This window comes from Aeromonas sp. XH (assembly GCF_033348475.1).
Lineage (GTDB): Bacteria > Pseudomonadota > Gammaproteobacteria > Enterobacterales > Aeromonadaceae > Aeromonas > Aeromonas sanarellii.
Genome location: NZ_CP137630.1, coordinates 1,295,129 through 1,351,784, shown reverse-complemented (window position 1 = coordinate 1,351,784; position 56,656 = coordinate 1,295,129). Strand labels below are relative to the sequence as shown.

52 protein-coding genes (2 of these 52 cut by a window edge) are annotated in these 56,656 nt (G+C 63.6%); 37 read left to right on the top strand and 15 right to left on the bottom strand.

Features of this window, described 5'->3' with window-relative positions:
• From R2B70_RS06455 to mltB, 9 genes are all read left to right on the top strand, one after another.
• Window positions 1-197: the 3' portion of a peptidylprolyl isomerase gene (locus R2B70_RS06455; protein WP_209793545.1), read on the top strand. It extends 82 nt beyond the left edge of the window; 197 of the gene's 279 nt are visible here — the last part of the coding sequence; the start codon falls outside the window, past its left edge; it ends in the stop codon at window positions 195-197.
• Between the two features lie 134 nt (window positions 198-331).
• The gene (locus R2B70_RS06450; RefSeq protein ID WP_318162920.1) at window positions 332-1,042 is read left to right on the top strand and encodes a DUF1499 domain-containing protein; all 711 of its coding nucleotides are present in this window, start codon (window positions 332-334) and stop codon (window positions 1,040-1,042) included.
• Window positions 1,032-1,607: a carboxymuconolactone decarboxylase family protein gene (locus tag R2B70_RS06445; RefSeq protein ID WP_318162919.1), complete on the top strand. Its 576-nt coding sequence runs from the start codon at window positions 1,032-1,034 to the stop codon at window positions 1,605-1,607. The genes R2B70_RS06450 and R2B70_RS06445 overlap by 11 nt, the downstream gene beginning before the upstream one ends.
• On the top strand, window positions 1,604-3,754 hold the full coding sequence (locus tag R2B70_RS06440) for an FAD-dependent oxidoreductase (RefSeq protein ID WP_318162918.1): 2,151 nt from the start codon (window positions 1,604-1,606) through the stop codon (window positions 3,752-3,754). Before R2B70_RS06445 ends, R2B70_RS06440 begins: the two co-directional genes overlap by 4 nt.
• Window positions 3,755-3,774: 20 nt before the next feature.
• Window positions 3,775-4,944 (top strand): ABC transporter substrate-binding protein, encoded by a 1,170-nt coding sequence (locus R2B70_RS06435; protein WP_318163321.1) that lies wholly within the window; start codon window positions 3,775-3,777, stop codon window positions 4,942-4,944.
• A 3-nt stretch (window positions 4,945-4,947) separates the two neighbouring features.
• Entirely contained in the window at window positions 4,948-6,597 is a 1,650-nt protein-coding gene (locus R2B70_RS06430) for an ABC transporter permease (RefSeq protein ID WP_318162917.1), read from the top strand.
• Between the two features lie 2 nt (window positions 6,598-6,599).
• A complete protein-coding gene (locus R2B70_RS06425) occupies window positions 6,600-7,271 on the top strand; it encodes an ATP-binding cassette domain-containing protein (RefSeq protein WP_209793541.1) in 672 nt (223 codons plus the stop codon).
• Window positions 7,264-7,866 (top strand): CDP-alcohol phosphatidyltransferase family protein, encoded by a 603-nt coding sequence (locus R2B70_RS06420; RefSeq protein ID WP_318162916.1) that lies wholly within the window; start codon window positions 7,264-7,266, stop codon window positions 7,864-7,866. Before R2B70_RS06425 ends, R2B70_RS06420 begins: the two co-directional genes overlap by 8 nt.
• A 96-nt stretch (window positions 7,867-7,962) precedes the next feature.
• Window positions 7,963-9,060 carry a lytic murein transglycosylase B gene (gene mltB, locus R2B70_RS06415; RefSeq protein WP_318162915.1) on the top strand — a complete coding sequence of 366 codons (1,098 nt, stop codon included), beginning with the start codon at window positions 7,963-7,965 and terminating at the stop codon, window positions 9,058-9,060.
• A gap of 44 nt (window positions 9,061-9,104) precedes the next feature.
• On the opposite strand, the gene R2B70_RS06410 is transcribed toward mltB, so the two are convergent.
• A complete protein-coding gene (locus R2B70_RS06410) occupies window positions 9,105-9,587 on the bottom strand; it encodes a MarR family winged helix-turn-helix transcriptional regulator (RefSeq protein ID WP_042077345.1) in 483 nt (160 codons plus the stop codon).
• 97 nt (window positions 9,588-9,684) lie between these two features.
• Here R2B70_RS06410 and R2B70_RS06405 point away from each other — a divergent pair, with 97 nt between their 5' ends.
• Window positions 9,685-10,566 (top strand): DMT family transporter, encoded by an 882-nt coding sequence (locus R2B70_RS06405; RefSeq protein ID WP_318162914.1) that lies wholly within the window; start codon window positions 9,685-9,687, stop codon window positions 10,564-10,566.
• Window positions 10,567-10,650: 84 nt separating this feature from the next.
• On the opposite strand, the gene pgm is transcribed toward R2B70_RS06405, so the two are convergent.
• Both pgm and seqA read right to left on the bottom strand, forming a co-directional pair.
• On the bottom strand, window positions 10,651-12,300 hold the full coding sequence (pgm, locus tag R2B70_RS06400; protein WP_128273094.1) for a phosphoglucomutase (alpha-D-glucose-1,6-bisphosphate-dependent): 1,650 nt from the start codon (window positions 12,298-12,300) through the stop codon (window positions 10,651-10,653).
• 53 nt (window positions 12,301-12,353) lie between these two features.
• Window positions 12,354-12,866 (bottom strand): replication initiation negative regulator SeqA, encoded by a 513-nt coding sequence (seqA, locus tag R2B70_RS06395; RefSeq protein ID WP_042077342.1) that lies wholly within the window; start codon window positions 12,864-12,866, stop codon window positions 12,354-12,356.
• Window positions 12,867-13,156: 290 nt separating this feature from the next.
• Between seqA and R2B70_RS06390 the strand changes: the two genes are divergently transcribed.
• From R2B70_RS06390 to fldA, 4 genes are read left to right on the top strand one after another with little or no spacing between them, the layout of a single operon-like run.
• Window positions 13,157-13,921, top strand: coding sequence for an alpha/beta fold hydrolase (locus R2B70_RS06390; RefSeq protein WP_209793594.1), 765 nt, complete (start codon window positions 13,157-13,159; stop codon window positions 13,919-13,921).
• 55 nt (window positions 13,922-13,976) lie between these two features.
• Window positions 13,977-14,198, top strand: a complete 222-nt coding sequence (locus R2B70_RS06385; protein WP_042077338.1) for a DUF2788 domain-containing protein — start codon at window positions 13,977-13,979, stop codon at window positions 14,196-14,198.
• A gap of 20 nt (window positions 14,199-14,218) precedes the next feature.
• Window positions 14,219-14,515, top strand: coding sequence for a LexA regulated protein (gene ybfE / locus R2B70_RS06380; protein WP_005325670.1), 297 nt, complete (start codon window positions 14,219-14,221; stop codon window positions 14,513-14,515).
• Between the two features lie 40 nt (window positions 14,516-14,555).
• Window positions 14,556-15,080, top strand: coding sequence for a flavodoxin FldA (fldA, locus tag R2B70_RS06375; protein WP_134695517.1), 525 nt, complete (start codon window positions 14,556-14,558; stop codon window positions 15,078-15,080).
• 64 nt (window positions 15,081-15,144) lie between these two features.
• On the opposite strand, the gene R2B70_RS06370 is transcribed toward fldA, so the two are convergent.
• Complete coding sequence (locus R2B70_RS06370) at window positions 15,145-15,618, bottom strand: DUF4442 domain-containing protein (RefSeq protein ID WP_318162913.1); 474 nt, start codon at window positions 15,616-15,618, stop codon at window positions 15,145-15,147.
• Between the two features lie 232 nt (window positions 15,619-15,850).
• Between R2B70_RS06370 and fur the strand changes: the two genes are divergently transcribed.
• Window positions 15,851-16,279 carry a ferric iron uptake transcriptional regulator gene (gene fur, locus R2B70_RS06365; protein ID WP_042077333.1) on the top strand — a complete coding sequence of 143 codons (429 nt, stop codon included), beginning with the start codon at window positions 15,851-15,853 and terminating at the stop codon, window positions 16,277-16,279.
• Window positions 16,280-16,378: 99 nt separating this feature from the next.
• Here fur and glnS read toward each other — a convergent pair whose 3' ends face one another.
• From glnS to nagE, 3 genes are all read right to left on the bottom strand, one after another.
• On the bottom strand, window positions 16,379-18,040 hold the full coding sequence (glnS, locus tag R2B70_RS06360; protein ID WP_318162912.1) for a glutamine--tRNA ligase: 1,662 nt from the start codon (window positions 18,038-18,040) through the stop codon (window positions 16,379-16,381).
• Window positions 18,041-18,378: 338 nt separating this feature from the next.
• The gene (locus R2B70_RS06355) at window positions 18,379-21,042 is read right to left on the bottom strand and encodes a beta-N-acetylhexosaminidase (RefSeq protein WP_318162911.1); all 2,664 of its coding nucleotides are present in this window, start codon (window positions 21,040-21,042) and stop codon (window positions 18,379-18,381) included.
• Between the two features lie 121 nt (window positions 21,043-21,163).
• On the bottom strand, window positions 21,164-22,618 hold the full coding sequence (gene nagE / locus R2B70_RS06350) for an N-acetylglucosamine-specific PTS transporter subunit IIBC (RefSeq protein ID WP_042077327.1): 1,455 nt from the start codon (window positions 22,616-22,618) through the stop codon (window positions 21,164-21,166).
• A 271-nt stretch (window positions 22,619-22,889) separates the two neighbouring features.
• Here nagE and nagB point away from each other — a divergent pair, with 271 nt between their 5' ends.
• From nagB to nagC, 3 genes are read left to right on the top strand one after another with little or no spacing between them, the layout of a single operon-like run.
• A complete protein-coding gene (gene nagB / locus R2B70_RS06345) occupies window positions 22,890-23,690 on the top strand; it encodes a glucosamine-6-phosphate deaminase (RefSeq protein WP_318162910.1) in 801 nt (266 codons plus the stop codon).
• Between the two features lie 9 nt (window positions 23,691-23,699).
• On the top strand, window positions 23,700-24,845 hold the full coding sequence (gene nagA / locus R2B70_RS06340) for an N-acetylglucosamine-6-phosphate deacetylase (RefSeq protein ID WP_318162909.1): 1,146 nt from the start codon (window positions 23,700-23,702) through the stop codon (window positions 24,843-24,845).
• Between the two features lie 4 nt (window positions 24,846-24,849).
• A complete protein-coding gene (gene nagC, locus R2B70_RS06335) occupies window positions 24,850-26,064 on the top strand; it encodes a DNA-binding transcriptional regulator NagC (protein ID WP_042077322.1) in 1,215 nt (404 codons plus the stop codon).
• 344 nt (window positions 26,065-26,408) lie between these two features.
• Here the strand turns inward: nagC and R2B70_RS06330 are convergent, their stop codons facing one another.
• The 3 genes from R2B70_RS06330 to aspS form a co-directional block, all read right to left on the bottom strand.
• Window positions 26,409-28,034 (bottom strand): phosphoethanolamine--lipid A transferase, encoded by a 1,626-nt coding sequence (locus tag R2B70_RS06330; RefSeq protein ID WP_318162908.1) that lies wholly within the window; start codon window positions 28,032-28,034, stop codon window positions 26,409-26,411.
• A gap of 305 nt (window positions 28,035-28,339) precedes the next feature.
• The gene (locus R2B70_RS06325) at window positions 28,340-29,080 is read right to left on the bottom strand and encodes a YebC/PmpR family DNA-binding transcriptional regulator (protein ID WP_042077319.1); all 741 of its coding nucleotides are present in this window, start codon (window positions 29,078-29,080) and stop codon (window positions 28,340-28,342) included.
• Between the two features lie 104 nt (window positions 29,081-29,184).
• Entirely contained in the window at window positions 29,185-30,951 is a 1,767-nt protein-coding gene (gene aspS / locus R2B70_RS06320; RefSeq protein WP_318162907.1) for an aspartate--tRNA ligase, read from the bottom strand.
• Between the two features lie 432 nt (window positions 30,952-31,383).
• On the opposite strand from aspS, the gene R2B70_RS06315 reads away from it, so the two are divergent.
• From R2B70_RS06315 to R2B70_RS06280, 8 genes are all read left to right on the top strand, one after another.
• Complete coding sequence (locus tag R2B70_RS06315; protein WP_318162906.1) at window positions 31,384-32,232, top strand: DUF72 domain-containing protein; 849 nt, start codon at window positions 31,384-31,386, stop codon at window positions 32,230-32,232.
• A gap of 334 nt (window positions 32,233-32,566) precedes the next feature.
• A complete protein-coding gene (gene cmoA / locus R2B70_RS06310; RefSeq protein WP_209793528.1) occupies window positions 32,567-33,310 on the top strand; it encodes a carboxy-S-adenosyl-L-methionine synthase CmoA in 744 nt (247 codons plus the stop codon).
• Window positions 33,307-34,284, top strand: coding sequence for a tRNA 5-methoxyuridine(34)/uridine 5-oxyacetic acid(34) synthase CmoB (cmoB, locus tag R2B70_RS06305; RefSeq protein ID WP_318162905.1), 978 nt, complete (start codon window positions 33,307-33,309; stop codon window positions 34,282-34,284). Before cmoA ends, cmoB begins: the two co-directional genes overlap by 4 nt.
• An 82-nt stretch (window positions 34,285-34,366) precedes the next feature.
• Window positions 34,367-35,125, top strand: a complete 759-nt coding sequence (locus R2B70_RS06300; protein ID WP_197068412.1) for an ATP-dependent zinc protease — start codon at window positions 34,367-34,369, stop codon at window positions 35,123-35,125.
• Between the two features lie 3 nt (window positions 35,126-35,128).
• A complete protein-coding gene (locus R2B70_RS06295) occupies window positions 35,129-36,667 on the top strand; it encodes an inactive transglutaminase family protein (RefSeq protein WP_042077309.1) in 1,539 nt (512 codons plus the stop codon).
• Between the two features lie 3 nt (window positions 36,668-36,670).
• Window positions 36,671-37,636: an alpha-L-glutamate ligase-like protein gene (locus R2B70_RS06290; RefSeq protein ID WP_042077307.1), complete on the top strand. Its 966-nt coding sequence runs from the start codon at window positions 36,671-36,673 to the stop codon at window positions 37,634-37,636.
• Window positions 37,637-37,936: 300 nt separating this feature from the next.
• A complete protein-coding gene (locus tag R2B70_RS06285) occupies window positions 37,937-38,851 on the top strand; it encodes a hydrogen peroxide-inducible genes activator (RefSeq protein ID WP_042077305.1) in 915 nt (304 codons plus the stop codon).
• Between the two features lie 115 nt (window positions 38,852-38,966).
• Window positions 38,967-39,416, top strand: a complete 450-nt coding sequence (locus R2B70_RS06280) for a C40 family peptidase (protein WP_209793525.1) — start codon at window positions 38,967-38,969, stop codon at window positions 39,414-39,416.
• Window positions 39,417-39,467: 51 nt separating this feature from the next.
• Here R2B70_RS06280 and R2B70_RS06275 read toward each other — a convergent pair whose 3' ends face one another.
• Complete coding sequence (locus tag R2B70_RS06275) at window positions 39,468-39,761, bottom strand: hypothetical protein (protein ID WP_042077302.1); 294 nt, start codon at window positions 39,759-39,761, stop codon at window positions 39,468-39,470.
• 213 nt (window positions 39,762-39,974) lie between these two features.
• Here R2B70_RS06275 and R2B70_RS06270 point away from each other — a divergent pair, with 213 nt between their 5' ends.
• Genes R2B70_RS06270 through R2B70_RS06255 form a run of 4 tightly spaced genes read left to right on the top strand, consistent with a single transcriptional unit; the run spans window position 39,975 to window position 43,696 of the window.
• Entirely contained in the window at window positions 39,975-41,399 is a 1,425-nt protein-coding gene (locus R2B70_RS06270; RefSeq protein WP_318162904.1) for a coniferyl aldehyde dehydrogenase, read from the top strand.
• Between the two features lie 8 nt (window positions 41,400-41,407).
• Window positions 41,408-41,998: a TetR/AcrR family transcriptional regulator gene (locus R2B70_RS06265; protein ID WP_318162903.1), complete on the top strand. Its 591-nt coding sequence runs from the start codon at window positions 41,408-41,410 to the stop codon at window positions 41,996-41,998.
• Window positions 41,988-42,494 carry a hypothetical protein gene (locus R2B70_RS06260; RefSeq protein ID WP_318162902.1) on the top strand — a complete coding sequence of 169 codons (507 nt, stop codon included), beginning with the start codon at window positions 41,988-41,990 and terminating at the stop codon, window positions 42,492-42,494. The genes R2B70_RS06265 and R2B70_RS06260 overlap by 11 nt, the downstream gene beginning before the upstream one ends.
• A 17-nt stretch (window positions 42,495-42,511) precedes the next feature.
• Complete coding sequence (locus R2B70_RS06255) at window positions 42,512-43,696, top strand: iron-containing alcohol dehydrogenase (protein WP_318162901.1); 1,185 nt, start codon at window positions 42,512-42,514, stop codon at window positions 43,694-43,696.
• Window positions 43,697-43,702: 6 nt separating this feature from the next.
• On the opposite strand, the gene cysM is transcribed toward R2B70_RS06255, so the two are convergent.
• A complete protein-coding gene (cysM, locus tag R2B70_RS06250) occupies window positions 43,703-44,593 on the bottom strand; it encodes a cysteine synthase CysM (protein ID WP_318162900.1) in 891 nt (296 codons plus the stop codon).
• Between the two features lie 153 nt (window positions 44,594-44,746).
• Here cysM and R2B70_RS06245 point away from each other — a divergent pair, with 153 nt between their 5' ends.
• The 7 genes from R2B70_RS06245 (at window position 44,747) to R2B70_RS06215 (ending at window position 51,424) form a co-directional block, all read left to right on the top strand.
• A complete protein-coding gene (locus tag R2B70_RS06245) occupies window positions 44,747-45,004 on the top strand; it encodes a GNAT family N-acetyltransferase (RefSeq protein ID WP_042077290.1) in 258 nt (85 codons plus the stop codon).
• Window positions 44,994-45,578 carry a nucleotidyltransferase family protein gene (locus tag R2B70_RS06240; RefSeq protein ID WP_042077288.1) on the top strand — a complete coding sequence of 195 codons (585 nt, stop codon included), beginning with the start codon at window positions 44,994-44,996 and terminating at the stop codon, window positions 45,576-45,578. Before R2B70_RS06245 ends, R2B70_RS06240 begins: the two co-directional genes overlap by 11 nt.
• Window positions 45,579-45,648: 70 nt before the next feature.
• Entirely contained in the window at window positions 45,649-47,472 is a 1,824-nt protein-coding gene (locus R2B70_RS06235; RefSeq protein WP_042077286.1) for a SulP family inorganic anion transporter, read from the top strand.
• 137 nt (window positions 47,473-47,609) lie between these two features.
• Window positions 47,610-48,956 (top strand): MATE family efflux transporter, encoded by a 1,347-nt coding sequence (locus tag R2B70_RS06230; RefSeq protein WP_318162899.1) that lies wholly within the window; start codon window positions 47,610-47,612, stop codon window positions 48,954-48,956.
• Window positions 48,957-48,967: 11 nt separating this feature from the next.
• Window positions 48,968-49,558, top strand: coding sequence for a hypothetical protein (locus tag R2B70_RS06225; protein ID WP_042077283.1), 591 nt, complete (start codon window positions 48,968-48,970; stop codon window positions 49,556-49,558).
• Window positions 49,559-49,834: 276 nt separating this feature from the next.
• Window positions 49,835-50,050, top strand: coding sequence for a DUF465 domain-containing protein (locus R2B70_RS06220; RefSeq protein WP_042077281.1), 216 nt, complete (start codon window positions 49,835-49,837; stop codon window positions 50,048-50,050).
• A gap of 333 nt (window positions 50,051-50,383) precedes the next feature.
• Window positions 50,384-51,424: an IS481-like element ISAs19 family transposase gene (locus R2B70_RS06215; RefSeq protein ID WP_318162898.1), complete on the top strand. Its 1,041-nt coding sequence runs from the start codon at window positions 50,384-50,386 to the stop codon at window positions 51,422-51,424.
• 184 nt (window positions 51,425-51,608) lie between these two features.
• Here the strand turns inward: R2B70_RS06215 and R2B70_RS06210 are convergent, their stop codons facing one another.
• The 3 genes from R2B70_RS06210 to nifJ all read right to left on the bottom strand — a co-directional run.
• Window positions 51,609-52,151: a hypothetical protein gene (locus R2B70_RS06210; RefSeq protein ID WP_318162897.1), complete on the bottom strand. Its 543-nt coding sequence runs from the start codon at window positions 52,149-52,151 to the stop codon at window positions 51,609-51,611.
• A 77-nt stretch (window positions 52,152-52,228) separates the two neighbouring features.
• The gene (locus tag R2B70_RS06205; RefSeq protein ID WP_318162896.1) at window positions 52,229-53,170 is read right to left on the bottom strand and encodes a hypothetical protein; all 942 of its coding nucleotides are present in this window, start codon (window positions 53,168-53,170) and stop codon (window positions 52,229-52,231) included.
• A gap of 256 nt (window positions 53,171-53,426) precedes the next feature.
• Window positions 53,427-56,656: the 3' portion of a pyruvate:ferredoxin (flavodoxin) oxidoreductase gene (gene nifJ / locus R2B70_RS06200; RefSeq protein ID WP_318162895.1), read on the bottom strand. It continues 346 nt past the right edge of the window; the window shows 3,230 of its 3,576 coding nt (coding positions 347-3,576); its start codon lies beyond the right edge, outside the window; its stop codon occupies window positions 53,427-53,429.

Here is a 56,656-nt window from a genome sequence, read left to right as displayed (position 1 = left end):
CCGACTTCGGCCAGATGGCCAGGCGCTTCTCCACCTGCCCCTCCGGCAAGCGCGGCGGCGACCTGGGGGAGTTCTCCAAGGGGGACATGGTCAAGGCCTTCGACGATGCCGTGTTCAAGGGGGAGCTGCTGACCGTGCTGGGGCCGGTGCGCACCAAGTTCGGCTTCCATCTCATCAAGGTGCTCTATCGCAGCTGAGGGCTGCTGCCCGGGGTCGGCCCCAGGTTCCCGGCCCCTGCAACCCAAAGACGCAACGATAATTTACTAACGTTATCAGGCAATTAAGTTTATCCTTCTGGGCATAGTTCCATCCTGACCAGTGGATCCGTCTTATGCACAGCTCTTTGTGGTGGCCCCTGCTGGCCTGGCTGCTGCCCCTGGGGGGCGCCCTCGGCAGCCGCGCCCACCTCTGGCCCTGGTGGCTCGGTTTCGCCCTCTGCATCGTGAGCGCCCTGATCGGCCTCTGGCTCCTGCTGCGCCTGCCCTGGCGCTATCGCAACGCCCCCACCCTGTGGCCCGAGATCTGGGGCATAGCCCCCCTGGTGCTGCCCCTGCTGTTCCTCGTCCAGGCGCTGCGCTCGCCGCTCACCAACGACGTCAGCACGGATCCCCATCACCCTCCCCGCCTCCAGTGGGCCGAGCAGTTGAGAACGGCAGAGGATCTCCCCGTCAACACTCCGCCCCTGCAAGTATTTCCCGGCAACCCCGGTCCTCTCTATACCCACGCCTCCCCCGCCGAGGTGCTCGCCGAAGCGGACGAGCTGATGACGGAGCTGGGCTGGCGGGTTCACCCGAGCCCGAATGGCCTCGAGGCAGTCGTCACCACCGGCTGGTTCGGCTTTCAGGATGACGTGGCGCTGCGGGTCTTCGCCGGGCCGAAAGAGACCCGGATCGACATGCGCTCCGCCTCCCGCCAGGGGCGCAGCGATCTGGGGGTCAACCGGGCGCGGATCCTGGACTTCCTGAACCGGCTGAACGAACGGCTGGGGGGCGCCTACAAGCCCAAGATGCAGAAACTCGACGAGGAACAACATGCGCATTGAGGTCAAACCGGATCGGGCCTACGCCTGGTTCATCCGCCCCTTCTTCTGGCTGCAGCAACGCAACTACGGCCAGGTGCTGATCCCCGGCAAGTGCTGGGGCCGCTCTCCGTGCCTGTTCGCCGCCGTCGCCACCCTCTACGGCGTCATCAACCGCAGGCGCTCCCCCGTCGATCCCGTGCTGCGCTCCCTGGTGACGGTGCGGGTCTCCCAGCTCAACTGGTGCCGCTTCTGCGTCGACATCAACGCCATGACCCTCATCAAGCGCGCCGGCTCCAGCGACAAGGTGGAGGCGCTCGCCCAGTGGCGCACCAGCCCCCTGTTCGACGAGCGGGAGCGGGCCGTGCTCGATTACGCCGAGGCCATGACCGGCCTCGACGGGGTGAGTGACGAGCAGGTCGCCCGCCTCAAGCCCTGGTTCGATGACGACGCCCTGGTGGAGCTCACCGGCCTCATCGCCTTCCAGAACATGTCCGCCAAGTTCAACGCCGCCCTCGACATCCCGCCCCAGGGGTTCTGCCAGCTGCCGGTGCAGCCCGAGCGCCCCGCCAAACGGGATCGCCAATGACCAGGGCACGCCTCCTTCTGCTGCTGGTGATGGGCACCCTTGTCGGCGCCTTCTTCGCCCTGGATCTCGACGGCTACTTAAGCCTCGCCCAGCTGCAGGCGCGGCAGGCCCAGGTCTCGGCCTGGGTGCAGGCGCACTTCGCCGCGGCAGCCCTCGCCTTCATGCTGATCTACGTGATCACCGCGGCCCTCTCCCTGCCCGGTGCCAGCCTGCTGACCCTGGCGGGCAGCGCCGTCTTCGGCATCCAGTGGGGACTCTTGCTGGTCTCCTTTGCCAGCACCCTGGGGGCCACCCTGGCCTTTCTCAGCGCCCGCTTCCTGCTGCGGGACTGGGTAGCCGGGCGCTTTGGCGACAAGCTCGCCAGCGTTCAGGCCGGCATGGCGAAAGATGGCGCCTTCTACCTGCTGAGCCTGCGCCTCATCCCCCTCTTCCCCTTCTTCCTGGTCAACCTGGTGATGGGGCTCACCCCCATCCGGGTCAGCACTTACTACTGGGTCAGCCAACTCGGCATGCTGCCGGGCACCTTCGTCTACGTGCTGGCGGGCAGCGAGCTCGCCACCCTCACCAGCACCGGCAACATCCTCTCCCCCGGGCTGGTGGCGGCCCTGACCCTGCTCGGCCTGATGCCCTGGCTGATGCGCTGGCTGCAGCGCCGTCTCGCCCTGCGCCGCCTGCACGCCCCCTATCGCAAACCCGCGCGCTTTGACTACAACCTCCTGGTGATCGGCGCCGGGGCCGGGGGGCTGGTCACCAGCTATCTTGCCGCGGCGGTCAAGGCCAGGGTGGCGCTCATCGAGCAGCACAGGATGGGGGGGGATTGCCTCAACACCGGCTGCGTCCCCTCCAAGGCGCTGATCCGAAGCGCCCGCTTCGCGGCCGAGCAGCGCAGGGCCGGGGAGCTCGGATTCAGCCAGGGCACTTCCCGCGCCGACTTCGCCGCCGTGATGGAGCGAGTGGCAGCGGTGATCAGGGAGGTCGAGCCCCACGACTCCATCGAGCGCTATCAGGCCCTGGGGGTGGAGTGTATCCAGGGGCGGGCCCGCCTCGTCTCCCCCTGGGAGGTGGAGGTGAACGGCAGGCGCCTGTCGAGCCGCCACCTGGTGATCGCCACCGGCGCAAGGCCCCTGGTGCCCGAGCTGCCGGGGCTCGGTGACGTGCCCTACCTCACTTCCGACACCCTCTGGCAGCTGCGCGAGCCCCCCCGCCACCTGCTGGTGCTCGGCGGCGGCCCCATCGGCTGCGAACTGGCCCAGAGCCTGGCCCTGCTCGGCATCCCGGTCACCCTGGTGGAGCTGGCCGATCAGCTGCTGCCCCGGGAGGAGCGCGACGTGGCCGAGGCGCTGGCGGAACAGCTGGCCCGCGACGGCGTACAAGTGCTCACCGGCTGGCGCGCCGAGCGGGTCGATGCCAGGCCGGCGGAGGAAGGCCTGCCCATCCGGCTGCACCTGCGCCGCGGGGACGAGACCCGGGCCATCGAGGGGGATCAGCTGCTGCTGGCGCTGGGCCGGGTGGCCAACGTGAGCGGCTTCGGCCTCGAGGAGCTGGGGGTGGAACTCGCCCCGCGCGGTACCCTCAAGGTCGACGGCTTCCTCGCCACCAACTACCCCAGCATACTGGCGGTGGGGGACGTCGCGGGCCCCTACCAGCTCACCCACTTCGCCGCCCACCAGGGCTGGTATGCCGCCGTCAACGCGCTCTTCGGCCCCTTCAAGCGCTTTCGCGCGGACTACCGGGTGATCCCGGCCGCCATCTACACCAGCCCGGAAATCGCCCGGGTCGGCCTCAACCAGAGAGAGGCCGGGACCCGGGGCATCCCCTTCGAGGTGACCCGCTTCGAGATGGCCGAGCTGGATCGCGCCATCGCCGACGGGGAGACCGGCGGCTTTATCGAGGTGCTCACCGTCCCCGGCAAGGATCAGATCCTGGGAGCGACCCTGGTGGGCGCTCACGCTGGCGAGCGGATCGCCGAGTTCGTGCTCGCCATGCGCCACCGGCTCGGCCTTGGCAAGATCCTCGCCACCGTCCACCCCTATCCCACCCTGACGGAGGGGAACAAGTACGTGGCCGGCGCCTGGCGCCGCGCCCGCCAGCCCGGACGCCTGCTGGCGCTGCTGGCCCGTTACCACGGTTGGCGCCGTGGCGCCTGACCCTTCACGAGATGAACACCATGATCAAGACCCGGCTTCGCGCCCTGCTCCGTTCCCTGTTCGCCGCCGCTCCCCTGCTGCTGGCGGCCCAGCCCCACGCCGCCGAGACGCCGTGGCAGCAGACCCTCGCCGAGGCGAAGGGCCAGACCGTCTATTTCAACGCCTGGGGCGGCAGCCCGGAGATCAACGCCTACCTGGTGTGGGCGGGGCAGGAGCTCGAGCGGCAGTACGGGGTCAGGCTGGTGCAGGTGAAGGTGGATGACATCGCCCAGAGCGTCAGCCAGCTGCTGGCCGCCAAACAGGCCGGCAAGCGAGACGGCGGTCCCATCGACCTGCTCTGGGTCAACGGCGAGAACTTCAAGGCGCTCAAGGAGCAGGGGCTGCTCGGCGCGCCTTTTACCCGGGAGCTGCCGAACATGGCGCTGGTGGACGTCACCCTGCCGGTGAGCGAGGACTTCACCGTGCCGGTGGAAGGGCTGGAGGCCCCCTGGGGCATAGGCCAGCTCAACCTCATGGTGGACGGCGACCAGGTCGAGACCCCGCCCGCCTCCGCAGCGGCGCTGCTCGCCTGGGTCCAGGCACACCCCGGCCGCTTCACCTATCCCAAGCCGCCCCAGTTTCACGGTTCCAGCTTCCTCAAGCAGATCCTGCTGGAACTGACCCCGGATCCCGCCCCCCTCTATCGGGAGGCCACCGATGCCGAGTTTGCCAAGGTGACAGCCCCGCTCTGGGCCTGGCTGGAACAACTGCACCCCGCACTCTGGCGCAAGGGCAAGCTGTTTCCCACCGGCGCCGCCGAGACCAGACAACTGCTGGACGACGGCGAGCTCGCCATGGCCATCAGCTTCAATCCGGGAGAGGCCCAAAGCGCGGTGCAGAACGGCACCCTGCCCCCCTCGGTAAGGGCGGTGGCCATGAGCAAGGGGGCGCTCACCAACAGCCATTTCCTCGCCATTCCCTTCAATGCCAGCGCCCGGGCCGGGGCCAAGGTGGCGGCCAACTTTCTGCTGAGCCCGGCGGCCCAGGCCCGCAAGGCCGATCCCGCCTTCTGGGGCGATCCCAGCGTGCTGCGCCAGGAGGCCCTGCCGGGGGCGAGCCGGCCAGCCCTGCGCTTCAAGGCCAAGCCCGAGCCCCACCCCAGCTGGCAGCTCAGGCTGGAAGCGGCCTGGGCCGAGCGCTACGGCCACTGATCCATGCAGGCCAAGGCACGCCTCCTCGTCCTGCTGACGTACGCCTGCCTGCTGGGCGCACCGCTCGCCGGCGGCCTGCTGCTGCTGGCGCGGGAGGGCATCGCTTCGGCCAATCTCGGCCTGCTGCTCGCCCAGCCGGGGCTCTGGCGCTCCGCGGGCCTTAGCCTCTGGGTGGCGGGGGCCTCCACCCTGGGGGCCCTGGCGTTCACCGCCCTGCTGCTCGCCCTGGGCAGCGGGCGCCCCTGGATGCGCTGGCTGCACCGTCTGCTCTCCCCCCTGCTGGCCCTGCCCCACGTTGCCTTCGCCATCGGCTTTGCCTTCCTGCTCGCCCCCTCCGGCTGGCTGCTGCGCCTCTTCGCCCCCCTGTTCGGCGTCGGCGACCTGCCGCCGGACTGGCAGACCCTGAGAGATCCCTGGGGGCTCGGCCTCATTGTGGCGCTCATCCTCAAGGAGACGCCGTTCCTGCTGCTGATGGCCCTGGCGGCGCAGGATCCCGCCAGGGTGGCGCGCCAGCAGTGGCTGGGGGAGAGCCTCGGGTTCAGCGGGCCCCAGTTGTGGTGGCGCCTGCTGCTGCCGGCGCTCTGGCCCGCCTTGCGCCTGCCCCTCTATGCGGTCGCCGCCTATGGCCTGGCGGTGGTGGATCTCGCCCTGCTGCTGGGCCCCGATGCCCCACCCCCCCTGGCGGTGCGCCTCTGGCTCTGGTATCAGGACGCGAATCTGCGCTGGCGCGGCGCGAGCAGCAGCGGCGCCCTGCTGCTGCTCACGCTCAACCTGCTGCTGCTTGCCGCCCTGCGGCTGCTGGAGTGGGGTCACGTGACTCTCGGCAAGGTCCGCTGGCTGGACGGCAGGCGCGCCGTGCCCTCCCCCTGGCCAGAGCGGTTCACCCGGGCCGGGGTCTGGGCCCTGCTCGCCATCAACCTGCTGGTGCTCGCCTCCCTGCTGCTCTGGTCCCTGGCCAGGCGCTGGTCCTTCCCCGCCCTCTGGCCGAGCGAATGGAGCGACCGCCACTGGCTGGCGCTGCTGCCCACCCTGGGACCCCTGCTGTGGCAGAGCCTGTGGCTGGCCCTGCTCTGCGCCGCCCTGTCGCTCCTGCTGGCGGTGCTCTGCCTGGAGGCGCAGCCGGGGCGCGGCCCCCGGGGAGCCTCCTGGTCCCTCTGGCTCGTCTGCCTGCCCCTGCTGCTGCCCCAGGCCAGCCTGCTGTTCGGGCTGCGCCTGCAGATAGACGGCCTCGGGCTCGGCGGCATCGGCCCGGGCTGGGTGCTCTGGAGCCAGCTGGTGTTCGTGTTTCCCTACGTCTATCTCTGCCTGCACGGCCCCTATCGCCAGTTCGACGATCGCCTCACCCGGGTGGCCCTCAGCCTGGGCGCCAGCCCCTGGCGAGCCTGGTGGCGGGTGAAGGGTCCCCTGCTGGCCCGCCCCCTGCTGTTCGCCTTCGGCGTCGGCGCCGCGGTGAGCCTGGCCCAATACCTGCCCACCCTGCTGTTTGGCGCGGGCAGGGTGGTCACCATCACCACGGAGGCGGTGGCCATCGGCAGCGGCCTCAACCGGCGGCTGGCAGGGCTCTACGGCTTGCTGCAACTGCTGCTGCCGCTTTTCATCTACGGTCTGGTACTCTGGCTGCCGCGCCGCATCAACCCCGCCTTGAGGCCCTGAACATGCTCCACACCACCCCGCTTTGCCTCTCTCTGGACGAGCGCCCCCTGCTGACGCTGCCCCCCCTGGCGGTGGCCCCAGGTGAAGTGCTGACCCTGATGGGCCCGAGCGGCTGCGGCAAGAGCTCATTGCTGGCGGCCCTGGCCGGGGTACTGCCCGGCGTGAGGGGAAGAGGCCGGTTCCGGCTGGAGGGAGAGCTTCGCCTGGATGGGCGCCGGCTCACCTCCCTGCCCCCCCAGGAACGGCAGATCGGCATCCTGTTCCAGGATGATCTGCTGTTTGCCCACCTGACGGTGGCCGAGAACCTGATGTTCGGCATGCCGGCCAGCATCAGGGGTACGGCGGCCAGAAGGGCGAAGGCGCTGGCGGCCTTGACCGAGGTGGGCCTGGCGAGCCAGGGGGACAAGCGGCCAGACCAGCTCTCCGGCGGCCAGAAGGCACGGGTCGGCCTGCTGCGGGCCCTGCTCGCCGAGCCCCACGCCCTGCTGCTGGACGAGCCCTTCTCGCGCCTCGACAAGCCGCTGCGCTCGGCGTTTCGCACCCTGGTGTTCGCCCGCATAAAGGCACTGGGCATCCCCGCCATTCTGGTGACCCACGACGAGGAGGATGCGCCGGGCGCCATACTGCATCTGATCCCACCCGCCACCGACGAAGAGGAGAGCGACCTTGTTTGACCGCCACCTGATCCCCCTTGTCCGCCGCCCCCTCGCCACCCTGGCGCGGCCCCTGTGCCGGGCCGGGATCAGCGCCAACCAGATAAGCCTCGCCGGCTTTGCCATCGGCATGCTGGCGCTGCCGCTGCTGGCCCTGGGGGCTCATGGCTGGGCGCTCGCCGCCATCCTCTGCAACCGGCTGCTGGACGGGCTGGACGGCGCCGTGGCGCGAGAAACCGGGATCACCGACTGCGGCGGCTTCCTCGACATCACCCTCGACTTCATTTTCTATGCCGCCGTGGTGCTGGGCTTCGCCCTCGCCGACCCCGCCAACGCGCTGCCCGCCGCCACCCTGCTGTTCGCCTTCATGGGCACGGGCTCGAGCTTTCTGGCGTTTGCCGTCATGGCGGGCAAGCGGGGCATAGAGAGCCCCGTCTACCACCACAAGTCCCTCTATTATCTGGGCGGCCTCACCGAAGGGAGCGAGACCATAGCGCTCTTCGTGCTGATGTGCCTCTGGCCCGCCGCCTTCGTTCCCCTGGCCTACGGCTTCGCCCTGCTCTGCTCCATCACCACCCTGACCCGGGTCTGGAGCGGTTATCACACCCTGCGCTGACGGGTGTCGCGGGGAGCCGGCCCGGTACGGAACACTTGCGCATGGACGTCAATGTTTTACCATGACGGCACTCTTTTTCAGGCTCACGAGAACCCTATGCGTCGCCTTGTCTGTGTCCTCTCCCTGTTTCCCCTGCTCTATGGCTGCAGCAGCACGCCGGCGCCCAAGCCCGTGGTCAAACCCCAGCCCAACAGCGCCTTCATCAACCAGGCGCCTCCCGCCAAGCCGGTCTACCAGAGCGGGGGCAGTCTTGGCGTCAGCAAGGGGGATTTTTCCAACCGCAGCAACGTAGACAGGTTCGTGCAGCGCATGGTCGACAAGCACGGCTTCAACGGCGCCGAGCTGCACCAGTTGCTGGCCCAGGCCGAGCGCTATGACTGGATCATCCGGCTGATGGATGCCCAGGCGCCCACCCGCACGCCCCCCACCGGGCCCACCGGCGCCTGGAACCGCTACCGCGCCAAGTTCATCACCCCGGACAACGTGCAAAACGGCGTCAGCTTCTGGCGCGAGTACGAGGGCGAGCTCAACCGGGCGCAGCAGATCTACGGCGTGCCGCCCGAGATCATCGTCGGCATCATAGGGGTGGAGACCCGCTGGGGCCGGGTGATGGGCAAGACCCGCATCCTGGATGCCCTGGCGACCCTGGCCTTTGACTACCCGCGCCGCGCCGAGTTCTTCACCAGCGAACTGGAGGCCTTCCTGGTGATGACCCGGGACGAGGGGATGGATCCCACCGAACCCAAGGGCTCCTACGCCGGCGCCATGGGCTACGGCCAGTTCATGCCCTCCAGCTTCCAGCGCTACGCGGTGGACTTCGACGGCAACGGCCACACCAATCTGTGGGATCCGGTGGATGCCATCGGCAGCGTGGCCAACTACTTCAAGGCCCACGGCTGGGAGAAGGGGCAACCGGTGGCGGTGCGTGGTCAGGGGCAACTGCCGGGCTATGAGCACGGCTTCCAGACCCGCTATCCGGTCACCACCCTGCGCGGTGCCGGACTGGCCCCCATCGCCTCCCTTGGCAACCACAAGGAGGCGAGCCTGCTGCGCCTGGACGTGGGCACGGGCTACCAGTACTGGTACGGCCTGCCGAACTTCTACGCCATCACCCGCTACAACCACAGCACCCACTACGCCATGGCGGTGTGGCAGCTCGGCCTTGCCGTCAGGGATGCCCGCGGCGGTTACTGAGCCAGGCATACAGCCAACAAAAACGGGCCCGCGGGCCCGTTTTGCTATTCGTTTTCCAGCAGCCAGCGCTTGAGCAGGGCCGCCAGCTGCGCCTGCTCCTCCCCCGTCAGCGGGGCCAGCAGGCGGCGCTCATTGGCCAGGTGCCGCTCCACCGCCTCGTCCACCAGGGCCAGGCCCGCGTCGGTCAGGTTGACCAGCAGGCTGCGCCTGTCATCTGGGGCCGCCTGACGAGTGATCAGGCCGCGCTGCTCCAGCTTGTCGAGCCGGGCCGTCATGGCCCCCGAGCTCAGCATGGCGGATTGGTAGAGGGCGGTCGGGGTGAGCGGCTCACCGGCCCGGCGCAGGGTCGCCAGGATATCGAAATCCGAGCCGAGCAGGCCGCACTCCTTGAGTTCCTCGCTCACCTCGCGCCCGGCGATGGCCGCCATGCGCGCCACCCGTCCCAGCACCCCCATGGGCGAGCAGTCGAGATCCGGGCGCTGCCGCGCCCACTGGGCCAGCAGCAGGTCAACGTGATCACTGTCCATTCGGGCTCCCTTTTTATCTTTACAGAAAGATACTTGATAATAAACCAACTCGCGGCTAATTTATCTTTACTTAAAGATACTTGTTTGTGAGACAACCATGCCGCTGCTGATCGCCCTGCTCGCCCCCCTGCTGTGGGGCAGCACCTATGCCGTCGTCAGTCTCTACCTGACCGACTACTCCCCCTACTGGGTGGCCGTGTGGCGAGCCCTGCCCGCCGGCGTGCTGCTGCTGTTGATCCATCCCCGCTGGCCACCGCTGACCTGGAATCGCCAGTGCCTGCTGGCGTTTTGCAACATCACCGCCTTCTTCGCCCTGCTGTTCGTGGCCGCCTTCCGCCTGCCGGGCGCCGTGGCGGGCACCCTGGGCGCCACCCTGCCGCTGGTCTTGATGGCGCTGGCCTGGTTGCAGGATGGCGTCAGGCCGTCGCTGAAATGGCTGCTGCTGGGGCTGATGGGGCTCGCCGGGGTGCTCCTGCTGCTCAACCCCTCCGCCAACCTGGACCCCGTCGGCGTGGCGTGCGCCCTGCTGGCCACCCTGCTCATCGGCCAGTCCAGCCGCTGGATGCAGCGCTGGCCGGTCAGCGATCTGCTGGCGCTCACCGCCTGGCAACTGCTGCTGGGCGGCCTGATGCTGATCCCGCTCGCCTGGTGGCTGGCGGGCCCCATGCCTGTGCCGCAACTGGCGAGTGCCCCCGCCTTTGGCTGGCTCATCCTGCTCAACACCGCGCTCGCCTACTGGGCCTGGCTGTGGGGGCTCAAGCGCCACGGTCCCGAGGTGATGGGCATGCTGGCCCTCACCAACCCCATGGTGGCGGTCTCCCTCGGCGTGCTGCTGGTGGGCGAGGCGCTGGACGGCCGCCAGTGGCTCGGCATCGGGGTGATCCTGCTCTCCCTCTTCCTGATGAAGCTGCCGGCCCGCCCCTTCTTCAAGCGCTGGCAGGCCCGCCGGGCGAGCACCGGCCAGTGCGGTAGGCCGTGAGCACGACGCCTCCAACTCAAGTGCAATAAAAAAGAGGAGCCATCAAGGCTCCTCTTTCACATTCCGCGGGTGCTTGAGTCGAACTCAGACCCCGGCCTTGGCCAGGGCGGCGGAGACGATCTGCTGGGCCTCCTGCTGGATGAGGTCCAGGTGTGCCTCCCCCTTGAAACTCTCCATGTAGATCTTGTAGATGGACTCGGTGCCGGACGGGCGCGCCGCGAACCAGCCGTGCTCGGTCACGACCTTCAAACCGCCGATGGCGGCATCGTTGCCGGGGGCGCGGGTCAGCTTGGCGGTGATGGGGTCACCCGCCAGCATGGAGGCCTCCACCAGCGCCGGATCCAGCTTGGAGAGCACCGCCTTCTGGGCACTGTTGGCCGGGGCGTCGATGCGACGGTAGCTGGAGCGGCCGAACTTGGCCTCCAGGGCGTCGTAGTGAGCCTGGGGATCCTTGCCGGTGACGGCCAGGATCTCGGCCGCCAGCAGCGCCAGAATGAAGCCATCCTTGTCTGTGGTCCAGACGGTGCCATCCTTGCGCAGGAAGGAGGCACCCGCGCTCTCCTCGCCGCCAAAGCCGAACTCGCCGCTATGGAGGCCATCCACGAACCACTTGAAGCCGACCGGCACCTCTTTCAGGGTGCGACCGATCTCGCCGGCGACCCTGTCGATCATGGAGGAAGAGACCAGCGTCTTGCCGACGGCGGCTTCCTTGGCCCAACCGGTTCTGTGGGTGAACAGGTACTGGATGGCCACCGCCAGGTAGTGGTTCGGGTTCATCAGCCCCGCCTTGGTGACGATGCCGTGACGGTCGTAGTCGGGGTCATTGCCGAGCGCGATGTCAAACTTGTCCTTGAGCGCGATCAGGCTCGCCATGGCGAACGGGCTGGAGCAATCCATCCGGATCTTGCCGTCCTTGTCCAGTGTCATGAAGGAGAAGGTCGGGTCGACCTTGTAGTTGACCACCTCGATGTCGAGGCCGTAACGCTTGGCGATCACGTCCCAGTAGGCGACGCCGGAGCCGCCGAGCGGATCCACCCCGATCTTGATGCCGGCCTGCTTGATGGCGGCCAGGTCCAGCACGTTCTCGAGATCGTCCACATAAGGGGTGACATAGTCGTGCTCCACTACGAACTCGCTGGCCAGGGCCTCGGCGAACGGCATGCGCTTCACACCGGCCAGATTCGCTTCCAGAATCGCGTTGGCGCGGTCCTCCACCCACTTGGTGATCTCGCCCTCGGCGGGGCCGCCGTGGGGGGGGTTGTACTTGAAGCCGCCATCTTCCGGCGGGTTGTGGGACGGGGTGATCACCACGCCGTCCGCCAGGGCAGCAGGTTTGCCTGCGTTGTGGCGCAGGATGGCGTGGGAGATGACCGGGGTCGGCGTGAAGCCGAGACCGGCCTGAATGCGGGTCTCGACGCCGTTGGCCGCCAGCACTTCCACCGCGCTGGCAAACGCCGATTCGGACAGAGCGTGGGTATCCATGCCGACGAACAGCGGGCCCGTGATGCCGGCCTGCTGGCGATACTCCACCAGGGCCTGGGTCACCGCCAGGATATGGGACTCGGTAAAGGCGCTGTGCAGGGCGCTGCCACGGTGGCCCGAGGTGCCGAAGGCGACCCGCTGCTCGGGGCGGCTCATGTCCGGCTTGTTGAGGTAGTAGGCGCTGACCAGACGGGGGATGTTGGTCAAATCGCAGAGACGAGCCGGTTGACCGGCGTGGGAATGCTGTGCCATGGCGTTTTCCTTGAGCTGAGCCTTGCCCGGCAAGGCCTTGAGTCGTTGATGCGTTAAACGGCGCCGCACACCCGAGCCGTCAGATCCTCGTCATAACCCATGCTGGTCATCAGCTGGGCCACCATGTTCTGCTTGCGACTGGTGTTGGTATTGGTGATCACCCAGAACGGGGTATCCGGCACCGGCTTGGGCTTGGTGGTGCTGCCACTGGCACGCAGCGCCTCGGGATCCCGGGAGAAATAGACGCGCTTGCGCCCCTTGATCTCGGTCGCCTGAGTGAAGCCCTCCGGGTTGTCCCGGTACAGGGTGCTCAATACCAGCATGAAGCGGTTGATGGACTTCTCTTCCTTCTGCAGCTCGCCGGAATCCAGCAGGGCCTCCAGCCCCAGCGCATCGGCCACCGGCTGGGACTGAGACTGGGTCGGTGCCGCGACAGGGGCGACCGGGGTCAGCTGACCGGGTTGCTCCAGCAGACGGCGCAGGATATCGGACGCACTCTCGCCGATGTGCCGGGTCTGGCTCGCGATAAAGAGGTAGAGATCGTCATCAAGCTCGATGGTTTTCATAGGGATGCGCTGGACTCGTCGAAATTCGGATGCGGCGATTATACATAGGCAGACCCGGCAGCCCAAGGGAGGGGCTGGCAGATGTGCATGAATCTCCCCGAGAATACGGCATAATAGCGGGCCAAGTGTGTGATCCCCCGCACTGATAGCCGATCCCGGGGCACTTTTTTTGGAAAAAAACCACAAAAAAATGCCCCATCAGGAATGAAATCCTTTTCTTTCAGTGTGTTAAAAAACCTGGCGACACAGCCCACGACCGACAAGGTGTCATTTTGCAACAAAACTCATTATTGAATTTCAAGGAGCAGGGCCAGGGGGCCCCCGTCGTGCTGATCCACGGCCTGTTCGGCAGCCTGGACAACCTCGGCCTGCTGGCGCGCCCGCTCGGCGAGCAATACAGGGTCATCAGCGTCGATCTGCGCAATCACGGCGCCTCCTTTCACTCGGACGAGATGAGCTACCCGGCCCAGGCGGCGGATGTCCTCGCCCTGCTGGACCACCTTGGGCTCGATCGGGTGGCCCTGGTGGGTCACTCCATGGGGGGCAAGGTCGCCATGCAGCTCGCCAAGCAGGCACCGGAACGGGTCAGCCAGCTGGTGGTGGCCGACATCGCCCCCGTGGCCTATCCCCACGCCCGCCACAAGAACGTCTTCGCCGGGCTCAACGCCACGCTCGAGCACGCTCCCCAAAGCCGCAGCGAGGCGGAAGCCATGCTGGCGGAGCACATCGAGATCGCCGGGGTGCGCCAGTTCCTGCTCAAATCCTTCGCCAAAGGGGAGTCAGGGTGGGGGTGGCGTTTCAACGTGCCGGCCCTCGAGCGCAACTACGCCAACATCATGGGCTGGCCCGATGACGAGCGCCGTTTCGAGGGGCCGACGCTCTTCATCAAGGGGGGAGAGTCGGACTACATGTTGCCCCAATACAGCGAGACGGCCCTGGTCCAGTTCCCGGCGGCCAGGGTGCGGGTGATCGCCGGAACCGGCCACTGGCTGCACGCGGAAAAGCCGGTTTTGTTCAACAAACTGGTTGTGGATTTCCTGTCGACAGGCGGTTAACAGTTTCAAATCCTTTGTGATATAGTGCGCCCGTCTTAAGGAGTGCGCGCAATCCATGCTGAGTGAACACATCGATCTCATCGAGAGTCTGGGCCTGAAGCTGTTCTTCGTGGCCATCTTCCTGCTGATTGGCCTGGCCATTCAGGATGTGCTCAAACGCGGCAACGTGCCCCGTTTTGGCCGCTTCGTCGTCTGGCTGGTGCTGTTTCTGGGTTGCGCGGGTTTTGTCGCCAAGGGGCTGATCGAAATGGGCTGGGAAGGCTCAGGGATCGGCTAACTACTTTTCATCTGTGATGTATGGCCAAACAGCAAACTGATCGAACAACACTGGATCTGTTCGCAACTGAGAAGCGCCCCGGCAGGCCAAAGACCAACCCACTCCCCCGTGAGACCCAGCTCAAGATCAACAAGCGCAACCAGCTCAAGCGCGATCGGGAGAACGGGCTGAAGCGGGTCGAGTTGAAGGTGGAAGCCGAGTTGCTGGAGCGCCTGAACCAACTTGCGCTGCAACAGAACGTCAGCCGAGCCGAGCTGATCCAATCTATCCTGAAGCAACAGATCGAGTCTGCTCATGCAGCAGGCATCGCAATCTGAACCGTTAAGCATCAACACCAGATACGGGTAACTAAACACTATGGCTAGTGTAGGTCTGTTTTTCGGCAGCGATACCGGTAATACCGAAGCTGTCGCCAAGATGATCCAGAAAGAACTGGGCAAGCAACTGATTGAAGTCCGTGACATTGCCAAGAGCAGCAAGGCCGACATCGACAGCTTCGATCTGCTGATGTTCGGTATCCCGACTTGGTACTACGGCGAGGCCCAGGCCGATTGGGACGACTTCTTCCCCGAGCTCGAAGAGATCGACTTCACCAACAAGCTGGTCGCCATCTTCGGATGCGGCGATCAGGAAGACTATGCCGAGTACTTCCTCGACGCCATGGGCACCCTGCGTGACATCGTCGAAGCCAAGGGCGCCATCATCATAGGTAACTGGCCGACCGCCGGTTACGAGTTCGAAGCCTCCAAGGCCCTGGTGGATGACAAGCACTTCGTGGGTCTGGGCATCGACGAGGATCGCCAGCCGGAGCTGACCGCAGAGCGCGTCAAGGGCTGGTGCAAGCAACTGCACGAAGAGATGTGCCTGAGCGAGCTGGAGTGATCTCCCTCCCCTCTCCATGCAACAAGGGCCCCGACGGGGCCCTTGTTGCATCTGTCTTCCGCACTCAGCCGCCCCTGTGCTGGGGCTTGGATCTGACATAGAGGGTGCGCTTCACCTGGGCCACCAGCTCGCCCTGGCTGTCCTGCACCAGCACCTCGAACTCGGGGAAGTGCTTGTCTCCCCCCTCGGTCGCCGCCACGATCGACGCCAGCTTGCCGTCGGTCAGGGTGAACTCGGCCACCAGCTTGCCCTTGCCAGGCTTGATGAAGTTGATGCTGCCCGCCTTGTCCCAGACGTAATAGCGGTTCTTGAAATGCCCCATCAGCATCAGCGGATAGATGGGATCCGTCATGGCGAACATGCTGCCACCGAACTGGGTACGGTTGGCATTCTTGTTCCACCAGCGGGACTTGAGGGTCACCCGGCAGAAGCGAAAATCGGAACTCAATGTCTCTATCTTGATGCCGGCGCCCCAGAACGGGGGCCAGGCGTTGAGGGCACAGCGCACCCAGGCCGAGTTGCCAAAAAGCCAATCCATGGATCTCATCCGACCAGACTATGAAGAGATCACATAGTATCAACATTCTCTCGTGGAGCAAGCGGGCCGGATTAATCTTCCAGTGGGGTAAATGTGCTAAACCCATTGAATTGTTGGGTTTATTTTTAACTTGGCTACGACCTATAATGACAGGCCAAGCGAGTTCGTGGTTGCCATTCCAGCGGCAGTCAATCAGAATAACCACACCTTCGAGAATGCGAATAAATAGAATATGGCAGACAACAACCAAGCGTTAAAAAAGGCCGGGCTCAAGATCACCTTGCCCCGCGTCAAGATCCTGGAAATCCTGCAACAGCCGGACTGCCAGCACACCAGTGCGGAAGATCTGTACAAACGGCTGATCGATCAGGGTGAGGAGATTGGTCTCGCCACCGTCTATCGCGTTCTCAACCAGTTTGATGATGCCGGTATCGTCACCCGTCACCACTTCGAAGGGGGCAAGTCGGTGTTCGAGCTGGCGACTCAGGAGCATCACGACCACCTGGTCTGCCTGGACTGCGGCAAGGTGATCGAGTTCTCCGACGAGGTGATCGAACAGCGTCAGCGTGACATCGCCAAGGCGCACAACATCCGCCTGACCAACCACAGCCTCTACCTGTATGGCCACTGCGCCAACGGTGACTGCAAGCACGACGAATAACCGCTTCGCCGCGCGTGTCATGAAAAAGCCAGCATCACGCTGGCTTTTTTGTGTCCGTCATCCGGACAAGAAAGGCAGGGTCTCCCCTGCCCTCTCATATCAGGCCTCGGCCTTGCCCCAGACGTCCCGCAGGGCAACGGTGCGGTTGAACACCAGGTGCTCGGCGCTGGAGAGCTTGTTGTCGGCGCAGAAGTACCCTTCGCGCTCGAACTGGTAGGCAAACTCCGGCTTGGCGTCCTTCAGGGAAGCCTCCACTCGGGCCCCCTCGATGATCACCAGGGATTCCGGGTTCAGGGCCGCCTCGAAGTCATCCTCGGCGCCCGGGTTAGGCACCTTGAACAGACGGTCGTAGAGACGCACTTCGGCCGGCAGGGAGTGACTGGCGCTGACCCAGTGGATCACCCCTTTCACCTTGCGGCCATCCGCCGGATCCTTGCCCAGGGTCTCGGGGTCGTAAGAGCAGTAGATGCAGGTGACCTTGCCATCCGCATCCTTCTCGATCCGCTCGGCCTTGATGACGTAGGCGTTGCGCAGGCGCACTTCCTTGCCCAGCACCAGACGCTTGAACTGCTTGTTCGCTTCCTCTTTGAAGTCCGCCTCGTCGATGAAGATCTCGCGGCTGAAGGTCAACTCGCGGCTGCCCATCTCGGCCTTGCTCGGGTGAGCCGGTGCGCTCAGCACCTCGTCGGCCGCCAGGTTCTCGATCACCACCTTCACCGGGTGCAGCACGGCCATGGCGCGCGGGGCGTTCTCGTTGAGATCGTCGCGGATACAGGCTTCCAGCATGCTCATCTCGACGATGTTGTCCTGCTTGGTCACGCCGATGCGCTTGCAGAACTCGCGGATGGAAGCCGGGGTATAGCCACGACGGCGCAGACCGGAGACGGTCAGCATGCGGGGGTCATCCCAGCCGCTGACGTGCCCCTCGGTCACCAGCAGGTTCAGCTTGCGCTTGGACATGACGGTGTATTCGAGGTTCAGGCGGGAGAACTCGTACTGGCGCGGGTGGCAGTCGATGCTGATGTTGTCCAGCACCCAGTCGTACAGACGGCGGTTGTCCTGGAACTCCAGGGTGCACAGGGAGTGGGTGATCCCCTCCAGGGCGTCCGAGATGCAGTGGGTGAAGTCATACATCGGGTAGATGCACCACTCGTCACCGGTCTGGTGGTGGTGGGCAAACTTGATGCGATAGATGACGGGATCGCGCATCACCATGAAGGGGGATGCCATGTCGATCTTGGCGCGCAGGCAGGCGCTCCCTTCGGCCATCTCGCCGTTCTTCATCTTGGCGAACAGGGCCAGGTTCTCTTCCACGCTGCGATCGCGGAACGGGCTGTTCTTGCCCGGCGCGGTCAGGGTGCCGCGGTATTCGCGCATCTGCTCCGGGGAGAGCTCGTCCACATAGGCCAGCCCCTTCTCGATGAGCTCGATGGCATAGCCGTGCAGCTTGTGGAAATAGTCGGAGGAGTAGCAGATCTCGCCGCTCCACTGGAAGCCGAGCCACTGGACGTCCTGCTTGATGGACTCCACGAACTCGATGTCTTCCTTCGCCGGGTTGGTGTCATCGAAACGCAGGTTGCACTGACCCTGATAGTCGCGGGCGATGCCGAAGTTCAGGCAGATGGATTTGGCGTGGCCGATATGGAGATAACCGTTCGGCTCCGGCGGGAAACGGGTATGCACGCGGTTGTGCTTACCGCTGGCCAGATCTTCATCAATGATCTGACGAATAAAGTTAGTTGGGCTGTTCGCCTGACTCATGGCTCACCTCAAAAATGCGTCACTGGCGGACGTTGTGCCGGCTGGCACCCTCATACCCCCGCCGTCAAGCCGGGTATGATCCCTCATTACGCGCCCTGCCTCAACCTGAATTTGGCCAATTCGGGTCATTGGCGCACCAAAAACGGCGAAACGGGAGAAATTGCAGAGATCCTGGTCAAAAAAAGCCCCGCACGGGGCGGGGTCTCAAGTGATGAAAAACAGACAAAACACACACAACAAAGGTTCACACGCAGAGTCAACCTTTCCCAAGCCCGATGGCCATCGCCCTTGGGAAAGGCGGGTCTTGCGACCCACCTTGCGTTAAGAAACGAGGGTTATCAGTTCAGTTCGGTGACGCGGCTGGTGCGCTTGCCATCGAAGCTGGTGGTACGCAGCCAGACCTTGCCATTGACGGTCGGCTTGGCCGCGGCGTCATAGGCGGTCCAGGTGGTGCCGTCCAGGCTGTACTGGATGGGCAGACCCGGCAGATCCACGTTTGCTTCAAGCACACCGTTCACCACCTTGGCACCCGGTACGGAGAGGCGGTATTCCACCCCGGCCTGATCCAGTTTCGGCAGCACGCGCTGACCCAGTACGTTGGCGAACTGGTTCCACTCCTTGTTCAGGGTGGCCTTGTTAACGAACTTGGTGGTGCCGGAGAACTCGCGGTTCTTCACGTAGTCAAGCTCGAAGCCGCCCTTGTGCCAGGCACGCTCGGCCACGGAGAAGATGCGCGGGTAGACCATGTACTCGTATTGCGCGTCGGTACGCACGGTTTCACTCCACTGCTGACCGGAGATTCCCTTGAACTTGACCGGATCCTGGTCACCCTTGGCCACGAAGGCGTTGCCGTCGCGGTCAACCGAGGTCTCGGCGTTCTGCGGCAGGTTTTCCGGGGCGAAGGCGAACACCTTGCGGGTGTCGTTGAAGCGGGTGGCCCAGTAGTAGCCGCGCTCGGCCGGGTGTACCTCATTCGGGAAGTCGAAGTAGAGGTAGTCGGGGTTCGAGAGCACCACCTCATAGCCCTTGTGCGCCCACTTCATCGCCTCGTTGAAGCCGCCCCAATAGAGGGTTTCCCAGAAGTTGACCCGGGTCTTGTCGGTGGCGAACACGCTGGCATCCGTGGCGTACTTCAGACCATCTTCCCACGCCTGCAGGGTGGAGAAGCCGTGGCCCTTGACCATCTCGCTCACTTCCTTGGCAAAATGGACCGGCAGCTCGGCCACGTCCTTGATCTTGCCATCGTCGATCATCTTCTGGCACATCGGTGACTTGCCGAACGGCTTGTCCTGCTTGCTGGAGTCGACGTTGCCCTTCCAGGCGACCAGCTCTTCTTTCTTGGTGACGGCCGGATCCTGGTAACCACCGCCCTGCATGATGTTCTTCGCCTCGTCACCACCGTAGTGCCAGGCGGTCAGGGGCTGACCGGCGGCCTGGTGCATCTGGGCCACCTCATCCATCACCTTGGCCACGAAGGTGGCAGCGCCCGGCTGGCAGGGGTTGATGAAGGACATCTTGTCGTAGAACTGCACCGAGGTGACGTTGGAGGTATCGGCCGGGTCGGTCAGACGGAACTGGTTGGCCTCGGCCTCTTTGCCCTCGCTCATCAGACGCTTGTAGCGCGCCTCCATGGAGACCACGGCGGCACGGGCGTGGGCCGGCATGTTGATCTCGGGGATCACGGTCACACCGCGCGCCTTGGCATAGCGCACCAGATCGATGTAGTCGGCCTTGCTGTAGAAACCGGAGCCCTGGTTGTCACTGGTCGGGCCGGAGCCGAGCTGCGGCATCAGGCACTGGGTCTCGGAGAGATCGTGGCAACGCTGGCTGCCGACGTCGGTCAGTTCCGGCAGGCCCGGGATCTCGATGCGCCAGCCTTCATCGTTGGTCAGGCCCAGATGCAGCACGTTGAGCTTCATGGCGGACATCTGGTCCACCAGCTTCTTCAGGGTCTCCGGGCTTCTGAAGTGACGGGCCACGTCGGTCTGCATGCCACGGTATTCGAAGCGCGGCGCATCCTCGACGGTCATCTGGCTCACCAGCTTGTCGTCAACGCCCAGCAGGGAGATCAGGGACTGGGCACCCCAGAAGGCGCCGTCAATGTCGTGGCCCTGAATGACGGTGCCCTTCTGGCCTATGGTCATGTCGTAGCCTTCGGCCTGCTTGAGCTTGCTGCCGAGCTTGATGGTGACCGGGTAGCCGGTGTCGGAGAGGGTAACACCCAGCTTGGTCAGTTGAGCCTTGATGGCCTCGGCGCGATCGCTCGGCAGGTCAAGGGCATTGAGCTTGATGGTGGAGAAGTCGATTTGCGGGCCGGCCTTGACCACCTGCTTCATCGGGCTCGGCAGGATGCGGTCGTCAATCTTGCCGGCAGGCAGCAGGGTGCTGGTCTGGTTGGCGGCGAAGCGGGTCTCGCTGTTCATCAGGATGTTGTTGTCATCCTTGGTGCGCTTCCAGCCGTCGGCCGGCATCGGCTTCTCGTAGGTGCTGGCGTCGTCGATGTTGCTCATGCTGGCCAGCACTTTCGGCTCGGCCCCTTCGCTGGCGACATACCAGTTCGGCATGATGTCAGATTCGAACAGTACCCAGTATTCCACCACCAGGGGCACCTCGACCGTGGCGCCCTTGGCAAAGCCCTGGAACTTCTCGGTCGGCGTCAAACGATAGAGGTCGCCGGTCAGGTGGGTGATGGTGAACTGGTCGTTGTCCACCCGCTGGATGCGGCGGATGGAGGAGACATAGATGCTCCAGTCCTTGGAGGTGACGTCGGCCCCGGTATTGGTCAGGTGCAACTTGGCAACGCCGCAGCTCGCCCACTCTGAACCCAGTGCCTGGCAGTCGAGGCCGGCGCCGGCACCGTCATTGGTGACGACTTCGTACTTGACGACGAGGTTGCTGGCGAGGGCATCGACCACGGCTTGCTTGGCGGCATCGGCTGCCAGTGCTGGGCCGGCGAAAACGGTAGACATGGCAATGGCTAACAGAGAATGTTTCAAGTTCATAACTGCTGCTCTCGTTTGAAGTAAAGGTTGGATTTTCTTGGCTTTTTTATATGGGGCCCCGAGGCGGGGCCCTTAGTTATGTCAACAATGGACTTAGACTTGAGGTGAGCGAGTCGCTCGATTAACGCAGGGCTTTCATCTCACCGGCGATGATCTCGGCCAATGGGCCCAGAATCACCTGCAGGTTCTGTTCACCGAGCTTGACCACACCGGCCGCGCCCAGGGCTTTGAGCTTGCGCTCGTCGACGATGCTGCGGTCTTTCAGGGTCAGACGCAGGCGGGTGATGCAGGCATCGATGGTCACCAGGTTTTCCTGACCGCCCAGCACTTCCAGATACTGCTTGGCCAGCTCGGTGCGGTCGGTGGTCTGGGCCTGTACCGGCACGGCTTCGTCGTCTTCACGACCCGGGGTCTTCAGGTTGAACTTGGCGATCACGGCGCGGAAGACCACGTAGTAGAGGCCGAAGAAGACCAGACCCTGTACCAGCAGCATGTACCACTGGGTGGCCAGCGGGTTGCGGCTGGAGAGCACCATGTCCACCAGACCGGCGCTGAAGCCGAAGCCGGCGATCCAGTGCATGCTGGAGGCGATGAACACGGACAGGCCGGTCAGCAGGGCGTGGATGACGTACAGTACCGGTGCCACGAACATGAAGGAGAACTCGAGCGGCTCGGTCACCCCGGTGAAGAAGGCGGCAAAGGCGGCGGCGATCATGATGGACGCAACCTTCTCTTTGTTCTCTTTCTTCGCGCTGTGGTAGATGGCCAGTGCCGCACCCGGCAGACCGAACATCATGATGGGGAAGAAGCCGGCCTGGTACATGCCGGTCACGCCCACGACGGCCTTGCCGGCGTCGATGGAGGATTGGCCACCCAGGAAGTTCGGGATGTCGTTGATGCCGGCCACGTCGAACCAGAACACGGAGTTCAGGGCGTGGTGCAGACCGACCGGGATCAGCAGGCGGTTGAAGAAGGCGTAGATGCCGGCGCCGGTGGAGCCCAGGCTCACGATGGATTCACCGAAGGAGACCAGGCCACCGTAGATGACCGGCCAGACCGCCATCAGGATGAAGGAGACGACGATCATCACCACGGAGGTCACGATCGGCACCAGACGACGGCCGGAGAAGAAGGCCAGCGCCTTGTGCAGCTCCACGCTGCTGAAGCGGTTGTACAGCTCGGCGGCGATGACACCACACAGGATGCCGACGAACTGGTTGCTGATCTTGGCGAAGGCTGCCGGCACCTGGTCGGCCGGGATGCCCTTGATCTGGGCCACGGCGCCCGGGCTCAGCAGGGTGGTGACCACCAGGAAGCCGACCAGACCGGCCAGCGCGGCAGAACCGTCTTTATCCTTGGACATGCCATAGGCGACGCCCACGGCGAACAGAATGGGCATGCTGTCGATGATGGCGGCGCCCGCCTTGATCAGAAACGCAGCCAGAGGGCTTCCGCCACCCCAACCGTTCGGGTCAATCCAGTAGCCAATCCCCATCAGGATCGCTGCGGCAGGCAATACCGCCACCGGCACCATCAGGGCACGGCCGATCTTTTGCAAATAACCGAGAATGTTCACGGTTCCTCTCCTTAGTTGGTGTTTTTCTAGAAATTAAGTGCTTATCACGTTCGACGCATAAGCCATCAAGGCTTGATTGGCAGTCTAGGGCTTTTATTTCGCTGCGCAAATTAATAAACCCACATTCGTGATCATTATCACTCATCAGAGATAAAGGTAGCGGATAGATGTGGCTTAGTTCGCAATCTTTATTTACGCTATAAAACAACTTAGATGTGTCTTTTAGTCTTGCCGTCAATAGACAGCTGCAACCCGTACAGAGGTATATAGAATGCGCCTGATCCCGTTGAAGTCTGCCAGCCAGGTGGGTCTCTGGTCCGCCCGTTACATCGTCGACCGCATCAATGCGTTCAAACCGACCAGCGATCGCCCCTTCGTGCTGGGTCTGCCCACCGGCGGCACGCCGCTCAACACCTACAAGCGCCTGATTGAACTGCACAAGGCCGGCGAGGTGAGCTTCCAGAACGTGGTCACCTTCAACATGGACGAGTACGTGGGGCTGCCCAAGGAGCACCCGGAGAGCTACCACAGCTTCATGTACAACAACTTCTTCAACCACATCGACATTCGCCCGGAAAACATCAACATCCTCAACGGCAACGCGCCGGATCTGGTAGCCGAGTGCCAGCGCTACGAGGACAAGATCAAGTCCTACGGCAAGATCAACCTGTTCATGGGCGGGGTCGGCAACGACGGCCACATCGCCTTCAACGAGCCGGCCTCTTCCCTGGCTTCCCGCACCCGGGTCAAGACCCTGACCGAGGACACCCGGATCGCGAACTCCCGCTTCTTCGGTGGCGACATGGAGCAGGTGCCCAAGCTGGCACTGACCGTGGGCGTGGGCACCCTGATGGATGCCGAAGAGATCCTGATCCTGGTGATCGGTCATGCCAAGGCCCAGGCCCTGCAGGCCACGGTGGAAGGCAGCGTCAACCACATGTGGACCATCTCCACCCTGCAGCTGCATCCGAAAGGCATCGTCGTGTGTGACGAGCCCTCCACCATGGAGCTGAAGGTCAAGACGGTGCGCTACTTCCAGCAGCTGGAAGCCGACAACATCAAGCACCTCTGAGGAGCCGCCATGTACGCTCTGACTAATTGCACTATCTACACCGGCAGCTGCGTGCTGACCGGTTATGGCGTGGTCATCGATGGCGACCAGATTGTCGCCATCTCACGCCGGGCCGAGCTGCCCGCCGGCATCGAGCAGATCGACCTCAAGGGCGCCAACCTCAGCGCCGGCTTCATCGACGTCCAGCTCAACGGCTGCGGCGGCGTCATGTTCAACGGTCACATCACCACCCAGACCCTGGCCACCATGCAGGCGGCCAACCTGAAATCCGGCACCACCAGCTTCCTGCCTACCCTGATCACCAGCCCGGATGCGGACATGAAGCAGGCCGTCGCCGTCACCCGCGACTACATGGCCGCCCACCCCAACGAGGTGCTGGGCGTCCACCTGGAGGGGCCCTACACCAACCTCAAGCGCAAGGGCATTCACCCGGCCGAGCAGATCCGCCAGCCCGCCGACGAGATGATCGACTTCTTCTGCGACAACGCGGACGCCATCGCCAAGATCACCCTGGCGCCGGAGCGCAACAAGCCCGAGCACATCCGCCGCCTGGTGGAAGCCGGCATCCTGGTCTCCGCCGGCCACACCGCCGCCAACTACGACCAGGCCATGGCCGGCTTTGACAACGGCATTCGCTTTGCGACCCACCTCTACAACGCCATGACCCCGACCCTGAACGGTCGCGAGCCCGGCGTGGTCGGGGCCATCTACGATCGCAAGGATGTCTATGCCGGCGTCATCGTCGACGGCCACCACGTGCACTGGGCCAACGTGCGCCTAGCGCACAGGATGCTGGGGGAGCGGCTGGTGCTGGTCACCGATGCCACCGCCGCGGCCGGGGCACCGGAAGGCTTTGAGCAGTTTGATTTTTGTGGCGCAACCGTCTATTTCCGCGATGGTCAGTGCGTCGACGAGAATGGTACACTCGGCGGCTCCGCCCTCACCATGATCGAAGGGGTGGAAAATCTGGTCAAACAGGTCGGATTGCCGCTCGACGAAGCACTGAGAATGGCCACCCTTTACCCCGCGCGCGCCATTGGATGGGACTCACGTCTCGGTAGTATCCAGGTCGGAAAAATTGCCAACCTCACCGTCTTTGATCAGGCCTTCACGGTCTGCGGGACCGTGGTTAACGGACACTACACAACACAGTGACACTATGACTGGCGGACAAATAGCAAACGTAGATCTTATCAAGCAGGTGAACAGTGCGGTCGTCTATCGGCTCATCGACCTGCAGGGGCCCATCTCGCGGGTCAAAATTGCCGAGTTGAGTCAGCTGGCCCCGGCCAGCGTGACCAAGATCACCCGGCAACTGATCGAGCATGGCCTCATCAGGGAGACGTCGCCCCAGGCATCGACCGGCGGACGGCGCGCCATCTCCCTGACCACCATCAAGCATCGCTTTCATTTTGTCTCCGCCAAGCTCGGTCGCGGCTATCTGCAGCTCTCCTTGTACGATCTCGACGGCAAGGAGCTCGATCAGCACGTCACCCAGGTGACCGAGATAGAGCAGCAACCCGTGATCGACATGCTGCTGCGGGAGATCGGCGCCTTCATTGACGCCAACAACGACCGCAGCCGCAACCTCATCAGCATCGCGCTCACCATGCCGGGCCTGGTCAACCCGGAATCCGGCATGGTCATCTACACCCCCACCTACCAGATCCGCAATCTGGGGTTGGCCAAGCTCCTAGAGCACCACTTCAACCTCCCCTGCTACGTGGGCAACGACACCCGCTCCCTGGCGCTGGCAGAGCACTTCTTCGGCGAGTCCCGCGACTGCATGGACTCCATCCTGGTGAGCGTCCATCAGGGGACGGGCTCGGGCATCATCACCAAGGGCAAGGTGTTCCTCGGCCAGAACCGCAACGTCGGCGAGATCGGCCACATCCAGGTCGAGCCCCTCGGCAAGCGCTGCCACTGCGGCAACTTCGGCTGCCTGGAGACCATCGCCTCCAACGAGGCCATCGTCGACAAGGTGAAGGAGCTCATCAGCCGCGGCCACCTGAGCTCGCTGCAGGAGAAGCACATCACCATCCAGGAGGTGTGCAAGGCGGCCCTGGCCGGGGACGAGCTGGCCCGCAGCGTGATCGAGAACGTGGGGGAACACCTGGGCCGCGCCATCGCCATCACGGTCAACCTGTTCAACCCGCAGAAGGTGCTGATCGCCGGCGAAATCACCGCCGCCGAGGAGATCCTGATCCCGGCCATCCGCCGCTGCGTCGAGCACCAGTCCCTGCCAAGCTTCCACCGCGGCCTGCCCATCGTAAAGGCGCGCTTCCAGAATCAGCCCACCATCGGCGGCTTCGCCCTGGTCAAGCGCTCCCTGCTGGAAGGGGATCTGCTGCAGATCATCATGGAGCAGAAGTAAGGCTTCACCTTGCAAACCAAAACGGCAGCCAGTGGCTGCCGTTTTTTATTGATGGATGCTTCGAGCGTAGGTTCGATTAGCCGCGTAGCGGCGTAATCGGACGCCGTGGCTCACCCCGCCCGGCAGGGTTTGAACAGATCCAGCTTGCCGTTACAGGCCTCGGTCTGCACATTCAGGATGCCGAGCATGGTGCGGGGCAACAGGTTGTCGTGTTCCATCCATCCGACTCACCCCGCTCTACATGGCTTGAACAGATCCAGCTTGCCGTCATACACCTGAGTCTGCACGTCCATGATGCCGAGCATGGTGCGGGGCAACTGGTTGTCGTGTTCCATCCATCCGACTCACCCCGCTCTACATGGCTTGAACAGATCCAGCTTGCCGTCATACACCTGGGTCTGCACGTCCATGATGCCGAGCATGGAGTGGAACAGGTTGTCGTGGGAGAAGCGCTTGCTGCTCGCCTCCTGCTGCAGGCAGTCCAGGTTCAGCTGGCGATCCGCCTGCAACTGGGGGGAGAACCAGGTCAGGAGCGGCACCCGGGTCTGATCGTCCGGCGCAAACTTGTAGGGAGTGCCGTGCAGGTAGAGCCCCATGGCCCCGAGGGATTCACCGTGATCCGACAGATAGACCAGGCCCACATCGTATTGATCTTCCAGGGTCTTGAGCTTGTCGATCAGCTGGGCCAGCACCTTGTCGGTGTAGCGTATGGTGTTGTCATAGGTGTTCACCAGCTCCTCGTTGCTGCAGTTCTCGATGTCGCTGCGCGGGCAGTCTGGCAGGAAGGCGCGGTCGGCGGCCGGGTAGCGGCGATAGTAGGTCGGACCGTGGCTGCCCATCAGGTGGAAGGCCACCAGCTTGCCGCCCTGCCCGCCCCGCATCCCGGCGATCTGCTCATCCAGCCCCTGCAGCAGGACCTCGTCATGGCAGGCATCCCCCTCGCAATATTGCGGGAAGGCCTTGGGCTCGATCTCTATGGTGGGCACATGCTTGCACACCCCCTTGCAGCCGCCGTCGTTCTCCTTCCAGAGCACGGAGACGCCGGCGTGTTGCAGCACGTCCAGCAGGCCGTCCCTGGACTTGGCCAGGGTCTCGTCATAGCCGCGGCGGGTGAGGTTGGAGAACATGCAGGGCACGGAGACCGCAGTGGCGGTGCCGCAGGAACGCACGTCCTTGAAGGAGACCAGCCCCGCCTCCCTGGCGGTGAACCCGTTGGTTTCCTTGCCATAGCCGTTGAGGGAGTAGTTCTGGCTGCGGGCCGTCTCCCCCACCACCAGGAACATCAGGGTCGGCTTGCCGCCCCTGGCCGTGATCCTGGCGTCGGTACCAATCTGCTCATAGGGAATTGGGGTCGCAAAGAGGATGTCCCTGGCATAGCGATAGACGCCGCGCACATAGTTGGAGGGCACTATCTCTTTGACGATGTTGTGGTTGTTGCGCCCGACCGAGGCGTAATCCTGATAGTAGAGGGCAGCGACCCCGAGCAGGAACAGCAGGGAGAGGCTGATGCCCCCGAGGCGCATGCCCAGCCCCTTGTACCAGCGGCTCGGGTACTCCACCCGGATCCAGAGCAGGCAGAGCACCGGCAGCACGCCGGTGAGCAGGAACCAGAGCGCCACGGAGCCGTTGAGGTAGGAGCCCGCCTCCCCGCTGTTGGTCTCGACCACGTTCTGCACCATGCCCACATCGAAGATGATCCCGTATTTGAGCATGGCGTAGCTGGCCAGGGAGCCGGTCAGGATCAGCAGGGTGAAGAAGGGCTTGAGCAGATACTTGAAGGTGAACGGCAGGAAGACGGCGTTGAGCGCGGCGATCAGCACGAAGGGAATGGAGAGCGCGAAGCCCGCCTTCACATGCTCGAGGGCGCTGAGGATCCGGTAAAAGTGCAGAAAGATGGGCCAGTTGAACACCAGTGCAAACAGCAGCACCAGCAACAGATTGACCTTGATCACTCCCAGAGTGGGACGCATAGAGAGACTCCGACAAACCAGTGATTCCTGAAGCCTTGCAAGGAGGCTCCGTTGTGCGCATCCCCTCCCTCTTCCCGAGCGGAGTGATGACCGGAGCGGCCAGGATGCAAGCTGATCCTAGAGGGGCAAACTTAAGCGGACATTAAGGGGGGGGCGCGAAGAAAAGCGGGAGTTGGCAGAGTCTGGCGGATAAAAAAACGGCAGCCGCTGGCTGCCGTTGTTGGTGCAGGTTGGGAGGCCGGCGCTCAGGGGCGTTACCGCCTCGCCGAAGGAGGATGCCGCCATTGCGGCCCTCCAGGGCGGGTTTACAGGGTTGCCGCCACTTCGTCGGAGATGGAGCCGTTGTGGTACACCTCCTGCACGTCGTCCAGATCTTCCAGCATGTCGATGAGGCGCATCAGCTTGGGGGCGGTCTCGGCATCCAGCTCAGCCTCGGTGGAGGCGATCATGGTCACTTCGGCGCTCTCGGGCTTGAAGCCGGCGGCTTCCAGACCGTCCAGCACGGTGCCGAAGTCGTTCGGGGTGGTGTACACCTCTATGGTGCCATCCTCTTCGGTCACCACGTCGTCGGCACCCGCCTCCAGGGCGGCATCCATCAGGGCGTCTTCATCGGCGCCCACGAAGGTCAGTACGCCCTTCTTGGTGAACAGGTAGGCCACGGAGCCATCGGTCCCCAGGTTGCCGCCGCACTTGCTGAAGGCGTGACGCACTTCGGCCACGGTGCGGTTGCGGTTGTCGGTCAGGCACTCCACCATGACGGCGGAACCGGCCGGGCCGTAACCTTCGTAGACTATGGTCTCGAGCTGTTCGCCGTCACCACCGCCGGCGCCACGCTGGATGGCACGGTTGATGGTGTCGCGGGTCATGTTGCTGGTCAGGGCCGCCGCCACCGCCGCACGCAGGCGCGGGTTGTTGGCAGGATCCGCATCACCCAGACGCGCGGAGGTGGTGATTTCGCGGATCAGCTTGGTGAAGATCTTGCCGCGCTTGGCGTCTTGCGCCGCCTTGCGGTGTTTGATGTTGGCCCATTTACTGTGACCTGCCATAGGGACTCTCCGTTATAGTTTGAAATTTCAGTAACACAGGTTGCGACTGCGCGAGGGAAAACGGGAAAGGCCGCATCGCTACGGCCTTCGGTGCCTGTGAAGGCTTATTCGTCACCCTTGACGGTGGTCGCAATCGCCAGCTCGCCCAGTTGGGCCGGGTTGGCAAAGCTCGGGGCGTCCGTCATCAGACAGGCGGCCGCGGTGGTTTTCGGGAAGGCGATGACATCCCGAATGTTGTCGGTGCCGGTCAGCAGCATGCTGAGGCGATCCAGACCGAACGCCAGGCCGGCGTGAGGCGGGGTACCGTATTTGAGGGCATCCAGCAGGAAGCCGAACTTCAGGCGCTGCTCGTCCGGGGTGATCCCCAGGATGTCGAACACGGTGGCCTGCATCTCGCTGTTGTGGATACGCACGGAGCCGCCACCCACTTCGTAGCCGTTGATCACCATGTCGTAGGCGTTCGCGTAGGCACCCAGGGGGTTGGCCTTGAGCTCGCTCGGGCCCAGGTTGCTCGGCGCGGTGAAGGGGTGGTGCATGGCCGCCAGACCGCCTTCGCCGTCTTCCTCGAACATGGGGAAGTCGATGACCCAGAGCGGCTTCCAGACGTTTTCCACCAGACCCAGATCGCGGCCCACCTTGAGGCGCAGGGCGCCCATGGCGTCGCACACCACTTTCTTGGAGTCGGCGCCGAAGAAGAGGATGTCGCCGTCGGCCGCGCCGGTGCGGGCCAGGATCTCGCGCACGATGGCGTCGGAGAGGAACTTGGCCACCGGGGACTGCACGCCCTCGAGGCCGCTGGCCGCATCGTTGACCTTCATCCAGGCCAGGCCCTTGGCACCGTAGATGCCGACGAACTTGGTGTACTCGTCGATCTGCTTGCGGGACAGCTCCGCGCCGCCCGGGACTTTCAGGGCTGCGACGCGGCCTTTCGGATCCTTGGCGGGGCCCGCGAACACGGCGAACTCCACCTCGGTCAAGAGGTCTGCCACGTCCACCAGCTCCATGGGCAGGCGCAGGTCCGGCTTGTCGGAGCCGAAGCGGCGCATGGCCTCGTCGAAGGTCATGATGGGGAAGTCGCCCAGATCCACGTTCAGGATGTGCAGCCACAGTTTGCGGATCATCTCTTCCATGATTTCACGCACCTGGGGCGCGGTCATGAAGGAGGTCTCCACGTCGATCTGGGTGAATTCCGGCTGGCGGTCGGCACGCAGGTCTTCGTCGCGGAAGCACTTGACGATCTGGTAGTAGCGGTCGAAGCCGGACATCATCAGCAGCTGCTTGAACAGCTGGGGGGACTGCGGCAGGGCGTAGAACTTGCCCTTGTGCACGCGGCTCGGCACCAGGTAGTCGCGGGCCCCTTCCGGGGTCGCCTTGGTCAGCATGGGGGTCTCGATGTCGAGGAAGCCGTGCTCGTCCATGAAGCGGCGCACGAAGGCACTGGCCTTGGCGCGGGTCTTCAGATATTTGGCCATCTCGGGACGGCGCAGGTCCAGGTAGCGGTACTTGAGGCTCACCTCTTCGCTGTTGACCTGGTTGAAGTCCAGCGGCAGCGGCTCGGCACGGTTGATGATGGTGAGCTCGTGGGCGAACACCTCGATGGCACCTGTGGCCATGTCGCTGTTGCGCTGGGACTCGGGACGGGTGCGCACCACGCCGGTCACCTGGATGCAGAACTCGCCGCGCAGCTCGGAGGCCAGGGCGAAGGCGTCCGGCTTGTCCGGATCGAAGAACACCTGCACGATGCCCTCGCGGTCGCGCATGTCGATAAAGATGAGGCCGCCGAGATCGCGACGACGATGGACCCAACCGCACAATGTAATGGTCTGCCCGGCATGGGCCTCATTGACCTGTCCGCAATAGATAGAGCGCATGGACTTCTTCCTTCGAAATGGTAGAGAGACGGTTCATCTTGAGTCGCCGGGCACGACTGGCAAGCACCGTCCGTATCACAGCTGGCCAGATCCGGCTTCTTGCCCGGTTTGAAATCAGTCTCGTGTCATCCGGCTTCCCTGAGCCGGAATCTGGCCGCCAAGGCAGGCTGGTCCCCCGCTCCCGGCAGGGATGACGAGTGGGCGAGAAGCCATCGGCAAGCGTTGTTGTCTGGCCACTGCCGGGCCGCGATCACCGTCACCCGGGGGGCACGGTCGCGCGCATCACGACAATCTGGCAAACAAAAGGGTTGGCATTATAGAGGAAAACCTCCATTTGGGTAAAATGGCCCGCAGCCCCCTTTACCCTGTTTTTTGTTGTTCTGGCGCAAAAAGGGGGGATAAACGTGCGCCAAGCTGCCGACAGGAACCATCATGAGCCTCTATTTGGGCCTGCCCCAGTGGTCGCACCCGGCCTGGCCCGGTCAACTGCTGGGGGTGGGCGCCAGGCCCGCCGAGCACCTCGCCCACTACGCCCGGGTGTTCAACACAGTGGAGGGCAACACCACCTTCTACGCCTCGCCGACCCCGGATACGGTGCGGCGCTGGGCCGATGCGGTGCCTGACCACTTTCGCTTCAGCTTCAAGTTTCCGAAAGAAATCAGCCACCAGAGCGATCTGGTGAGCGCAGACAAACAGGTGGTGGCCTTTATCCGCCTGCTCGAACCACTGCACCCCAAGCTCGGGCTGCTCAAGCTGCAGCTGCCCGCCCGCTTCGGGCCAGAGGGGCTGGCCCGTCTGGATGCCTTCTTCGAGCGGCTGCCGAAGGACTTCAGCTATGCCCTAGAGGTGCGCCACCCCGATTTCTTCGCCAAGGGGGAGGCGGAGCGCGCCCTCAACCGGATGCTGATGGAGAAGGGGGTGAACCGCATCATGCTCGACAGCCGACCGCTCTTCTCGGTGCCCGCCACCTCGGCCGCCCTGGTGGACGCCCAGGGCAAGAAACCCAGGTTGCCGGTCCACCTGCTGGCCACGGCAAATCACCCTGTAGTGCGCCTGATAGGTCTGCCTCAACCCGAGGACAATCACCCCTTTTTGCCGTCCTGGTTGCCCCATTGGCAACAATGGCTCCGGGAGGGCAAGGATCTCTACCTCTTTGTCCACACCGCCGACAACGCCCGGGCCCCCGAACTCGCACGGCAGATCACTCGCCTGCTCGGCCAGGAGATGGCCCCCTGGCCGGGAGAAAACGATCGCGCGCACCAGGGTGTGCTGCCCTTTTGAGCGGCGCTCTCCCCGCCCCTTCCCCGACGCTAAAAAAAGCCGTTTTTTTGTGGCCCCACGGGGCTTGGCGTCAAGACAAACGCCGACCTTTCCTCTACACTAGCGCCCCAAGTAAGGTCCCGGCCCTGGGTGCATGGCAATGCGTTGCCCACCAGTGCCCGGCACCAAGGCAGGGCCCGGACCATGGCCCGTTGCGAGCAGGGCAAGCCCGAAGGATCCCGGAGCAAGCCACCCCGTTCGTCAACCGGTGACGACGCCATTTCGATGCCCGTCTACCCAAGATTCAATTGAACAAAGCAGCCGTGGACTCCACCGGCTGCCAGGTTGCGTCAGCATGCACGATCAGATTTTTGCCGCCCCCATCGCCCGTCTGGGAGACTTCTGCTTTGACGAGCAGGTCGTCGACGTCTTCCCCGACATGATCCAGCGCTCGGTGCCCGGTTACAGCAACATCATCTCCGCCATCGGCATGATGGCCGCCCGCTACGCCCAGCCCCAGAGCCGCCTCTATGACCTCGGCTGCTCCCTGGGCGCCGCGACCCAGGCCATGCGCCGTCACGTCAATCAGCCCGGCTGCCGCATCACGGCGGTGGATCTCTCCCACCCCATGATAGAGCGGGCCCGCGCCCACCTCTCCGGCTTCAAGTCCGAGGTACCGGTGGAGCTCATCGAGGCGGACATCTGCGACATCGCCATCGAGAACGCCTCCGTGGTGGTGCTCAACTTCACCCTGCAGTTCGTCGCGCCCGAGAAGCGGGCCGCCCTGATCCAGCGCATCTTTGATGGCCTGCGCCCCGGCGGCATCCTCATCCTGAGCGAGAAGTTCCGCTTCGATGACGAGCAGGTCAACGAGTTGCTCATCGACCTGCACCTCGACTTCAAGCGGGCCAACGGCTACAGCGAGCTGGAGATCAGCCAGAAGCGCACCGCCCTTGAGAACGTGATGCGCACCGACACCCTGGCGGTCCATCAGGCGCGCCTGCGGGACGCCGGTTTCACCCATCAGGATCTCTGGTTCCAGTGCTTCAACTTCGGCTCCATGATCGCCATCAAAGCCAGCGACCCGACCCAGCCATGATCGACTTCGCCAACTTCTATCAACTGATCGCCAAGAACCGGCTGAGCCACTGGCTGCACACCCTGCCGGCCCAGCTGCACGCCTGGCAGCACGACAACCAGCACGGGGATCTGCCGCGCTGGAGCCGCGCCCTCGTCAAGTTGCCGGTCGTGCCCCCCGGACAGATCGAGCTCAAAGAGCGGGTCGCCATCGGCGGGGCCGAGAGCCTGGGCGAGGGGGAGCGCAAGAAGACCGAGAGCCTGCTGCGCCAGCTCATGCCCTGGCGCAAGGGCCCCTTCCATGTGCACGGCATCCACATCGACACCGAGTGGCGCTCCGACTGGAAGTGGGATCGGGTGCTGCCCCACATCAGCCCCCTCGAGGGGCGCTATGTGCTGGACGTGGGCTGCGGCAGCGGCTATCACCTCTGGCGCATGGTGGGTGAAGGGGCGAAACTGGCGGTCGGCATAGACCCCAGCCCGCTCTTCCTCTGCCAGTTCGAGGCCATTCGCCACTTCGCCGGCAACGACCAGCGCGCCCACCTGCTGCCGCTCGGCATCCAGGAGCTGCCGGCGCTGCGGGCGTTTGACACCGTCTTCTCCATGGGAGTGCTCTATCACCGCAAGTCCCCCATCGAGCACATCGAACAGCTGCGCAACCAGCTGAAAGACGATGGCGAGCTGGTGCTGGAGACGCTAGTGGTGGACGGCGACGAGAACCAGGTGCTGGTGCCCGCGGATCGCTACGGCAAGATGCGCAACGTCTGGTTCCTCCCCTCGAGCGCCGCCCTCAAGCGCTGGGTCGAGCGCTGCGGCTTCACCGAGGTGCGCATCGTCGACGAGAATATGACCAGCATCGACGAACAGCGTCGTACCGACTGGATGATTAACGAATCCCTGAGTGATTATCTGGACCCAAACAATCCCGCACTCACGGTCGAAGGATACCCGGCACCCAAGCGTGCCGTACTGATCGCCAGAAAGGCCAAAGACTAGCCGATGGCGGCTGTGGAAGTTACACTGACCCAATTCCAGGAAGCACAGTTAAATGAATGACATGAAAAGCAAATTAAAAGGAATGACCCTGCTCTCCCTGCTCAGTCTCGGCGGGTGTGTCAGTATGGAAAAAGCCCCCCCGGTCCCGACCCTGACGCTGGCCGAGCTGCGCAACGAGATTGCCCTGAGCGAGCAACGCCTGCAAACATCCATGGAACAGCAACAGAAGCAGTACGTGCAGCAACAGCACCTGCTGGTTCAGCTCAACACCGATGTCACCAACATGAAAGAGTCCGTGAACAAAGTCGACAGCAAGCTCGATCAACTGCCGCCAGAGCCGCCCAAGGCCATGCCCATCCCCACCGAGAAGTGCCCAGCCCCGAGCCAGGGTCACACGGTAGACGGCAAGCTGCTGGTGGGTGAAGCCGAGTGGATCTGGGTTGACGCCGCCAACGACGCCTTCCAGGCGCGGGTCGATACCGGTGCCACCACCTCCTCCATCAGCGCCCAGGAGATCACCATCTTCGAGCGCAACGGCAAGAACTGGGTGCGCTTCTTCCTGAGCCACCAGGAGATGGACGACAAGATCCAGATCGAGGCACCCCTGGTGCGCCACGTGCGGGTGCGCCAGGCCTCCGCCGACGACCTCGACCGCCGTCCCGTGGTGCGCCTCACCGTGCGCATCGGCGACATGACAGAGAAGGCCGAGTTTACCCTGAAAGACCGCAGCGACATGACCTTCCCCGTGCTGCTGGGCCGTGAGTTCCTCAAAGACATCGCCGTGGTCGACGTGGCCCGCGAATATATCCAACCCAAACCCAAGCTCAAGGATGTGAAATAATCCATGGTTTCCCGTAAGCCGTTCTATCTGCTGGTCGCCCTGTTGTTCATCGTCGGCCTGGGAATGACGTTTTATCACCATGTCGCCCTGGACGTGCCCCTCACGCCCGGTGAAAAACGTCAGATCTGGTCCATCGAGGCCAAGCTCGAGTTCGAGGCGACCGGCGAGCCCGTCATCGCCTCCCTGGCCATTCCGGGCACCCAGCCCGGCTTCACCCTGATGAACGAGAACGCCGCGAGCCCGGGTTATGGCCTGTCGTTCGTGGAAAAGGACGGGGATGCCCGCGCCGAGTGGTCCATCCGCAGTGCCTCCGGCCGCCAGGAGCTCTACTACCGCGTCGACATGATGGCGGATGCCCACGCCAAGCCGGCCGCGAATCCGCAGCCGCCCGCCATCGAGAAGCAGATCGAGAGCGAGCCTTACGCCACCGCCATGAAGCAGATCCTGGAGCGCGCCCAGGAGCGTTCCGCCGACGGCTACACCCTGACCCGCGAGATCATCAAGGAGATCGAGAAGCAGGAGCAGAACGCCGAGCTGCTGAAATCCCACAAGAGCCGTGCCAATCTGATCGCCGAGCTGCTGAACAACGCCGACGTCCCGGCCCGCGTCGTCCATGCCCTGAGCCTGGAAGATGGCCGCCGCCGTCAGGAGCTGGTGGACTACCTGCAGGTGTTCAACAGCCCGACCGACTACAAGCTGTTCAACCCGCAAAGCGGTGAACAGGGTCAACCGGCCAACCTGCTGCTGTGGGAGTACAACTCCGGCGCCCTCTTGGACGTTACCGGCGGCCACAACTCCCGCGTCACCTTCTCGATGATCGAGCAGGAGCAGCCGGTGAACGTGGCCCTGGCCCAGAAGTTCGAGAAGTCCGAGATGATGAACTTCTCCATCCACAGCCTGCCGCTGGAAGAGCAGGCCCTGTTCAAGGGGCTGCTGCTGATCCCCATCGGCGTGTTGATGGTGGTGTTCCTGCGGGTCATCGTGGGGATCAAGACCTCGGGCACCTTCATGCCGGTGCTGATCGCGGTCGCCTTCATCCAGACCTCCCTCGTCACCGGTCTGGTGGGCTTCCTGCTGATCGTCGGCACGGGTCTGGTGATCCGCTCCTACCTCTCGAGGCTCAACCTGCTCCTGGTGGCGCGGATATCGGCGATCATCATCATGGTGATCTCGATGATCGGCATCTTCTCGGCCTTTGCCTTCAAGCTGGGGCTGACCGACGGCATGAAGATCACCTTCTTCCCGATGATCATCCTCTCCTGGACCATAGAGCGCATGTCCATCCTGTGGGAGGAAGAGGGCCCGAAAGAGGTGTTCCGCCAGGGCGGCGGCTCCCTGCTGGTGGCCGTCATCGCCTACCTGGCCATGGACAACGAGCTCATCCGTCACCTCACCTTCAACTTCCTCGGCCTGCAGCTGGTGCTGATGGCGACCGTGCTGTTGATGGGCAACTACACCGGCTACAAGCTGAGCGAACTCAAGCGCTTCAAGCCGCTGGTGGACGAGATGAAGTCTGGTGCCACCCCGGGTAAGGACAAGTAACAGATGTGGTTCTGGCAGAAATACACCAGTCCGTGGAGCCTGTCCCAGGCAGGCATCCTCGGCATGAACAAGCGCAACCACTCCTACATCAGCCGCTACAACCCGCGCCGTCTCTACCCGCTGGTGGATGACAAGCTCAAGACCAAGCGCATCGCGCTGGACGCCGGGGTGACGGTGCCGGAACTGATCGGCACCATCCGCGAGCAGCACGACGTGGGCCGCATCACGGCGCTGGTCAAGGAGTGGCCGGGCTTCTGCATCAAGCCGGCCCGCGGCTCCGGCGGCAAGGGGATCCTGGTGATCCTGCGCCAGGAGGACGGCCTCTTCTACAAGCCCAACGGCAGCGCCTGCAACGGCCAGGATCTGGAGCGCCATGTCTCCAACATACTGGCGGGGCTCTATTCCCTGGGCGGCAAGCCCGACGTGGCGCTGGTGGAAGGGCTCATCAACTTCGACGACGTGTTCGACGGCTACTCCTTCGAAGGGGTACCCGATGCCCGGGTGATCATCTTCAAGGGGTTCCCGGTGATGGCCATGATGCGCCTCTCCACCTCGGCCTCCGACGGCAAGGCGAACCTGCACCAGGGCGCCGTGGGGGTGGGTCTGTGCCTGCGCACCGGCCGCGCCCTGCGGGCTGTGCAGTTTGGCAGCCCGCTGCGCCACCACCCGGACACCGGCCTGGATCTCTACGAGCTCAAGGTGCCCCACTGGGACACCCTGCTGACGCTCGCAGCTTCTTGCTACGAGATGTCGGGTTTGGGCTACATCGGCACCGACATGGTGCTGGACAAGTTCCGCGGCCCCATGCTGCTGGAGCTCAACGCCCGCCCAGGCCTCGCCATCCAGATCGCCAACGGCCGCGGCCTGGTGCCGAACCTCAAGACCATAGAGAAGCTGGGCCAGGTCAAGATGAACGTGGAGCAGCGGGTCAACTTCGCCAAGGATCACTTCGGCATCTTCGACGAGTAGGCGATGACATCGTCCTTCCCTTGCAAAAACGCGCCCCTGGCGCGTTTTTTATGGCCGCTCCTCACAGGAGCCGGGGAAGGCCGATCCCCGTCACATCCCGTGGCGGCGCCCCTTCAACGACACGGTGCGAGGGGATAAGCTCCAGACGGGGGTAGCTGCCACGACCGCTCCGGGCGGGCGCCATCCCCCAGTTCCGTGAGGCACAGCGCCTGCCAGGAGGGTACCTAATGTCGGCGACAAACCGGTCTCTCGATGGTAGATTAATCAAATCAAATAGATAGCATCGATCGGGTTTCTCCTATGCAACGTTGGCCCAGCCTGAAACAGCTGCAATATCTGGTCGCTCTGGACGAGCACAAGAACTTCAACCGCGCCGCCAAGGCCTGTCATGTCAGCCAGTCCACCCTGAGTACCGGGATCCAGACCCTGGAGGACATGATGAACCTGCAGCTGGTGGAGCGTGATCACAAGAGCTTCATCATGACGCCGGTCGGCATGGAGATAGTGGCGCGGGCGCGCAACCTGCTCTCCGACGCCCGGGATCTGATGGAGCTGGGGCAGCAGCAGGGGGGCGTCATGCACGGCACGGTGCGCCTGGGCTGCATCCCCACCATAGCCCCCTTCCTGCTGAGCAAGCTGCTGCAGGTGTGCGGCAAGGCCTATCCGGATCTGGAGCTGCTGCTGCGGGAAGACACCACCACCAACCTGCTCAAGCAGCTGGAGCAAGGGCAGCTCGATCTGCTGATCCTGGCGCTGCCGGTGGAGATCGGCGGCTTCCACAGCAAGATGGTGGGCATAGATCCCTTCCATATGGTGATGCCGTCAAATATGGCTGCCACTCTGCACATGCCGTTCGACTACAAGGAGCTGCCCAACCAGAGCATCTTCCTGCTGGAGCGGGAGCACTGCCTGACGGAGCACGCAGTGAGCGCCTGCCGGCTGCGGGACAAGAGCAAGATCAACCCCTTCGCCGCCACCAGCCTGCACACCCTGGTGCAGATGGTGGGCGCGGGCCTCGGCACCACCTTCCTGCCCCAGATGGCCATAGATGCCGGCATCCTCGACAACTCGGATCTGGTGGCCATCCCCCTGCCCGGGGAGAAGCCCTATCGGGAGATAGGCCTGGTGTGGCGCCCCAGCACCACCCGGGTGCAGACCTTCTACAAGATTGCCGAGCTGCTCACCCCCCTCATCAGCCCCAAGGCGGCGAGCTGAGGCCGGGATTGCCGGCGCCCCCTGCTAGGGGCGCCAATCCGCTATGCAGCCGTCATTCAGGTTCCAGGCAGGATCATCGTCTATGATGAATCCCGAACCCTATCAAGGAGTTGAGATGTTTCGCACCTTGCTGCTGTCCCTGCTGGCCCTGCTTGTCACCGCCTGCTCCAGCACGCCGGAGCCGCCCCCCCCCGCGCGCCAGAGCAGCGCCTTCGACAGCTTCTATCAGCAGTGGCGCGGCGTCCCCTATCGCATGGGCGGTTCGGATCGCGCCGGTCTCGACTGCTCCGCCTTCACCCAGCTCGCCTACAGCCAGGTGCTGGGCTTCACCCTGCCCCGCACCACGGAATCCCAGGCCAGCCTCGGCCGCCCGGTGGACAGATACCGGCTGCAGCACGGGGATCTGGTCTTCTTCAAGACCGGCTGGCAGCAGTACCACGTCGGGGTCTACACCGGGGCCGGAGAATTCATCCACGCCTCCACCAGCAAGGGGGTGATCCGCTCGCGCCTCGACAACGTCTACTGGAACAGCCGCTACTGGCAGGCCCGCCGCCTGATCCAATAGGCGATCCCCAATAGAAAAGGCCCCTCGGGGCCTTTTCATGTTGCTACCGGTTCAGTGCTTGCGGTGCCAGCGGGGCGAGGTGGCACGCTCCCCCCAGGGGGTCGTGCAGGGCAGCAGAGCCCCCTCGATGACGCCATCATGACTCGCCAGCGCCAGGGCTATCTTCTCGTGGAGCAGGCGCAGCAGGTTTTTCTCCTGCGCCGCCAGGGAGTGGCCAGCGGCGAAATACTCCCGCTGATGCTGCAGCGCCAGCTTCTGGGCAAATTCATAGGTGGTGAAACTGTCCGGCATGCGCGCGATCACGTCGTCCAGCCGGGCCAGCAGGCAGTGCAATTCCCTGGTCATGTGCGGTTCTCCCTCTGAGTCGATGAGTCACAAATACCCCTTATTGGATAGACAACCAATCGACATGCCCCAAAACTGTGGCCTCGAGCACAGTTCCACGGAAAGAAGCCCGCCCTCGGCCCACCCCGTGTCGCCAGCCGGTTTACAAGTTGGCAACGACCCGCTAGATTTGGACCGACTAATCAGTCGGTCATTTTATGTGCGGAGCCTGCCATGACCCCTCCTCTCTCCCCACCGGACAAATTCTCCCTGCCCGAGCAGCTGATCCGCCTCAGGCAGGCCTGTCAGGCCAACCCCATGCCGAGCCTGGCGCAGCGCCGCACCTGGCTGCTCGGGCTCAAGGGGGCGCTGCTCGCCCAGCGGCAGGCCCTGTGCGACGCCCTGGCCCTGGACTACGGCCAGCGCAGCGGCTATGACAGCCTGATCGCCGACATCCTGCCCTGCGTCATGCAGATCGACTACAGCCTGAGACGGCTCAAGGGCTGGATGAGGCCGGAGCGTCGCCACGCGGGCCTGCTGCTGGCGCCTGCCAGGGTCGAGGTGCACTACCAGCCCCTCGGCGTGGTCGGCATCATGGTGCCCTGGAACTTCCCGGTGATGCTGAGCCTAGGCCCCCTCATCACCGCCCTGGCCGCCGGCAATCGCGCCATGATCAAGCTCTCCGAGTTCACCCCCCACACCAATGCCGTGCTGCGCACCCTGCTGGAGACGGTGTTTGACGACGACGAGGTGGTAGTCATCGAGGGGGACGCCGGGCTCGCGGCCGCCTTCAGCACCCTGCCCTTCGATCATCTGCTGTTCACCGGCTCCACAGCGGTGGGGCGTATGGTGATGGCCGCCGCCGCCCCCCAGCTCACGCCGCTGACCCTGGAGCTCGGCGGCAAGAGCCCCTGCCTCATCGCCCCCGACATGCCCCTGGCCCTGGCGGTGGAGCGGATGATCTTCGGCAAGAGCCTGAACGCCGGCCAGATCTGCGTGGCCCCCGACTATGTGCTGCTGCCCAGGGGGCAGGAACAGGCCTTTATCGAGGCCTATCAGGCGCACTTTCGCCGCCTCTACCCCAAGGGACTGGATAGCCAGGACTACGGCTCCATCATCAACGCGGTCCAGTATGAGCGGCTCACCACCTGGCTGGACGAGGCGAGGCAGGCGGGCGCCCAGGTGCACCCCTGCGCGACGCCCGCCCGGGATGACGGCGCCCACCGGCTGGTGCCCCACCTGCTGACCGAGGTGCCCGGGCACTGCCAGGTGATGCAGCAGGAGATCTTCGGCCCCCTGCTGCCCCTGGTGCCCTACGACGACATCGACGAGGCTATCGCCTATGTGGCGGCACGGCCCCGCCCGCTCGCGCTCTATCTGATGAGCCTGGATGAGCCCCTGCAGCGCCGCCTCATCCGGGAGACCCACGCCGGGGGCATGGCCATCAACGAGAGCCTGTTCCAGGCGGCGGCGGACGACGCCCCCTTCGGCGGCCTGGGGCCCTCCGGCATGGGCCACTACCACGGTCGCGAGGGCTTCCTCACCTTCTCCAAGGCGAAGACGGTGCTGCGCCGCGGGCGCTTCAGCACGGGCAGCCTCATTCACCCCCCCTATCGGCGCTGGTACCAGCGGCTGATGATGGCCCTGCTCCTGCGCTAGGAGGCGACATGCGAGACCCCATGACCGACAAACGCCGCCAGATCCTGGAGGCCGCCCTCGCCCTGTGCGCCGAAGACGGCCTGCAGGGTGCCGCCACCGCCCGCATCGCCAAGGCGGCCGGGGTCGCCAACGGGACCCTGTTTCACCACTTTCCCAGCAAGGAGGAGCTGATCCAGAGCCTCTATCAGGAGATCAAGGCGCGCCTGGGCGCCGCCATCAGCGAGGCCGACCCCGCGCTCCCCCTCGAGGAGCAGGCACGCCACTACTGGGGCCAGGCGATGACCTGGATGCAGGCCCACCCCAGGGAGCTCAGGTTCGTGCTGGGTTTCTTCCACTCCCCCCTGCTGGCCCGCCCCCTGCGCAGCCAGATCCTGGGGGAGACCCTGCCCTTCCTGCCGCGCCTGCTGGCCCTGGGGCAGGCTTGCGGCGAGCTGACGCCGGCGCCCCCCGTCCTGATGCTGGAGGTGTGCCAGAGCCAGTTTCTGGCCTGCGCCTCCCTGTTCGTGGATCAGCCGGAGCTCGGGAAGGACCCCCACTGGCAGGAGAGCGCCTTCACCCTGTTCTGGTCCGCCATCGCGGGAGGCCGCCATGGGCACTGAGCCCCTGCTCGTCACAGGCAGGCGCCTCTGGATGGGGGGCCTGCTCTGGATCATCGGCCGCACCCTGTGCCGCGCCGCCCGGGTCGACGAGGCGGTGCGCCGCGAGCTCGCGCCCCTGCCGGACGGCCTTGTCATCCGTCTGGAGGTGAACGGCATGAGACGGGGGCTGACCCTGCACAAGTCGGGGGGCCGCTGGCAGAGCGGCGCGGCGCTCGATTCCGGCGGGCTGCACCCGCTGCGAGTGCGCTTCAAGCACCCCGCCGTCGCCTTTCGCGTCCTCAGCTTTCGCCTCGGCATCAATCAGGCCTTCTGCGAGAACCGGCTGCAGGTGGAGGGGGATCCCGGTGCGGCCATGCACCTGGTGCGGGCGCTGGAGCAGCTGCAGAGCCTGATCCTGCCCGCCTTGGTGGTGCGGCCTCTGCTGCGCCACTACCCGCACCCGCCCCGCAAGCTGGCACGGGCCTGCCATATCTACCTGGGTCTCTTGACCGGTTGAACACGAAGAGGAACACCATGAGCCGCTATTACGATTTCTTCTGCCCGGTCAAACTGATGGCGGGGGAGCAGGCGCTGGAACAGCTCCCGGACGAGCTGATGGCGCTGGGGGCGCGCCGCCCGCTGCTGCTCACCGACAAGGGGGTCGGCGGCACGGGCCTGGCCAACCTGCTGGCCGGGGTGCTGGCCGAGGGGGGGCTGCCGGTCGCCGCCATCTGGGACGAGATCCCGGCCGACTCCTCCACCGCCGTGGTGGAGCGGATCGCCGCCCGGTGGCGGGAGCTCGGCTGCGACAGCCTGGTGGCCCTGGGGGGCGGCTCCGTCATCGACACCGCCAAGGCGGTCAATATCCTGGTCACCCTGGGCGGGGAGCGGCTGCTGGATCACGCCGGGGCGGGCTGCCTGACCCGGCCCCTCAATCCCCTGGCGGTGGTGCCCACCACGGCGGGTACCGGCTCGGAGGTGACTCTGGTGGCGGTGATCAGGGACGAAGGGAGCGGGCGCAAGGTGCCCTTCACCTCCCCCTTCCTGCTGCCCCGGCTGGCGGTGCTCGACCCCCGCCTCACCCTGGGGCTGCCGCTGCCCATCACGGCCGCCACCGCCATGGACGCCATGACCCACGCCATCGAGGCCTTCATCGGCACGGCCAAGAACCCGGTCAGCGACGCCCTGGCCCTGATGGCGGTGGAGAAGATAGCCGACGCCCTGCCCAGGGTATTGCAGCAGCCGCAGGGCAAGCGCCTGCGGCTGCAACTGGCGGAGGGCTCCACCCTGGCGGGCATGGCCTTCTCCAACTCCATGGTGGGACTGGTGCACGCCCTCGGCCACAGCCTGGGGGCGCGCTGCCACCTGCCCCACGGCCTGTGCATGAACCTGTTTTTGCCCACGGTGCTCGACTACAACAGGCCCGAGATCGATGAGGAGCTCGCCCGGTTGCTGCTGCCGCTCGCGGGACCGGAGCGCTTCGCAGCGACCCCACAGGCGCTGCGACCCCAGGCCAGCCTGGATGCCCTGAACCGCCTGCGGGACCACCTCTGGCAGACGGTGGGGTTACCGCGCACCCTGGCGGAGGCCGGGGTGACCGACCGCTCACTGCTCACCGAGATACGGGATCTCGCCATCGACGACGGCGCCCTGCTCTACAACCGCAAGGACGCGGACAGGGACCAGTTGCTGGCCCTGCTGGAGCGGGTGTGGGCCTAGCGGGGATCAGGGCGCCGGAGTGAAGACCCCGGTGGAGAGGTAACGATCCCCCCGATCGCAGATGATGGCCACCACCACCCCCTGTTTGAGCTCGGCCGCCACCCGCAGGGCACCGGCCACGGCGCCCCCCGAGCTGACACCACAGCAGATCCCCTCCTCCCGGGCCAGGCGGCGCATCGTGGCGAGGGACTCGTCGAGCGTCACGTCCAGCACCCGATCGACCCGCGCGGGCTCGAAGATGGCGGGCAGATAGGCCTCGGGCCAGCGGCGGATGCCGGGGATCTGGCTCCCCTCGGCCGGTTGCAGGCCGATCACCTGCACCGCCGGGTTCTGCTCCTTGAGGTAGCGTGAGACCCCCATGATGGTGCCCGTGGTGCCCATGGCCGAGACGAAGTGAGTGATTGCCCCCTCGCTCTGGCGCCAGATCTCGGGGCCGGTGGAGAGGTAGTGGGCATCCGGGTTGGCGGGGTTGTTGAACTGATCCAGCACCAGCCCTTCCCCCCGCGCCTGCATGGCAAGGGCGAGATCCCGCGCGGCCTCCATGCCATCGTCCACCAGCACCAGCTCGGCACCATAGGCCTGCATGGCGTCGCGCCGCTCCTGGCTCATGGTGCACGGCATGATGAGCCGCATCCGGTAGCCCCTGGCCGCCGCCACCATGGCGAGCGCGATGCCGGTGTTGCCCGAGGTGGCCTCGATGAGGCGGGCCCCGGGCGCTAAGTGACCGCTCGCCTCCGCGCACTTGATGAGGTTCAGGGCCGGCCTGTCCTTGACCGAGCCGGCGGGGTTGTTGCCCTCCAGTTTCACCAGCAGGGTCACGTCGGGATAGGGGTTGATGCGGCGCAGCGCCAGCAGCGGGGTGTTGCCGATCAGATCTTCCAGGGTGGCGAAGGCCATGGGGATCCATCCTCTGTCAATGTTCTATACCTTGCCTTGCGACCATTCGCAGGCTGGCCAGTGTAAGCGAGCCCGCCACGGCGGCAAAGAATGACGTTGGCAAAGCGTGCCCGACATGTTCTGATCCCCCCATTCACCCAGAGAGGAGCCAAGATGAGCGACATTCTTCACCAGGCCGATCAACAGCAGTTTGTCTGCACCGTGGACGGCAAGCTCGCCCGCCTCGCCTATCGCAGGCTGGACGCGGTCACCGTCGAAGCCTACAGCACCCAGGTGCCCGCCGAGCTGCGCGGACAGGGCATCGCCGACCGGCTGGCCCGCAACTTCTACGACTGGACCCAGGCAGAGGGGCTGACCATAGTGCCGAGCTGCAGCTACATCGACGTCTGGTTGCGCCGCAATGCCGGCTGAGACAGGGGCGGCCCGAGAGGCGCACCTCCAGGCACAAACCGAAGCCCTGCTGCGGGCGGATGACCGGCGCATGGATTGCCTCCGGGCTGCGCGGGAGCTGGCCCTGCCCGACTGGGCGCTAGGGGCGGGGTTTGTGCGCAACCTCATCTGGGATCACCTGCATCGCAAACCGGCACCGACCCCCCTCAACGACATCGATCTTATCTATCTGGACAAGGGGGATCCGGAGGGGCGGGCCGAGGCCGATCACGAAGCCTGGCTCAGCGCCCGCCTGCCTGAGCAGCGCTGGGAGGTGCGCAACCAGGCTCGCATGCACCTGCGCCAGCGGGTTCCTCCCTTTGCCAGCTCGCTCTCGGCCCTCGGCCACTGGGTGGAGGTGCCCACCTGCATCGGGGTCAGATTGCTGGCAGACGACGGGTTCGAGTGGCTGGCCCCCTACGGCTTTGCCCCCAACTGGTCCCTGCAGGTGGACCCCAACCCCCGCTGTCGCCAGGAGAGCCGGGTCTTTACCGAACGGGTCAGGGCCAAGGGGTGGCAGCAGATCTGGCCTGACCTGGTCGTGAACTGGCCATGACCGGATTGCAATATTTTGACAACCTTGGGCACACTAAGGAAAAGCTGTTTGTAACTCAATGGGTTAAATAATGCGCGACTTCTTCTCTCTCGAACGCTGGCTGCCGGGGCTCGCCGCCCTGCTGCAATACCAGCGGGCATGGCTGATGCCGGATCTTCGCGCTGGCCTGTCGGTAGCGGCCGTGGCACTGCCCGTGGCCATCGCCTATGCGGAGCTCGCCGGGGTGGGCGCCATCGTCGGCCTCTACTCCTGCATCCTGCCCATGGTGGTCTACGCCCTCTTTGGCACCTCCCGCCAGCTGATCGTCGGCCCGGACGCCGCCACCTGCGCCGTCATCGCCGCCGTGGTGACGCCGCTCGCCGCCGGCGATCCCACCCGCCAGTGGCAGCTGGTGATGACCATGACCGCCATGACCGGCTTCTGGTGCCTCATCGCCAGCCGCTTCAAGCTGGGGGTGCTGGCGGACTTCCTCTCCCGCCCCATCCTGATGGGGCTGCTCAACGGGGTGGCCATCACCATCATGGTGGGCCAGCTCTCCAAGATCTTCGGCTTCACCTTCGACGAGCGCTACCTCATCGAGCGGATCCTCAACGGCACCGACTACCTCACCCAGACCCACCTGCCGACCCTGGCCATGAGTCTGGTCGCCCTGCTCACCCTGCTGCTGGCCAAACGCTACAAGCCGGCCTGGCCCTCCTCCATGGTGGCCATGGTGGTGACGGCGGCCCTGGTGTGGGCCCTCAATCTCGGCCAGTTCGACATCGCCACCCTGGGGACCATAGGCTCGGGCCTGCCCGCCTTCCAGATGCCGGAGTTTCCCCCCGGCCTGATGCGCGAGCTGGTGTTGCCCGCCCTCAACCTCGCCATGGTGAGCTTCGTCTCCATGATGCTGACCGCCCGCAGCTTCGCCGCCAAGAACGGCTACGAGATCGATGCGGACAAGGAGTTCCGGGCGCTGGGGATGGCGAACCTGGCGGCCGCCGCCTCCCAGGGCTTTGCCATCAGCGGGGCGGATTCACGCACCGCGGTCAACGATGCCAACGGCGGCAAGAGCCAGCTGGTCTCCATCATCGCCGCCGCCGTCATCGCCCTGGTCACCTTCTACCTGACGGCGCCGCTGCAATACATCCCCACCGCCGCCCTCGGGGTGGTGCTGGTGATGGCCTCCCTGTCGCTGACCGATTTTCGCGGTCTCTGGGCCCTGCGCGACTCCGACCGCGCCGCCTTCTGGCTGGCCCTGGTCACCTTCGTCAGCGTGCTGGCCATGGGGGTCATTCCGGGGATCACCCTCGCGGTGCTGCTGGGCTTGTTCCAGTTCCTGCGCAACGTGATGCGCCCCACCGACCAGCTGCTCGGCATGGACGACGAGGGGGTGGTGCGCACCCTGGGGGACAACGAACAGGCCAAGGCCATTCCCGGCATCCTGGTCTACCGCTTCAACTCGCCGCTGACCTACTTCAACGCCCCCTACTTCAAGCGCCGGGTGCTGGCGCTGCTGGTACAGGATCCCCGCAGCCCCCAATGCCTGGTGGTGGATGCGGTGGCCTGCTTCACCCACCAGGACATCAGCGTGATGACCATGGTGGGGGAGCTGCACAAGGAGCTCAGGCGACGGGGCATCCACATGGTGATGGCCGGCCGCCACAGCCAGATGACCCACTGGCTGCAGCAGGCGGGGATCCGGGTCGGCGACGAGGGCATAGTCCTGTGCCCCGACATGTACCAGGCCCTGCGCCTGACCCGCTGCTACCGGGAGCCTGTGTTCAGGGATGACGAGGTGGTGGAGAGCACCACGGACGCCCTGCTCACCCGCTGGCCGCGGGACGACGAGCTGCCCGATTCGGCGCGCCTCACCCATCCCTGCGAGCAGGAGGCGGGCGCCACCCCGGTCTGACACGGCGGGCCGGCGCCCTCCCGAGCGCTGGCCCGCACTCGCTTCCCCGAGAGCAGGATTGCACCCCGCCCCCGCTTGGTGTTAAATGCCCGTCCAGCTGGCCCTGACGAGGGCCATCACCAGCATCCGGATATCCCATGCAGACTCAATCCCACGCCGGGCCGGGCACCCTCTTCGCCCTGACCTGGCCACTGTTCATCGATCTCGCCCTACACTTCCTGACCGGGGCCCTGAACACCTTCATGGTGGGCCACGTCTCCTACCAGGGAGTGGCGGCGCTCGCGGTGGGCAACCAGGTGTTCGATCTCGCCATCACCCTGTTCAGCTTTGTCAGCATCGGCACCAGCGTGGTGATCACCCAGTACCTGGGGGCCGGCGACAAGGAGAAGGCCCGCGTCGTCATTCACACCGCCATCGGCTTCAACCTGCTGGTGGGGCTGGTGGCCGCCATCGGCGTCATCGCCGGGGCCGGCACCATGCTGGCGCTGATGAATCTGCCCGCCCACCTGATGAGCGACGGCAGTCTCTACCTGCAGATCATCGGCCTGTGCCTGCTGCCGGAGGCGGCGGCCCTCTGCCTGGCCGCTACCCTGCGCGCCCACGGGCACACCCGCCAGGCCATGTACGTGACCCTCATCGTCAACCTCATCACCTTCGTCGGCAACCTGCTGCTGCTCTACGGCTGGTTCGGCCTGCCCCAGCTCGGGGTCGCCGGGGTCGCCATCAGCACGGTGGCGGGGCGCATCGTCGGGGTGGTGCTGCTGGTATGGCTGGTGGCCCGCAAGACCGGCATCCGGCTACGTCTGCCCGAGATCGTCCGCCCAAGCCGCGCCATGCTGGACAAGGTGCTGCACATCGGGCTGCCGGCGGCGGGGGAGAACCTCTCCTGGATGCTGCAGTTCATGGTGGTGACCGCCTTCGTCGGCCTGCTCGGCGACAAGGCGCTGGCGACCCAGTCCTACTTCTTCCAGATCTGCCTGTTCATCCTGCTGTTCGGCCTCTCCATCGGCCTTGGCAACGAGATCATCATCGGCCACCTGGCGGGGGCCCGACGCTTCGATCAGGCCTATCGCCAACTGATGAAGAGCCTGAAACTCGGCCTCATCGTCACCGCCGCCATCGCCATCGCCGCCGCTCTCAACGGCCGCGCCATCATCAGCCTGTTCACCGACGACGCCGACATCATCACCCAGGTGGCCCAGCTGTTCCTCATCAGCCTCATCCTCGAGCCCGGCCGCACCTTCAACCTAGTGGTGATCAACGCCCTGCGCGCCACCGGGGATGCCCGTTTCCCGCTCTACATGGGGCTCATCTCCATGTGGGGCATTGCCGTTCCCCTGGCCTATTTCCTTGGTATCATGCAGGGCTATGGCCTGGTAGGCATCTGGCTGGCCCTCGCCTGCGACGAGTGGGTGCGCGGTCTGGCCATGTTCTGGCGCTGGCGCAGTCGTCGCTGGCAAAACAAAATTCTTGTCGAAACATAAGCGGAATCACCATGAAGAAAATCGGACTCTTGTTGACGGCCATCCTGCTCAGCCCGCTCGCCATGGCGCAAACCGCCCCGGCGGCCCCCAAGGCGCAGGCGCCCCAGACCTGGTATGTGGCCCCCATCGTCATCGACGAGACCAGCGATGCCCAGAAGGCCCTGACCAAGGAGTTCATGGCCCAGATGATCAAGACCATCAAGATCAACGAGTACCAGACCGGCAAGGCGGTGGGCAAGACCAAATCGCCCAAGTGGCTGATCCGCACCAAGCTGATGCCCGCAAGCAGCGAGCCCCTGGTCGGCAAGAAGCACCCCCAGGGCCTGACCTATGGCAAGGGCATCCCCACCCAGGAGATCGTCGGCGAGCTCATCATGAACGGCACCCTGGTGGCCCATGTGGGCCAGGGCTGGCGCGAGCCCATAGTCCCGGGCACCCCGGTGGCCGAGAAGATCACCATCGCCAACTACCAGTACGCCATCGGCAACGAGGCCAAGGCACCGGATCTGGAAGAGCTGGCGGCACAGATCGGCTTCGAGGTGGGCAAGGTGATCGCCCGAGACGGTCAGCCGCTGCCGGAGAAGAAAAAGAAAAAAGAGTAAACACCACACCTGTTAGCAAGAAGGGGCCTCGCGCCCCTTCTTGCTGTCCGTCTCCCCGGCACGGCCTAGTGCCATACTGTGAAGCCGATCCCAGTTTTCGCCTCTCCTCTCCGCACTCTGGCAGTCAATCCACTTGCGATTCAATCAGTTAAAAATCGGTCACGGCCTGCAGCTAAGGGATGGCCCCGAATTGGATCGGGATCACGTTTATCTCCCGATGGAAGGGGTAGTTTGAAGGTCAAGGCACATCAAACGACAACAAGGAGGCTTCATTACATGTTTCCGGAGTACAGAGATCTCATCTCGAAACTGAAGAGCAGTGATGTCCAATTCCAAGAGAAGTTTGACTTGCACACCGACCTGGATGCGGAGATCCGGAAGCTGGAGAAACACCATGCCAGCGACTACAGCGCCGAGGTGAAGGATCTGAAAAAACAGAAACTCAAACTGAAAGAGGAGATATACGACATCCTCAGACAACATCCACACTAGACGCCTCGACGAATACCCGGATAAGCAACTTATCCCCCAGCCCGGCTTAAAGCCGGGCTTTTTATTGCTCCGCCGCCAGCGGCAGCCCAAGCCAGCCCCCCAGAATGCCGATCGTCCCGGCTATATCTTGCTTTGTCATCATCCCCTCTCCTGCTTGACGCTATTTGCCCCACAGCTACCGGCTTGGAATGAAAAGAAAGCCTTGGCCTGCAAAGAGAATTGGTGTGTATGGAGACGGTATTCACCTGACAGTTGCCCACAAAAGGGAGTGGTCATACGGCTTCAAACCGGATAACAAAACGGTACCCCTACCGTGTTATCTGGAGTCACCGTATGACCACCAACGAGAAAGTAGCACGTCGCAAACTCAGCCTGCTAGAGCTCGCCAAAGAGCTCAATAATGTCAGCAAAACCTGCAAGCTCATCGGCTACAGCCGTCAGCAGTTCTACGAAATTCGCCGTAATTACCAGACCTATGGCGCCGAGGGCTTGCTCGACAAATTGCCCGGCTGTAAAGGGGCTCATCCCAATCGGGTCGCTCCCGAGATTGAACACGCCATCCTCGATTACTCCCTCACCAGACCAACTCATGGCCCGCTGCGGGTCGCGCAAGAACTGGCTCTGCAAGGCATCAATGTCAGTGCGGGCGGTGTGCGTGGCGTGTGGCAACGGCACGACTTGCTCTCCAAACACGACCGCTTGCTGCGCCTTGAGAAAACTCACCGGGAGCAGACCATTGAGCTCAATGACGAGCAGATTCGCCTGCTCGAACGCTTCAGCCCCGAGTTTCGCGAACGCCAGATTGAGGTTCACTACACCGGAGAACTGGTGGCGGTCGACACCTTCTTCGTCGGCGCGCTCAAGGGGGTTGGCAAGGTGTATCTGCAAACCGTGCTGGACTGCTATAGCCGCCACGCCTGGGGACGGCTCTACACCAGCAAGCTGCCGGTGACCTCGGTTCATGTGCTCAATGAAACGGTACTGCCGTTTTTCGAGGCCCACGAGGCACGGGTCTATACCATCCTGTCGGATAACGGGCGCGAGTTCTGTGGACGAGCTGACCACCATCCCTACGAGCTGTTCCTGCAACTGGAGGGGATTGAGCACCGGACAACCAAGGTACGCAGGCCGCAGAGCAACGGCTTTATCGAACGGCTGCATCGCACACTGCTGGATGAACACTTCCGTATCAAGGGGAGGACGACCTGGTATGAGTCGGTAGAGCAGATGCAGACAGACCTGGATAGCTACCTGGAACACTACAACACCCAGCGGCCACATCAGGGCAGGATGATGGAGGGACAGACGCCTTACAGCATGTTCAAGAAGGGTCTGAAATTGATACCGAAGGAAGTGCGCACTAAAGTAGCGTAAACAAGACACCGGTTTGAGGCCGGTGTCAGGTGATAACTAGATCTGTACAATTGGTGGCATCTTAGTCAGCTTTTTAGGGGCTAAGGGAAAACATAACGTCTGCTTAAGGCTGTTGACAGCACATATTCGAAAACCTCAGCTACAACAACAGTGACCACAACGGTTTTTTAAGTATTAATTATGATCAAAGTGGATAAATACGACAGTATTCTCGAGCTCCAGTACCATCGTACACATAAATTTCGTTAAAAACTTTGCAAGGCTTTGATTGGATTAATTTCTCTATAGTTTTGTTTTCTTCTTGCACTATTCCTCGAGCCGTATTAAACGGAGTAAACACTCCAACCAACAGGATTCCACCACCTAGCTCGTCTTTTATTTTTATCATTGACTTTTTTTCGTATTTTTTAGATATGACACTAACTAACTGACTTCGAAAAATTGCATCTGGCTCGATGATCATACGTCTATCATCAGGTTGATCTTCAACATCTTCTGAAGAACACGATGTTAAGCTAATTGCATGCCTTCTATCTAAAAAAGCATCAGTCACCTCTATCCATGTCTTTTTACCATTAATTTTCACTATCGCCTCTGGTGGATCAGGCTTGTCAACAATCTCAATATGACCACCATTCGACTCGATATAACCTATAAAGCCAAGCAGCACCGCATCTTCGTGTGCAAATTTCAATTCTTTCCTTTTTACCATCAATTCGCCCTCCATTTAGGCTCCTAAAATTGAGCTTATAGACAACAAGTTGATCTTCCTGATGAAGTACATAACAAAAGCTAGTTTTTACATTAACTGAATTCCATTAACTGTGAAATCATTATCGAACCACCTGACAGATTATTAATTGAGAAGATATTTTCGATTATCTTGACCGAAAGAGATTCAGGAAGAAATGCTTTTTGTTTCACCGTTTTCTGGTCGCCAGGTGCCAACGCAAAACTATCTATTTTTTCATCCCAAAAGCTCAGAGGACCTTTTTCACCGGCAGAGCTTTTAAGGTAGCCCTCAATCATAAGTGGCTCTTTAGTATTATTGGAGAGTTTTGTGGTTATTGTTAAGACGTCTCCTCGCCTAACAACCTCAATAATTTCCATAGAAATTTTTGAATTTCTAATAGCCCCTTCGAACTTCTTGTCAGCATGAATCTCTCGTAAAGAAGTCTTGAAACCTGCAAGCTGCTTGCTATGGCCTATTATTTCTAACTTTTCATTTAGATAGGCATATGCAGATATTTTCATTTCTGCACCGACAAAAGTACCAAAAAAGAACGGCACCCCAAGAAATAGAACAAGAGCTGGAATTACAATAACATGCTGCCATATAGCAGAAGCTTTTTCCTTGCTCTCAACGACTTTACCCTTCGTTGATTTTGATTCGATACTTTCAATATCTACCGGGTCAAAAGCTTTTCCTTCTATCAGTAATACGATTGTGATGGATTCAAGCCGTGATAATTTTGGAATGGAGAGGGTTTTTCCATTCACAGCCAATGTGCTTTTTGATGTGCCAATCAACTCAAATTTACACGCTTGTCGAAATGTAACGGCAACGTCTTCTTCTGCTGTTAAACCTGCATTAAAGATATTGATGGAAATTATCTGACCATCACTAATTGGAGTGTTTAGGTACAGTTTTGGCGCAATGACGTACAGCCATCGACTTTTTACCACCGCCAAAACTACAGCAACACATAACGTACCGAGAACACTAGTAATCACTGTTGTCAACACATTAACCCCCTGTATTAAATCCATAGATTTTTATGCGAAAAGCATCCATATAAAAATATGCTACCGCTCACTTTATCTTGCCCAGCCCCGCCTAATATATCAACAGCATTGTAATGACTTTCAATATGCTACTAACGACGTATTTCAAGATAGTAGCCATGATTTCTGGATAATTTTTCTCTATTAACGCTTTTTGTCTCTAGATAAAAGGAGGCGGGCCAATGGCCCGCTTCGCTATACAGAATCAACCCCATCCTCACACCGGCGGATGGAACTGGCTGGCCTCGCGGGTGGCCATCTCCTCGTAGGTGGCCCACTTCTGCCACGCCACTCTTTGTGCCACCTGCATCAGCCGCTCGGCCTCCTCCGGGTGGCTCTGGGCCAGCACCCGGTAGCGGGTCTCCTCCTGCCGGTATTCGGCCAGCGGAATGGAGGGGCGCAGGCTGTCGAGGCTGAAGGGGTTCTGCCCGGTGCTGCGCAATACCGGGTTGTAGCGCATCAGCGGCCAGTGCCCCGAGGCCACGGCGCGTTTTTGCTGGGTAAGTCCCTGCTCCATGTCGATGCCGTGGGCGATGCAATGGCTGTAGGCGATGATCAGCGACGGGCCCGGATAGGCCTCGGCCTCACGCAAGGCCTGCAACGCCTGCTGCGGGTTGGCCCCAAAGGCGATGCGGGCAACATAGACGTTGCCGTAGGAGATGGCCTGCAAGGCCACATCCTTCTTGGCCAGCGTCTTGCCCCCCGCCGCGAACTTGGCGACGGCGCCGAGCGGGGTCGATTTCGACATCTGGCCGCCGGTGTTGGAGTAGACCTCGGTATCCATCACCAGCACGTTCACATCGCGGCCGGAGGCGAGCACATGATCGAGCCCCGCCGAGCCGATGTCATAGGCCCAGCCATCGCCGCCGACGATCCAGACCGAGCGGCGCACCAGCTGATCGATAAGCGACAGCAGCTCGCGGGCCTTGCCGGATTTCACCTCTTCCAGCCGCTCCCGCACTTGGGCCACCCGGGTGCGCTGGGCGCGGATCTCCGACTCCAGCCGCTGCGGGGCGCTGACAAGCGTCTCGACCAGCTCTGCACCCAGCTCCCCCTTCATCGCCTGCAAGGCCGCCACCGCCTGACCGCGATGCTGATCGGCGGTGAGGCGGAAGCCAAAGCCAAACTCGGCGTTGTCCTCGAACAGTGAGTTGGACCAGGCCGGCCCCTTCCCTTCGCCGTTCTTGGCCCAGGGGGTGGTCGGCAGGTTGCCGCCGTAGATGGAGGAGCAACCGGTGGCGTTGGCCACCAGCATGCGGTCGCCAAACAGCTGGGTCAGCAGCTTGAGGTAGGGGGTCTCGCCACAGCCGGCGCAGGCACCGGAGAACTCGAACAGAGGTTCGAGGAACTGGGCCCCCCGCACCGTGGAGAAGTCCACCCGCTCGCGGGCAGGCCAGGGCAGGCTCTCGAACCAGCGCAGCGCCTGCTTCTGGCCGGCCAGATGCGGCGCCTTGTCCATCATGGCGATGGCGCGCTCGCCTTCATGGCTTTCATCCGCTCCGGCCCGCACCGGACAGGCCTGCACGCACTGGCCGCAGCCGGTGCAATCCTCCGGATAGAGCTGCAATGTGTAGCGGCTGTCGGGGAACCCCCTGGCGGTAACGGGCACTGACTGGGCCGCCTCGGGGGCAGTTGCCAGCCAGTCCTGATGGTAGAACTTGGCCCGCAGCGCCGCGTGGGGGCAGACGAAGACGCAGTTGCCGCACTGGATGCAGATATCCGAGTGCCAGACTGGGATCTCCCGGGCGATGTCCCGCTTCTCGAAGCGGCTGGTGGCGGTGGGGTAAGTGCCATCCACCGGCAGCATGGAGACGGGGATCAGATCGCCGCGCCCCGCCAGCATCTCGCCAGTGACCCGCTGGACAAACTCGCTGCCGCCGGGAGCCAATGGCAGCGGATAGTCGCTGATCTGCTCCTCACCGACCGGGATCACCACCTTGCAGAGGTGAGCCAGGGTGTCGTCCACCGCCGCGAAGTTGCGCGCCACCACCTCGGGCCCCTTGCGGGCATAGCTCTTCTCGATGCTCTCCTTGATCAGCGCAATGGCTTCGTCCCGTGGCAGCACTCCGGCCAGCGCGAAGAAGCAGGTCTGCATGATGGTGTTGATGCGATTGCCCATGCCGTTTTGCTCGGCTACCCGATCCCCATCGATGCAGTAGAGCCGGATATCGAGGGCGCGGATGCGGGCACGCAGCCGCTCGGGCAGCTGGCCCCACACCTTGTCAGCCTCATGGGGAGCATTGAGCAGCAGGGTCGCCCCTTCGGCGGCGTGCTCCAGCAGATCCACCGATTCGACAAAGCCCCACTGGTGGCAGCCGATAAAGCTCGCCTGCTCGATAAGCCAGGGGGCGTCGATGGGCTCGGGACCAAAGCGCAGGTGGGAGACGGTGCGCGAGCCCGACTTCTTGGAGTCGTAGACGAAGTAGCCCTGGGCGTGGAAGCCCTCCAGCTCGCCGATGATCTTGATGCTGTTCTTGTTGGCGCCGACCGTGCCGTCGGCGCCGAGGCCGAAGAAGAGCGCCCGCACCCGGCTCGGGGGCTCCAGATCGCCGATGGGGTGCCAGGCCAGACTGAGGCCCGACACGTCGTCCACTATCCCCACGGTAAAGCGCGGACGCGGCGCATCGGAAGCTAGCTCCTCGAACACCGCCGCGCACATGGCCGGGGTGAACTCCTTGGAGGAGAGGCCGTAGCGACCGCCGCTGAGCCAGGGCAGCCGCTTGAGCAGGCCGCGCTGCAAGCCGTCGATCAGCGCACTCTGCACATCCAGCAGCAGGGGCTCACCGCTGGCCCCCGGCTCCTTGGTGCGATCCAGCACGGCGATGCGGCGCACGCGCTTGGGCAGGGCGTCCAGCAGCGCCTGTACCGGGAAGGGGCGATAGAGGCGCACCACCAAGACACCTGTCTTGCGATCCTGCCGGTTGAGCCAATCCACAGTGGTGCGGGCGGTGGCCGCCCCCGAGCCCATCAGCACGATGACGTCGGTGGCATCGGTTGCGCCGTGGTACTCCACCAGCTTGTAGTGGCGGCCGGTCAGCTTGCCGAGGCTCTCCATGCACTGCTGCACCCGTGCCGGCACCGCCTCGTAGAAGGGGTTGACGCTCTCGCGGGACTGGAAATAGGTGTCCGGGTTCTGGGCGGTGCCGCGCATCACCGGATGATCCGGGTTGAGCGCCCGGGCGCGGTGGGCACGCACCCAGTCGTTGTCGATAAGGGCGCGGATCTCGTCCCGATGCAAGGCGGTGATCTTGTTCACCTCGTGGGAGGTACGAAAGCCGTCGAAGAAGTGGATAAAGGGCACCCGGCACTGCAGGGTGACGCTGTGGGCGATCAAGGCCAGGTCCTGCGCCTCCTGCACCGAGCCGGAGGCCAGCATGGCAAAGCCGGTGCTGCGCGCCGCCATCACGTCCTGATGGTCGCCAAAGATCGAGAGCCCCTGGGCCGCCA

Coding starts and splice junctions, on each gene's coding strand:
- cmoB (WP_318162905.1), top strand. CDS start 33,307: ATGATCGACTTCGCCAACTTCTATCAACTGATCGCCAAGAACCGGCTG.
- fldA (WP_134695517.1), top strand. CDS start 14,556: ATGGCTAGTGTAGGTCTGTTTTTCGGCAGCGATACCGGTAATACCGAA.
- nagA (WP_318162909.1), top strand. CDS start 23,700: ATGTACGCTCTGACTAATTGCACTATCTACACCGGCAGCTGCGTGCTG.
- R2B70_RS06435 (WP_318163321.1), top strand. CDS start 3,775: ATGATCAAGACCCGGCTTCGCGCCCTGCTCCGTTCCCTGTTCGCCGCC.
- seqA (WP_042077342.1), bottom strand. CDS start 12,866: ATGAAAACCATCGAGCTTGATGACGATCTCTACCTCTTTATCGCGAGC.
- R2B70_RS06240 (WP_042077288.1), top strand. CDS start 44,994: ATGCCGGCTGAGACAGGGGCGGCCCGAGAGGCGCACCTCCAGGCACAA.
- R2B70_RS06275 (WP_042077302.1), bottom strand. CDS start 39,761: ATGACCAGGGAATTGCACTGCCTGCTGGCCCGGCTGGACGACGTGATC.
- ybfE (WP_005325670.1), top strand. CDS start 14,219: ATGGCCAAACAGCAAACTGATCGAACAACACTGGATCTGTTCGCAACT.
- R2B70_RS06430 (WP_318162917.1), top strand. CDS start 4,948: ATGCAGGCCAAGGCACGCCTCCTCGTCCTGCTGACGTACGCCTGCCTG.
- R2B70_RS06220 (WP_042077281.1), top strand. CDS start 49,835: ATGTTTCCGGAGTACAGAGATCTCATCTCGAAACTGAAGAGCAGTGAT.
- R2B70_RS06210 (WP_318162897.1), bottom strand. CDS start 52,151: ATGGAGGGCGAATTGATGGTAAAAAGGAAAGAATTGAAATTTGCACAC.
- nagC (WP_042077322.1), top strand. CDS start 24,850: ATGACTGGCGGACAAATAGCAAACGTAGATCTTATCAAGCAGGTGAAC.
- R2B70_RS06270 (WP_318162904.1), top strand. CDS start 39,975: ATGACCCCTCCTCTCTCCCCACCGGACAAATTCTCCCTGCCCGAGCAG.
- aspS (WP_318162907.1), bottom strand. CDS start 30,951: ATGCGCTCTATCTATTGCGGACAGGTCAATGAGGCCCATGCCGGGCAG.
- R2B70_RS06315 (WP_318162906.1), top strand. CDS start 31,384: ATGAGCCTCTATTTGGGCCTGCCCCAGTGGTCGCACCCGGCCTGGCCC.
- glnS (WP_318162912.1), bottom strand. CDS start 18,040: ATGAGTCAGGCGAACAGCCCAACTAACTTTATTCGTCAGATCATTGAT.
- R2B70_RS06370 (WP_318162913.1), bottom strand. CDS start 15,618: ATGGATTGGCTTTTTGGCAACTCGGCCTGGGTGCGCTGTGCCCTCAAC.
- nagB (WP_318162910.1), top strand. CDS start 22,890: ATGCGCCTGATCCCGTTGAAGTCTGCCAGCCAGGTGGGTCTCTGGTCC.
- R2B70_RS06285 (WP_042077305.1), top strand. CDS start 37,937: ATGCAACGTTGGCCCAGCCTGAAACAGCTGCAATATCTGGTCGCTCTG.
- R2B70_RS06330 (WP_318162908.1), bottom strand. CDS start 28,034: ATGCGTCCCACTCTGGGAGTGATCAAGGTCAATCTGTTGCTGGTGCTG.
- R2B70_RS06405 (WP_318162914.1), top strand. CDS start 9,685: ATGCCGCTGCTGATCGCCCTGCTCGCCCCCCTGCTGTGGGGCAGCACC.
- R2B70_RS06280 (WP_209793525.1), top strand. CDS start 38,967: ATGTTTCGCACCTTGCTGCTGTCCCTGCTGGCCCTGCTTGTCACCGCC.
- R2B70_RS06425 (WP_209793541.1), top strand. CDS start 6,600: ATGCTCCACACCACCCCGCTTTGCCTCTCTCTGGACGAGCGCCCCCTG.
- R2B70_RS06410 (WP_042077345.1), bottom strand. CDS start 9,587: ATGGACAGTGATCACGTTGACCTGCTGCTGGCCCAGTGGGCGCGGCAG.
- cmoA (WP_209793528.1), top strand. CDS start 32,567: ATGCACGATCAGATTTTTGCCGCCCCCATCGCCCGTCTGGGAGACTTC.
- mltB (WP_318162915.1), top strand. CDS start 7,963: ATGCGTCGCCTTGTCTGTGTCCTCTCCCTGTTTCCCCTGCTCTATGGC.
- R2B70_RS06225 (WP_042077283.1), top strand. CDS start 48,968: ATGAAGAAAATCGGACTCTTGTTGACGGCCATCCTGCTCAGCCCGCTC.
- R2B70_RS06265 (WP_318162903.1), top strand. CDS start 41,408: ATGCGAGACCCCATGACCGACAAACGCCGCCAGATCCTGGAGGCCGCC.
- R2B70_RS06300 (WP_197068412.1), top strand. CDS start 34,367: ATGACCCTGCTCTCCCTGCTCAGTCTCGGCGGGTGTGTCAGTATGGAA.
- R2B70_RS06290 (WP_042077307.1), top strand. CDS start 36,671: ATGTGGTTCTGGCAGAAATACACCAGTCCGTGGAGCCTGTCCCAGGCA.
- cysM (WP_318162900.1), bottom strand. CDS start 44,593: ATGGCCTTCGCCACCCTGGAAGATCTGATCGGCAACACCCCGCTGCTG.
- R2B70_RS06450 (WP_318162920.1), top strand. CDS start 332: ATGCACAGCTCTTTGTGGTGGCCCCTGCTGGCCTGGCTGCTGCCCCTG.
- R2B70_RS06295 (WP_042077309.1), top strand. CDS start 35,129: ATGGTTTCCCGTAAGCCGTTCTATCTGCTGGTCGCCCTGTTGTTCATC.
- R2B70_RS06445 (WP_318162919.1), top strand. CDS start 1,032: ATGCGCATTGAGGTCAAACCGGATCGGGCCTACGCCTGGTTCATCCGC.
- pgm (WP_128273094.1), bottom strand. CDS start 12,300: ATGGCACAGCATTCCCACGCCGGTCAACCGGCTCGTCTCTGCGATTTG.
- R2B70_RS06230 (WP_318162899.1), top strand. CDS start 47,610: ATGCAGACTCAATCCCACGCCGGGCCGGGCACCCTCTTCGCCCTGACC.
- R2B70_RS06385 (WP_042077338.1), top strand. CDS start 13,977: ATGCTGAGTGAACACATCGATCTCATCGAGAGTCTGGGCCTGAAGCTG.
- R2B70_RS06215 (WP_318162898.1), top strand. CDS start 50,384: ATGACCACCAACGAGAAAGTAGCACGTCGCAAACTCAGCCTGCTAGAG.
- R2B70_RS06440 (WP_318162918.1), top strand. CDS start 1,604: ATGACCAGGGCACGCCTCCTTCTGCTGCTGGTGATGGGCACCCTTGTC.
- R2B70_RS06235 (WP_042077286.1), top strand. CDS start 45,649: ATGCGCGACTTCTTCTCTCTCGAACGCTGGCTGCCGGGGCTCGCCGCC.
- R2B70_RS06325 (WP_042077319.1), bottom strand. CDS start 29,080: ATGGCAGGTCACAGTAAATGGGCCAACATCAAACACCGCAAGGCGGCG.
- R2B70_RS06245 (WP_042077290.1), top strand. CDS start 44,747: ATGAGCGACATTCTTCACCAGGCCGATCAACAGCAGTTTGTCTGCACC.
- R2B70_RS06255 (WP_318162901.1), top strand. CDS start 42,512: ATGAGCCGCTATTACGATTTCTTCTGCCCGGTCAAACTGATGGCGGGG.
- R2B70_RS06355 (WP_318162911.1), bottom strand. CDS start 21,042: ATGAACTTGAAACATTCTCTGTTAGCCATTGCCATGTCTACCGTTTTC.
- R2B70_RS06260 (WP_318162902.1), top strand. CDS start 41,988: ATGGGCACTGAGCCCCTGCTCGTCACAGGCAGGCGCCTCTGGATGGGG.
- fur (WP_042077333.1), top strand. CDS start 15,851: ATGGCAGACAACAACCAAGCGTTAAAAAAGGCCGGGCTCAAGATCACC.